Annotated in this window: 35 protein-coding genes (2 of these 35 only partly in view); 25 read left to right on the top strand and 10 right to left on the bottom strand. The window is 64.8% G+C overall.

Features of this window, described 5'->3' with window-relative positions:
• On the top strand, positions 1-408 hold the 3' portion of the coding sequence (locus tag BH95_RS09425) for a MadR family response regulator transcription factor (protein WP_026347503.1). The gene continues 243 nt to the left of window position 1, outside the view; 408 of the gene's 651 nt are visible here — the last part of the coding sequence; its start codon lies off the left edge, out of view; the stop codon is at positions 406-408.
• Here BH95_RS09425 and mftM read toward each other — a convergent pair.
• On the bottom strand, positions 401-1,234 hold the full coding sequence (gene mftM / locus BH95_RS09420) for a mycofactocin oligosaccharide methyltransferase MftM (RefSeq protein WP_020111192.1): 834 nt from the start codon (positions 1,232-1,234) through the stop codon (positions 401-403). The genes BH95_RS09425 and mftM overlap by 8 nt on opposite strands.
• A 12-nt stretch (positions 1,235-1,246) precedes the next feature.
• Positions 1,247-1,876: a mycofactocin system transcriptional regulator gene (mftR, locus tag BH95_RS09415; RefSeq protein WP_019663501.1), complete on the bottom strand. Its 630-nt coding sequence runs from the start codon at positions 1,874-1,876 to the stop codon at positions 1,247-1,249.
• A 115-nt stretch (positions 1,877-1,991) separates the two neighbouring features.
• Here mftR and mftA point away from each other — a divergent pair, with 115 nt between their 5' ends.
• The 5 genes from mftA to mftD (BH95_RS09395) are packed head-to-tail and all read left to right on the top strand — an operon-like array spanning position 1,992 to position 6,042.
• Positions 1,992-2,105, top strand: a complete 114-nt coding sequence (gene mftA, locus BH95_RS28225; RefSeq protein WP_019663502.1) for a mycofactocin precursor MftA — start codon at positions 1,992-1,994, stop codon at positions 2,103-2,105.
• Between the two features lies 1 nt (position 2,106).
• Entirely contained in the window at positions 2,107-2,397 is a 291-nt protein-coding gene (gene mftB, locus BH95_RS09410) for a mycofactocin biosynthesis chaperone MftB (RefSeq protein ID WP_037181672.1), read from the top strand.
• Positions 2,398-2,453: 56 nt separating this feature from the next.
• Positions 2,454-3,686: a mycofactocin radical SAM maturase gene (mftC, locus tag BH95_RS09405; RefSeq protein WP_026347504.1), complete on the top strand. Its 1,233-nt coding sequence runs from the start codon at positions 2,454-2,456 to the stop codon at positions 3,684-3,686.
• 13 nt (positions 3,687-3,699) lie between these two features.
• Positions 3,700-4,878, top strand: a complete 1,179-nt coding sequence (gene mftD, locus BH95_RS09400) for a pre-mycofactocin synthase MftD (RefSeq protein WP_020111190.1) — start codon at positions 3,700-3,702, stop codon at positions 4,876-4,878.
• Positions 4,879-4,884: 6 nt separating this feature from the next.
• Positions 4,885-6,042 carry a pre-mycofactocin synthase MftD gene (mftD, locus tag BH95_RS09395; protein WP_037181670.1) on the top strand — a complete coding sequence of 386 codons (1,158 nt, stop codon included), beginning with the start codon at positions 4,885-4,887 and terminating at the stop codon, positions 6,040-6,042.
• Here the strand turns inward: mftD (BH95_RS09395) and BH95_RS09390 are convergent.
• Complete coding sequence (locus BH95_RS09390) at positions 6,026-6,772, bottom strand: IclR family transcriptional regulator (RefSeq protein WP_019663507.1); 747 nt, start codon at positions 6,770-6,772, stop codon at positions 6,026-6,028. The genes mftD (BH95_RS09395) and BH95_RS09390 overlap by 17 nt on opposite strands.
• Complete coding sequence (locus BH95_RS09385) at positions 6,772-8,295, bottom strand: APC family permease (RefSeq protein ID WP_037181668.1); 1,524 nt, start codon at positions 8,293-8,295, stop codon at positions 6,772-6,774. Before BH95_RS09385 ends, BH95_RS09390 begins: the two co-directional genes overlap by 1 nt.
• 259 nt (positions 8,296-8,554) lie before the next feature.
• Between BH95_RS09385 and BH95_RS09380 the strand changes: the two genes are divergently transcribed.
• Entirely contained in the window at positions 8,555-10,132 is a 1,578-nt protein-coding gene (locus tag BH95_RS09380) for a flavin monoamine oxidase family protein (protein WP_019663509.1), read from the top strand.
• 27 nt (positions 10,133-10,159) lie between these two features.
• Positions 10,160-10,810 carry a Rid family hydrolase gene (locus BH95_RS09375; protein WP_019663510.1) on the top strand — a complete coding sequence of 217 codons (651 nt, stop codon included), beginning with the start codon at positions 10,160-10,162 and terminating at the stop codon, positions 10,808-10,810.
• 3 nt (positions 10,811-10,813) lie between these two features.
• Here the strand turns inward: BH95_RS09375 and BH95_RS09370 are convergent, their stop codons facing one another.
• The 4 genes from BH95_RS09370 to BH95_RS09355 all read right to left on the bottom strand — a co-directional run bounded on the left by BH95_RS09370 (position 10,814) and on the right by BH95_RS09355 (position 14,650).
• Positions 10,814-11,455: a nucleoside/nucleotide kinase family protein gene (locus BH95_RS09370; RefSeq protein WP_254924973.1), complete on the bottom strand. Its 642-nt coding sequence runs from the start codon at positions 11,453-11,455 to the stop codon at positions 10,814-10,816.
• Between the two features lie 39 nt (positions 11,456-11,494).
• Positions 11,495-12,226 (bottom strand): aspartate/glutamate racemase family protein, encoded by a 732-nt coding sequence (locus BH95_RS09365; RefSeq protein ID WP_037181665.1) that lies wholly within the window; start codon positions 12,224-12,226, stop codon positions 11,495-11,497.
• 10 nt (positions 12,227-12,236) lie between these two features.
• Positions 12,237-13,796, bottom strand: a complete 1,560-nt coding sequence (locus BH95_RS09360) for an NCS1 family nucleobase:cation symporter-1 (RefSeq protein WP_170949206.1) — start codon at positions 13,794-13,796, stop codon at positions 12,237-12,239.
• 137 nt (positions 13,797-13,933) lie between these two features.
• Complete coding sequence (locus BH95_RS09355; protein ID WP_019663514.1) at positions 13,934-14,650, bottom strand: GntR family transcriptional regulator; 717 nt, start codon at positions 14,648-14,650, stop codon at positions 13,934-13,936.
• Positions 14,651-14,763: 113 nt separating this feature from the next.
• Here BH95_RS09355 and mftE point away from each other — a divergent pair, with 113 nt between their 5' ends.
• From mftE to BH95_RS09300, 12 genes are all read left to right on the top strand, one after another.
• The gene (gene mftE, locus BH95_RS09350) at positions 14,764-15,474 is read left to right on the top strand and encodes a mycofactocin biosynthesis peptidyl-dipeptidase MftE (protein ID WP_020111186.1); all 711 of its coding nucleotides are present in this window, start codon (positions 14,764-14,766) and stop codon (positions 15,472-15,474) included.
• Positions 15,475-15,577: 103 nt separating this feature from the next.
• Complete coding sequence (mftF, locus tag BH95_RS09345) at positions 15,578-16,975, top strand: mycofactocin biosynthesis glycosyltransferase MftF (RefSeq protein WP_027498702.1); 1,398 nt, start codon at positions 15,578-15,580, stop codon at positions 16,973-16,975.
• Positions 16,972-18,420 (top strand): mycofactocin dehydrogenase MftG, encoded by a 1,449-nt coding sequence (gene mftG, locus BH95_RS09340; protein WP_037181663.1) that lies wholly within the window; start codon positions 16,972-16,974, stop codon positions 18,418-18,420. Before mftF ends, mftG begins: the two co-directional genes overlap by 4 nt.
• Before the next feature lie 52 nt (positions 18,421-18,472).
• Positions 18,473-18,607 carry a hypothetical protein gene (locus tag BH95_RS29775; RefSeq protein ID WP_019663518.1) on the top strand — a complete coding sequence of 45 codons (135 nt, stop codon included), beginning with the start codon at positions 18,473-18,475 and terminating at the stop codon, positions 18,605-18,607.
• 162 nt (positions 18,608-18,769) lie between these two features.
• The gene (locus BH95_RS09335) at positions 18,770-20,062 is read left to right on the top strand and encodes a transcriptional regulator (protein ID WP_026347506.1); all 1,293 of its coding nucleotides are present in this window, start codon (positions 18,770-18,772) and stop codon (positions 20,060-20,062) included.
• A 115-nt stretch (positions 20,063-20,177) separates the two neighbouring features.
• Positions 20,178-21,701 carry an aldehyde dehydrogenase gene (adh, locus tag BH95_RS09330; RefSeq protein WP_019663520.1) on the top strand — a complete coding sequence of 508 codons (1,524 nt, stop codon included), beginning with the start codon at positions 20,178-20,180 and terminating at the stop codon, positions 21,699-21,701.
• Positions 21,702-21,787: 86 nt separating this feature from the next.
• Positions 21,788-22,279 carry a DUF779 domain-containing protein gene (locus BH95_RS09325; protein ID WP_037181661.1) on the top strand — a complete coding sequence of 164 codons (492 nt, stop codon included), beginning with the start codon at positions 21,788-21,790 and terminating at the stop codon, positions 22,277-22,279.
• 37 nt (positions 22,280-22,316) lie between these two features.
• Entirely contained in the window at positions 22,317-23,288 is a 972-nt protein-coding gene (locus BH95_RS09320) for a cation diffusion facilitator family transporter (RefSeq protein WP_037181659.1), read from the top strand.
• Positions 23,289-23,398: 110 nt separating this feature from the next.
• Positions 23,399-24,838 (top strand): ethanolamine permease, encoded by a 1,440-nt coding sequence (gene eat / locus BH95_RS09315; protein WP_019663523.1) that lies wholly within the window; start codon positions 23,399-23,401, stop codon positions 24,836-24,838.
• Positions 24,835-26,247 (top strand): ethanolamine ammonia-lyase subunit EutB, encoded by a 1,413-nt coding sequence (locus BH95_RS09310; protein ID WP_019663524.1) that lies wholly within the window; start codon positions 24,835-24,837, stop codon positions 26,245-26,247. The genes eat and BH95_RS09310 overlap by 4 nt, the downstream gene beginning before the upstream one ends.
• Positions 26,244-27,017: an ethanolamine ammonia-lyase subunit EutC gene (gene eutC, locus BH95_RS09305; protein WP_020111180.1), complete on the top strand. Its 774-nt coding sequence runs from the start codon at positions 26,244-26,246 to the stop codon at positions 27,015-27,017. Before BH95_RS09310 ends, eutC begins: the two co-directional genes overlap by 4 nt.
• Positions 27,018-27,070: 53 nt before the next feature.
• Positions 27,071-28,687: an AMP-binding protein gene (locus tag BH95_RS09300; RefSeq protein WP_037181943.1), complete on the top strand. Its 1,617-nt coding sequence runs from the start codon at positions 27,071-27,073 to the stop codon at positions 28,685-28,687.
• A gap of 57 nt (positions 28,688-28,744) precedes the next feature.
• Here BH95_RS09300 and BH95_RS09295 read toward each other — a convergent pair whose 3' ends face one another.
• Entirely contained in the window at positions 28,745-29,638 is an 894-nt protein-coding gene (locus BH95_RS09295; protein ID WP_037181656.1) for a hypothetical protein, read from the bottom strand.
• Between the two features lie 206 nt (positions 29,639-29,844).
• Here BH95_RS09295 and BH95_RS09290 point away from each other — a divergent pair, with 206 nt between their 5' ends.
• The gene (locus BH95_RS09290) at positions 29,845-31,785 is read left to right on the top strand and encodes an acetoacetate--CoA ligase (RefSeq protein ID WP_037181653.1); all 1,941 of its coding nucleotides are present in this window, start codon (positions 29,845-29,847) and stop codon (positions 31,783-31,785) included.
• Here BH95_RS09290 and BH95_RS09285 read toward each other — a convergent pair.
• Complete coding sequence (locus BH95_RS09285) at positions 31,776-32,243, bottom strand: acyl-CoA thioesterase (RefSeq protein WP_037181649.1); 468 nt, start codon at positions 32,241-32,243, stop codon at positions 31,776-31,778. The genes BH95_RS09290 and BH95_RS09285 overlap by 10 nt on opposite strands.
• Before the next feature lie 42 nt (positions 32,244-32,285).
• Here BH95_RS09285 and BH95_RS09280 point away from each other — a divergent pair, with 42 nt between their 5' ends.
• From BH95_RS09280 to BH95_RS09265, 4 genes are all read left to right on the top strand, one after another.
• Positions 32,286-33,734, top strand: coding sequence for an amidohydrolase (locus BH95_RS09280; protein ID WP_037181646.1), 1,449 nt, complete (start codon positions 32,286-32,288; stop codon positions 33,732-33,734).
• The gene (locus tag BH95_RS09275) at positions 33,731-34,348 is read left to right on the top strand and encodes a TetR/AcrR family transcriptional regulator (protein WP_020111176.1); all 618 of its coding nucleotides are present in this window, start codon (positions 33,731-33,733) and stop codon (positions 34,346-34,348) included. The genes BH95_RS09280 and BH95_RS09275 overlap by 4 nt, the downstream gene beginning before the upstream one ends.
• Positions 34,349-34,478: 130 nt before the next feature.
• Positions 34,479-34,904 carry a PPOX class F420-dependent oxidoreductase gene (locus BH95_RS09270; protein WP_037181643.1) on the top strand — a complete coding sequence of 142 codons (426 nt, stop codon included), beginning with the start codon at positions 34,479-34,481 and terminating at the stop codon, positions 34,902-34,904.
• A 422-nt stretch (positions 34,905-35,326) separates the two neighbouring features.
• On the top strand, positions 35,327-57,671 hold the 5' portion of the coding sequence (locus tag BH95_RS09265; RefSeq protein WP_099052201.1) for a non-ribosomal peptide synthetase. It continues 7,748 nt past the right edge of the window; 22,345 of the gene's 30,093 nt are visible here — the first part of the coding sequence; the start codon lies at positions 35,327-35,329; its stop codon lies beyond the right edge, outside the window.

Genomic DNA, 57,671 nt, shown 5'->3' with positions numbered 1-57,671 from the left:
CACCCGACCATCGGTTTGTTGGTGTTGACGACGTTCCTCGACGACCGACTCGTTGTGGAGGCCGTGCACGCGGGGGCGCGGGGATACGTCGTCAAGGACGTCGACACCACCGAGTTGGTTCGAGCGATTCGGGCCGTGTCTCGTGGTGAGAGTGCTTTCGACTCGCGCAGTGCGTCAGCGGTCATCCGATCGCTCAACGGTCAGGGATCTGCCGTGGAGCGTCTCACCGACCGTGAACTGGAAGTGCTACGCCTACTGGCAACAGGGTTGTCCAACAACAGCATCGGCACCCGTTTGTTCATCTCCGCGACGACGGTCAAGTTCCACGTCAGCAACATCATGCGCAAACTCGGGGTGAGCCGGCGGGCGGAAGCCGTCTATGCGGCAAGCAAGCAAGGTCTCATCTGATCGACACCACCCGTGCATCGGCGGGCGTGGTGTCGAGAACCAGCCAGCCGCCGTGGAATTCGTCCACCTCGTAGGGCAGGGTTGTGCTCAGCCCCAACGCCGTCAGTGCGGCAGCGTCGAACGTCCTGACGTGTCCGTGGCAGGCTGTTGCCTCGGCCTCGAACGGGACCGCGATCACGACGCGTCGGCGGGCGATTCGGATGGCCTCGGCGACGATTCGTCCGCCCAGTTCCTCGTCCACGTGCTCGAGCAGATGAAGCGCAGTGACGGTGTCCGCGCTGTTCGGCGCTACCGGAATCCCCGACGCGTCGCAGGTGAGAACGTCGAGCGTGGCGCCCAGGTGCGGGGCGACGGTGCGCAGCAGAGTCATCGTCCCGGCGGACAGGTCCGTGGCGGTGACGTCGACGCCGTCGAGGGCGAGCCGGAGCGGGAAGAAGCCGAAGCAGGATCCGAGATCCAGAACTGACCCCGTGACAAGGGTCTCGGCACGTGCATGAACAGGCGCGAATTCGGCTGCACCCGAGAGGAGGTCGTCGAGCGAGTTTCGATAGTAGGTCGTCCACGCCTGCAGTGGATCGGCCACCGTGGTCAGTACCAGCCCCACCATGACGAGTTCGAACTCGCGCTGCGACAGAGTCAGATCCGTGATGCGGTGGACCAGACTCTCGCCGATGTGCGTGGACGTCAACGCGTGCTCGACGCGCAGTGGCGCGGAGCACCGCACCTCGACTGCGCCAGGCGGGAGGGACTCGGAGTATTCGACGGTCACGCTGTCGTGAGTCCATCGCCTCTGGTGGGCTGGGGCCAGAGCGTCGAGTTCGGTCATGTCGGATCTTTCCTAGGGGGTGCGCGGGCTCGGTGCGCCGGCATCGGCGTCGAGACCTCCGTACAGGGTGCGAGCGCCATCGGAGAGCAACGAAGCGAGGTCCAACTCGTCGTCCGTCAACCACTGCTCGTACGCCGAGATTGCCACACCGAGGACCATCCAGCCAACGGTTCGCGGAAAATGGTCGGTGGGCTCGGAATCGGTTCGGGCCGCCACGTATTGGGCGATCACCTCACGCCACCCCTCGTACATCAGCATCGAATAGCCCTGCAGTGCTGGATTGCGGAGGATGAGTTCCATTCGCTGGCGATGAACGGGCGTCTCGTCGTCGGGAAAAGTATTGAACTTCAGGAGTGCCGACCGAATGCCGTCGGCGAGCGAAATGTCGTCGGGAAGCGAATCGAGCAGGCTGCGTAACGCCGTCAACTGCTCGTCGAAATCACCCCACGGCACCGCGTTCTTGGATGCGAAATATCGGAAGAACGTACGACGGGCGATCCCCGCGGCGTCGGCGATGTCGTCGACGCTCGTGGTGTCGAAACCGTTCTTGGCGAACAGTTCGATCGCGATATCGCTGATCTGCCCCCGTGTCGTGGACGGGCGACGACCTACCCGGCTGGACGGTTTCTTGCGACTGACCACTTTTTTCTCTCCGATAGGTGTCTTTGTGCACTCGATGCCATTATGGTGGTGAACCAAGTCACTGTCACCGATGACTGTGACCCATCCGATAAGTCTCGCCGATGGAGGTACACCGATGTCTCAGAACCCGAAGACCGATGTGACGAACGCAGCCGTGGTCGAATCCGACCTGATCGAAGAATCGCTGGTGGAAGAAGTGTCCATCGACGGCATGTGCGGCGTCTACTGACATGTCGGCACCCGTGAAGGCACTCCCAGCCGTGGACCTCGACGCTCGGTGGGCTCTTCACCCGCAGGTGGCGCTGCGCCCCGAATCCTTCGGGGCGCTGCTCTACCACTTCGGGACACGGAAGCTCTCCTTTCTGAAGAATCGCACGATCGTAGCGATCATCGAATCGTTCCCGCAGCATCCGGACATGAGGTCCGCGATCTCCGCAGCCGGAATCGACCAGTCGGCCTGCGCGCCGTACGTCAGAGCGCTTGCCACTCTGGCCGATTCGAAGATGATCACCAAGCTCTGACGCCCGAACCAGCCCTTCGGGCGCCGGACACCCCTCAACTCCAAGAGGACAGCGAAATGACCTCCATGCTCGAAAGACCGGCACCACCACCCGCGGTGGGCAAGCTGGTCGACCAATTCGAACTCGGCCTCGACGCGCCGATCTGCCTGACCTGGGAACTGACCTATGCCTGCAACCTCTCCTGCGTGCATTGCCTGTCGTCCTCGGGTCGACGAGATCCCCGTGAACTGAGCACCGAACAGTGCAAATCGATCATCGACGAGCTGCAGAAAATGCAGGTGTTCTACGTCAACATCGGTGGTGGTGAGCCGACGGTTCGATCCGACTTCTGGGAGCTCGTCGACTATGCGACGGCCCATCAGGTCGGTGTGAAGTTCTCGACCAACGGAGTGAAGATAGACAAGGACGTGGCTGCTCGTCTGGCTGCCTCCGACTACGTCGACGTACAGATCTCGATCGACGGTGCCACCGCCGAGGTCAACGATGCGGTACGCGGACCCGGTTCGTTCGACATGGCCTGCCGTGCACTGGAGAACCTGCGTGAAGCCGGGTTCGAGGACGCCAAGATCTCCGTCGTCGTCACTCGCCACAACGTGAGTCAGCTCGACGACTTCAAAGCGCTTGCCGACAAGTACGGTGCGACACTGCGTATCACGCGACTTCGGCCCTCGGGACGCGGAGCTGACGTCTGGGACGATCTGCATCCGACGGCGGGACAGCAGCGCGAGCTGTACAACTGGCTCGTCGCCAACGGCGAAGGTGTGCTCACCGGAGACTCCTTCTTTCACCTGTCCGCGTTCGGTGACGCACTGCCCGGTTTGAATCTGTGCGGCGCCGGCCGTGTCGTCTGCTTGATCGACCCGATCGGAGACGTCTACGCCTGCCCCTTCGCCATCCACGAGCAGTTCCTCGCCGGCAACATCGTCCGTGATGCGAAAGACGGTATGGGCGGGTTCCAATCCGTCTGGCAGACATCGGAGTTGTTCCAGGAACTGCGGTCGCCGCAAACGTCGGGGGCGTGCACCAAGTGCTCGTTCTTCGACTCGTGCCGCGGCGGTTGCATGGCTGCGAAATTCTTCACCGGCCTCCCCATGGACGGTCCGGATCCCGAATGCGTCATCGGTAACGGCGAACTCGCGTTGGCTGCGGCGGGGGAGATCCCCAAGTCCAGCGTCGATCATTCTCGGTCCGGTGAACGTAAGACACCCCGCAAATCGGTTCCGCTCACGTTGATGATGCGGCCCCCGGCAAAGATCTGCGACGAGAATCCCCTCGCAGGAATGGAATAGGAAGAAATCAGTCATGGCCAAGAGTGCGTGGTTCGAAACCGTTGCCGAGGCGCAGCGGCGTGCCAAGAAGCGTCTACCCAAGTCCGTGTACGCCGCCCTGGTGGCGGGCTCGGAACGGGGTATCACCGTCGACGACAACACCGCGGCGTTCGGCGAGCTCGGTTTCGCGCCCCACGTGGCAGGTCTGTCGGACAAGCGTGACCTGGCGACGACAGTCATGGGGCAGCCACTCTCCTTCCCGGTCATGATCTCGCCGACGGGTGTGCAGGCGGTGCACCCCGACGGCGAGGTCGCCGTGGCCAGGGCGGCGGCGGCACGCGGAATTCCGATCGGCCTGTCCTCGTTCGCGAGCAAGTCCGTGGAGGAAGTCACGGCGGCGAACCCGCAGACGTTCTTCCAGATGTACTGGGTCGGTTCGCGAGAAGTGCTGCTGCAGCGCATGGAACGTGCACGTGCAGCGGGCGCGGTGGGTCTGATCATGACGCTCGACTGGTCGTTCTCCAACGGTCGCGACTGGGGTAGCCCGTCGATTCCGGAGAAGATGGATCTGAAGGCGATGTGGCAGTTCGCGCCGGAGGGCATCACCCGCCCGAAGTGGCTGTGGGAGTTCGCGAAGACCGGGAAGATTCCCGATCTGACCACCCCGAATCTCACCCCGCCCGACGGTGGTGCGGCGCCGACGTTCTTCGGTGCCTACGGCGAATGGATGGGTACCCCACTTCCGACGTGGGAGGACGTCGCCTGGCTGCGCGAGCAGTGGGGTGGTCCGTTCATGCTCAAGGGGGTCATGCGCGTCGACGACGCCAAGAAGGCCGTGGACGCGGGGGTCAGCGCGATCTCCGTGTCGAACCACGGCGGAAACAACCTCGATGGAACCCCGGCACCGATCCGAGCGTTGCCCGCAATCGCCGATGCCGTCGGCGACCAGATCGAGATCACCCTCGACGGTGGAATCAGGAGGGGGAGCGACGTCGTCAAGGCCCTCGCCCTCGGCGCCAAGGCCGTGTTGATCGGCCGAGGTTACCTGTGGGGTCTGGCCGCCAACGGTCAGGCCGGTGTGGAGAATGTTCTCGACATCCTGCGCGGTGGTGTCGATTCGGCAGTTCTCGGTCTCGGTCATTCGTCGGTGCACGACCTGTCGCCGTCGGATGTCGTGATGCCGCTCGGATTCGACCGGAAGCTCGGCGTCTGACCGAGAGTGTCCAACGACAAGGAGTGGTTCGAGACTGTCGCGGAGGCACAGCGGCGCGCGAAGAAGCGGCTTCCCCGATCCGTGTATTCGGCGTTGCTGGCCGGTTCCGAAGAGGGCATCACGGTCGCGGACAACACGGCTGCATTCGCCGAATTGGGATTTGCACCCCGAGTCGCGGGATTGTCCGATGCACGCGATCTGTCGACGACGTTGATGGGTCAGCCGATGTCGTTCCCGGTCGTGATCTCGCCGACGGGTGTGCAGGCGGTACATCCGGACGGTGAAATCGCGGTGGCCAGAGCTGCTGCCGCGCAGGGTGTTCCGATGGGGTTGTCGTTGTTCGCGAGCAAGTCCATCGAGGACGTCGTCGCGGCGAACCCGCAGACGTTCTTCCAACTGCACTGGGTGGGGTCGAGGGACTTCCTGTCTCACCTGGTCGAACGAGCGCGTGCAGCGGGCGCGGTCGGGCTGATACTGACGATGGACTGGTCGTTCTCGGAGGGCAGGGACTGGGGGAGCCCGGCCATTCCGGAGCGGGTCGATCTACGCACCATGGCTCGGTTCGCGCCGGAGGCCGTCTTGCATCCTCGGTGGCTGGGACAGTGGGTGCGCTCGGGGGCGATCCCTGATCTGACGGCTCCGAATCTGACCCCTCCCGGCGGCGCTCCACCGACGTTCTTCGGCGCGTACCGCGAGTGGACGAGGACACCGCTCCCGACGTGGGAGGACATTGCGTGGCTGCGTGAGCAGTGGGGTGGACCGTTCATGCTCAAGGGAATCGCACGCGTCGACGACGCGGAGCGAGCCGTCGACATCGGTTGCACGGCGCTGTCGGTGTCCAACCACGGCGGAAACAACCTCGACGGAACACCTGCGTCGATCCGCCTGCTGCCCAGCATCGTCGACGCTGTGGGGGAGCGGGTCGAGATCACCCTCGACGGTGGGGTCCGCCGGGGCAGCGACGTCGCGAAAGCCGTCGCCCTCGGTGCACGCGCGGTGTTGATCGGTCGTGCGTACCTGTGGGGGCTGGCGGCCGCAGGTCAGCCGGGGGTCGAGAACGTTCTCGACATTCTGCGCGGAGGCCTCGACTCCGCGGTCCTCGGCCTCGGGTGTTCCTCGGTGCAGGACCTGTCACCGTCGGACATCGTCACCCGCACAGGGTGATCTGGCTCGCACTGGATCTCAGGAGGTCGAGCAGCTCGGGATCCTCCGGATCGAGCCGTCCGGTGCGGCCGATCACGGCGATGCACCCGGAGACCCCACCCGTGTCGTCGCGGACCGGCACCGCCACGGCGGACCTGCCCATCTTGATCTCGTCGCGTTCCGTGGCGACGTCGGTGGCACGGATTCGACTGAGCTCGATCGCGAGGTCCGCGAGGTCGACGATGGTGTGGGATGTGAACTTACGCAGATCCGCCAACGAGTTTCCGTCGGCCCGATTGGCCAACAACAATTTTCCGATCGCCGACGCGTGCACGTGTGTCGTCAGGGCCGTCTCGCCGGTGAGCTCGTGGTCCGGGTCCCGATCGAGAAGCCGGATGCGGTCGCCGGCGTACGTCGCCAGATAGACCCCGAAGCGGGTCCGACCTCGTACCGTGTCGATCACCTGTGAATAGTCCACCTCCGTCGACGGTGCGGCTCCGGCGAGCTCCCGCGTTCGACGACCCAGAGCGAAGCCCGACAGATCGTCGATCCGTACGAGAAAGCCGTCGGCCACCAGGATGTTGAGCAATCGGTACGCCGTTGCCGGCGGCGTCGACGTCGCGTGGGCGATTTCCTTGGCCGTCGCACCCGAACCGAGACGGGCAACGGCTTCGAGCAGCGCAAGTGCCTTCTGGACTGCGCGGGGTTCGTGTCCTCCGAGCTCGTGGGTTCGTGCGGTGCGAAGAGCCATCAGCGCGATTCGGACGCAGGAGATTTCACCAGGGCAACGGCTCCGCGCGAATTCTCACCGTACGTCACCGCTCCGGGCAGTACGTCGTGACTTTCCGCGCTGTCGAAGACGCCGACGGCGTCGAGCGACCGGGGCCGTCTGTGGTGGAGAACCGCGCGCCACGCCAGTCCGGACGCGCCGAGCAGACCGAGCATGACGAGCAGCGTGATGTTCTGCTGCACACCGACCGTGAACAGAAGATTCGCGAGAATCGCCGTGCCGGAGGCACATGCCAGCACTCCGGCGCACACGACGGGTGTCGTCAGCTCGCCGATGCGTCGCAGGAACGCCACTGCAGCTACGGAGGCGACGGCGTATCCGACGATGACGGCCGCACGGGCGAGCAAGCGAACGTCGTCCAGGAACCGGAAGTTGTCGAAGATCGGGATGCCGGCGGCGATCGCGAGCAGCGAACCGAGCCCGACGACGAGTCCGACGACGATCCAGAGAGCAACGTGCGGGGTTCGGAACACTCGGTGCACGCGGGCGACTCGGCGCGTGACCACGTTCTCGACGCCCATCGTGTACAGCAGGCGCGACGCCGCATTCGACGATGCCATGGCCGAGGCCAACCACGAGAAACTCAGGCCGAGATTCAATGCCACGACGAGCCACGCGTCGATACCCGTCGACGTCCCGTGCTGGTAGGCACCGACAAGCACGCCGCCGCGGCCGGACCAGACAGCCCACGCGGCGAACGTGAACAGCGCACCGCAGATGATCGGGGTGAAAAGGACGGTTCTGGTGACGTTGACGAGAGGCCGCTTCGCCTCCGGGGCGAAGAAGGTGGCGCTCTCGAAACCGGCCAACGAGAACATGGCGCCGAGCGCGACGATCATGAGTCCGTTCGGCGCCCCGGACGGTTCGATCTCGACCGGGCCGCTGCTGGGAAACACGAGAAGGGCGGTGATGAACAGCAGCGAGCAGACTTCCACTACGAGGATGGCCGTCGCGGCGAATCTGACTCCGCGGAGCAGACATCCGAGCATCGCCGCTGCGATCACACCGTGCACCGCGGCGATACCCAGGATTCCGCCGGTGGGCACGCCCAGCTCGTGCAGAACCGTTCGGACGGCCTGTCCTCCGAAGTACAGGGTCATTGCGCCACTCGCGCAGTATTTGCACAGCATCGCTGCGCCCACGGTCAGTGCGCCCCTCGGTCCCGACCCCTTGACCGCGAAGCTGTACAGACCTCCGGACGAGGAGAACCTCCGGGTGAACTGGGAGACACAGAAGGCGATCAACGACACCACGATCGTCGCCGCCAGTATCGTCAGAACACCGGCGAGCATGGTCTCGTGGGTGAGCATCGTGAGCGGCAGAATCACCATCGATGCGGCGGGCGCCGTCGTGGCCACCGACTGCGCGAACATTTCGACTCCCGACAGCTGCCGACGGCCGAGGGCGCGCAACGGTGACAGTGCAGGGCGCTCGGGCTCCCGCGCTGCGAAGGACGCGGTGATGGCGTGTTCCAGTGCAGACATGATGGCCGAAAAATAGCCGTGAATTGTTGCGCCCCGATTTCGTGAATGCTTCACCTGTTCGCACGCGAGTGATAAGCCTCGGCGAATCCGCTACCGCTTCTCACTGCATCTGTCGCAAGACGTTTCCTGCGCTACGCATTCCGGAATTGTGTGCGTTCCACGATTGCCCTGACTCGAAACCAGTGATTTCGACGGCCAGGGCTACCTGGGGTGGGCAGAAGGAGTGGAAGAGCACATGGGAGTTACACGGAGATCGTTCATGCGGGGACTCGGAGTCACCGGCGGTGCGGGTCTCGCTTACGGAGCGATGTCGACGCTGGGGTTGGCGCCCTCGGCGGCAGCAGCCCCCTCACGATTCCAGGCACCGGCGATGGCCGATCTGATCGGGCGAGTCGACGGCAGCCCCACCGTGGTGGTGCTGGGCGGTGGGCCCGCGGGACTGTGCGCCACGTACGAGTTGCAGAAGGCCGGGTACTCCGTGACCGTCCTCGAGGCTCGGCAGCGTCCGGGTGGACGCGTGTGGTCGATCCGAGGCGGAGCGGAGGAAACGGATCTCAACGGAGAAACGCAGAAGTGCACCTTCTCCGAGGGGCACTTCTACAACATCGGAGCAACCCGAATTCCGCAGAGCCACATCACGATGGACTACTGCAGGGAACTCGGCGTCGAACTCCAGACATTCGGAAACCAGAATGCCAACACCGTAGTCAACTACAAGAGCGACACGTCTCTGAATCAGAAGTCCGTGTCCTACCGTGCAGCGAAAGCCGACACCTACGGGTACATGTCGGAGTTGCTGCAGAAGGCCGCGAGCCGCGGTGCCCTCGACGACGTGCTCACCGCGGACGACAAGGACGCCCTGTCGGAGTTTCTCTCCGATTTCGGAGACCTGTCCGACGACGGAAGATACGTAGGCTCGTCGCGGCGCGGGTACTCCTCGGAACCGGGCGCCGGCCTGGACTTCGGTACCGAGACCGAGCCGTTCGGCATGTCGGAAGTCATCCGCAGCGGCATCGGGCGTAACTTCAGTTTCGAGTTCGGGTACGACCAGGCCATGCTGATGTTCACCCCCGTGGGAGGCATGGACCGCATCTACTACGCGTTCGCCGAGTCCATCGGCGAGGACAACATCGTCTACGGCGCCGAAGTCACGTCCATGAAGAACACCTCCGGTGGCGCGACGGTCGAGTACGTGAAGGACGGATCCGCACAGTCGATCTCGGCGGACTACGTGATCTGCACGATTCCCCCGAACCTCATCGGGAGGCTGGACACCAACCTCCCTGCGGACGTACTCGCCGCCAATCTCGCGGCGAAGGCGTCGTCGTCGGGCAAGCTGGGCATCGAGTACTCGCGTCGGTGGTGGGAGACCGACGAGCGGATCTACGGCGGTGCCAGCAACACCGATCTGGACATCTCGCAGATCATGTTCCCCTACGACCACTACAACTCCGATCGCGGCGTGGTCGTCGGCTACTACAACTCCGGCAAACGGCACGTGGCATTCGAATCGCTCACGCACAAACAGCGTCTGGCGAAAGCTCTCGCCGAAGGCTCGCTGCTCCACGGTGAGAAGTACACCAAGGACATCTCCAGTTCGTTCTCGGGAAGTTGGCGCCGAACCAAGTATTCCGAGAGCGCGTGGGCGAACTGGGCAGGGTCGGGCGGATCGCACGGCGGCACGGCCACGGCCGAGTACGAGTTGCTGTTGAAGCCGGTCGATCGCATCTACTTCGCCGGGGACCACCTGTCCAATGCCATCGCGTGGCAGCACGGCGCCTTCACCTCCGCACGCGACGTCGTCACTGCGCTCCACGAGCGCGTCGTCGCGTCCTGACCTCTCACTTCCACGAAAGGAAATCTCTTGTCCAAGGTCACACGTTCCTTCTTCGCCGCGCTCGCTGCCGGTGCCGTCGTGTTCACGGCGGCGTGCTCGTCGGACTCCTCGGCCGCCGACACCTCGACCGACACGGCGCCGGGCGCCAGGTCGGTCCTCGAAGCGGGAGAGTCGAATCCGATGATCGCCCAGGGAGTCGAGATCGCAGGGGATGCAACGGTGTACAAGACGAGCGGTATCGGCCCCACTGCGATGAACGACGCCGCTCCGACCGGCACTCCCGAGTCCTTCGTCGACACCGACGAGTTCTCCGGCGGCACGCTCCCCGACGGCGTCACCGTCACCGAAGCGCAAGGCATCAACGTCCTGAAGAAAATCAGGGACAACCTCGAAGCCGAAGGCTATTCGCTCGAGGACGTGGTGACCATGCGTGTGTTCCTCGACAACGCACCCGGTGCCGCGGTCGCGGACTTCGCCGGCTGGAACCGGGCGTACCGGCAGTTCTTCGCCAACACCAACCTGGACTCGGACGAGACGGAACTGGTACCGATGGGTACCGCGGAGCCTGCGGCACCCATGGAGCGCAACTCGGCACGACCGACCCGCTTCGCCCTCGAAGTCGCCACCCTCCCCGTTCCCGGCTGGCTCGTGGAGGTGGAGGTCGACGCGGTCAAGTAACCCTCACAGACGAACGCGGCGGTCTGCACGAGATGCGGTGGAGGCGACGAGGACAGCGTTGTCCTCGTCGCTTCCAAGCGTCCACGCTCGTGCTTCGAAATCCGTTTTACCGAACATGCTGTGCCGCTCCACGAGTCGGGTGCGACGCAGTTCGTCGTCGATGTCGATGAACCAGACTTCGTCGATCTCGGCACGTGCCAGTGGCCAGTCCCCCTCGTCGAGCAGAAGATAGTTTCCCTCGGTGATCACCAACGGCACGTCCGGGGCGACCGCAATGCTGCCTGCGATGGGCTCTTCGAGGGTTCTGTCGAAGCGCGGCGCGTAGACGATCCCGGCGTCGTACTCGTGTCGGAGGCGACGCAACAGATGCGCGTAACCCGCGGCATCGAACGTGTCGGGCGCGCCCTTCCTGGCCCGACGCCCGAGTGCGTCGAGGGTGGCGTCGGCGAGATGGAACCCGTCCATGGGCACCAATACTGCGCGGTCGGATCCGAGCCCGTCGACCAGGCGTCCACCGAGCGTCGACTTGCCCGCGCCGGGCGCCCCGGCTATCCCGAGAATTCTTCGGCCCGGTCCGGCCGCGAGGTCGTTCGCCCACGCGATCAACTCGTCCATGCTTCGACGATAGGCCGACGGGCGGCACATGTCGTCCACGCCGCAACGGGCACAGTCCTGCGCCGGACGTCACGAACTCCCGAAGCCGGACAGCAAACCCGAGTATGCCTTGGGTGGAGGTGGTGCGAATTCGCTGCGCTTTCCTGTGCGCAGGCCCATGGTGACGAGCGACTGAACGGCGAGTGTTGCCGCGGCGACACCGTCGACGACCGGCACCCCGATCTCCGACGAGATGTGCTCGCACAGGTCGGCCATGCCGGCGCAGCCGAGCACGATGGCGTCGCTTCCGTCGGATTCCAGAGCGTCACGACATGCTTCGGTGACGATCTTGCGGGCGTCGGGGTCGGTCTCGAGGTCGAGGACAGGAATGTCGCATGCGTGGACCGCGAGGCATGACCGGGTGAAACCGTAGTGGTCGGCGAGGTCCTGTGCTCTGCCCGTGGTGCGTTGCAGAGTGGTGACCACCGAGAACCCTCGACCGAGGAAGCTCGCAGCATGCATCGCAGCCTCGGCGATCCCGACGACGGGGCCTGCGGCCGCTTCACGGGCGGCGTCCATGCCCGGATCGCCGAAGCAGGCGATGACGTAACCGTCGGCGCCCTGCTGTTCGCCGATCGCGATCTGTTCGAGAATGCCTGGCACGCTGAGTGCTTCGTCGACGTGCGATTCGATGGAGGCGGGCCCCATCGTCGGATTGACCGCGTCGACGAGCGTGCCCGGACCGGCTACGGCCCGGGCACACCTGCAGATCGTGTCGGTCATCGACGATGTGGTGTTGGGATTGATGACCTTGATGAGCACCTGCAGAATCCTATGCGCTCACGGAATCGTCGAGATGGTTCGTCACGGCGAGCTTGGTCCTGGTGGCGAGAACGTAGTACAGCCCGAACCCGATTCCACATCCGATGAACCAGCTGTACTTGGACGCGGTCGCCATCCCGGCGATCTCCATTCCCTCGATGGCGCCGTTGAACAGCACCGGGAACATGGCGATCAGTGCACCGACTGTCGTGGCGTACACGGCAGCGGGGTTGTAACCCTTGGAGTACCAGTACTTCCCGGCAGGAGACATGGTGAACAATTCGTCGACGACGACCTTCTGCTTGCGCACCAGGTAGTAGTCCGCGATCAGGACGCCGAACAGTGGGCCGATGAATGCGCCGAGCGTCTCGAGCGTGAGGTGGATGACCTCGGGGTTGTTGTAGAGGTTCCACGGGGTGATCAGGACCGAGCCGACGGCGGCGATCATGCCGCCTGCCCGCCAACTGATCTTCTGCGGGCTGACGTTGGAGAAGTCGAAGGCGGGGGAGATGAAGTTCGCGACGATGTTGATGCCGATCGTCGCGATGGTGAACGTCAACGCACCGAGAACGATGGCGAAGGTGCTGTCGATCCGGGCGACCGTCTCCACCGGGTCGGTGATGAGTTCACCGAACACGGGCAGCGTCAGGGACGCGGTGACGACGACCAGGATGGAGAAGACCAGGAAGTTGACCGGCAGACCGAGAAAGTTCCCTTTCTTCACTGCGGCGTAGGACTTTCCGTAACGGGAGAAGTCGCCGAAGTTGAGCATGGGGCCGGAGAAGTACGAGACGACGAGAGCGATGGCGCCGAGCATGACCGGAACGGAACTGAATCCCGTGTACTCGACTTCGCCCAGGTTCAGATCGATTGCACCCCAACCGGCCTTCCAGATGAGGTAGCCGCACAGCGCGAACATGACCACGTAGACGGCAGGCCCGCAGAAGTCGATGAACTTACGAATCGACTCCATGCCGCGCCAGAAGACAGCCGCCTGCAGTACCCACAGGAACAGGAAGCTCGCCCATCCGAGAGCGGAGAGGCCTGCGAAGCCGTAATCGGCGGTGACGGCGTACGGAGCAAGCGACGGGAACAGTTTGATCAGGACGATGTCGAGCGCTGCCGACGCCAGAAATGTCTGAATTCCGTACCAGGCCACCGCGATCAGACCGCGGATGATCGCCGGGATGTTGGCGCCCAGGACACCGAACGACGCCCGGCACATCACCGGGTAGGGAACGCCCGCCACCTGGCTGGGCTTGGCGACGAGATTGCAGAAGAAGTAGACGATGGTGATGCCGACGAGCAGGGACACCAGGACCTGCCAACTGGCCAGCCCGAGCGCGAAAAGGCTACCTGCGGTGACGTATCCGCCGACGGAGTGCACGTCGGACATCCAGAACGCGAACAGGTTGTACGACGTCCACGACTGCTTCTTCAGCGGCGCCAGGTCTTCGTTGGTCAGTCTCGGGTCGTAACTGTCCTTGATCAGTCCACCGCCGACGGGATGGCCTGCTGCCTCGATCATGTCGCCGACAGGCGATATCGAGCTGTTCGCTGTGTCTGTCATCGATGCTCCTGGTACGTCGTGCGAAAGAGCGCTTCGGGTGTGATCGGCCTCTGCCTTCGGTGGCCCGAGTCCGGTGAAGAAAAAGTAGCGACGAAGTGTTGCCCCTGCGTGACGGCAGGAATATATCTTTCGAGACGTCAGTCTCCGGGCGAATCGGCCAGCAACCCGGTATCGCTCGTGATGGACGAGATGACGGTGTTGAGGCGGGCGGAGTGCGACTGCGAAATGGCCAGCAGGGTTGCCGCGTCGCGGTCGAGGAACGCGTCGAGCATCGACCGGTGATCCGCATGCAGGGACGCGCGGTCCGACCCCGCGACCTGCACCATCGGCTGTATCGGCTCGGTGATGTTCCATGCGGACTCGAGCATGTGCAGTAATCGTTTCATTCGAGACGGCCTGGTCAGTGCCATGTGGAACTCGCGACTGCGGCGGTGGTATTCGCGGGGATCATCGGCGGAAATGGATTCCTCGAGAAGTCGATCGGCCTCGATAGCTCGCTCCCGATCCTGCTCGTCGGCCAGTGCGACTGCGGTGGCGAGCGCCGCCGACTCCAGTACCTCACGAACGATGTACATCTCGCGGAGCTCGGCCGAGGTCAACTGTGCGACGGTGTATCCGAGGTTGGGGCGGTGGTCCACCAGACCTTCGCCGATCAGTGTTTTCAGCGATTCACGCACGGGGATTCGGCTCACGCCGAACAGTTCGGCCACATCGCCGAGAGGGATGGGAGTGTTGGGCGGCGCGTCCCCGGACAGGATCACTCGTCGGAGCTCGTCGAGAATGGCGGGTTGTGCACCGCCCGGTTCGGCAATGCTCAACTGCGCCAGCAGTACCGATCGCCGACGTGGGGGCATGGTGCTCCTTTCGTGCCTCTGGTGCGCACGCTAATGGCGGATTGTTTCCTGTGTGTGACGTGCGGAGTGGAAACGAATCGAGGCAGATCGGCGCAAGCGGATACCATTCGACAGTGGCCGAGACCGAGCAACCGTCCTCCTCGTATCGACGCTTGGCCGACGATCGATGGCCGGCGGTCGACGGTCGACGCACTGTGGCGGTGCCGGTCGGTGCAGTCGAGCAGCACGGGCCTCATCTACCTCTCGACACCGATACTCGGGTCGCCCAGGCCGTGGCGGAGCGATTGCCCGGCGTGGTCGTCGCGCCGTCGATCGCGTACGGGGCGAGCGGAGAGCACGAGGGCTTCCCCGGCACCATCTCTATCGGTGCGGACGCGCTGGAGGCGATCCTCGTCGAGTACGGCAGGTCGGCGTGCCGGTGGGCGGACCGTCTGGTGTTCGTCAACGGGCACGGCGGCAACGTCGGTGCGCTGGCCGCGGCGGTTCGGCTGCTGCGGTACGAGGGGCGCGACGTGGCGTGGTTGCCCTGTGTCGTTCCGGGTGCCGACGCACACGCCGGCCGTACCGAAACTTCACTGCTGCTGCATCTTTGCCCGGAGGTGGTGGACAAGTCGCGTATCGAGGTCGGGAACACGGACTCGCTCGCGGACCTTCTGCCTCTGCTGCGTTCCGGTGGTGTCCGAGCGGTTACCCCGAACGGAGTGCTGGGTGACCCCCGTGGGTCATCGGCGGCCGAAGGCGAGACCGTCCTGGGGCAGATGTGCGCCCTCGCGGCGGATGCGTTGCAGCGATGGGGACCGTCGGAGCGGGGCATGTTGACGTGAACCCGCGGTCCGAAAAACCGCGTTCGAACAGGCCGTGGGTATGTTTCCGAATTTCTGCGTCCACGGATACCACTTCGCGGCAATGTCCGCTTACGATCACCTGATGGGTCAAGGACGATTGCCTGATGGATTCGGGGTGCGCGTCGATCCTCGTGTACGCACATACTCGGAGGGGCGCGTTCTGATCGGGGGTTCCCCGACTCGGATGCTGAAACTGGCACCCACCGCTGCGGCGATGATCGGCGACGGATTCCTCGAGGTGACCGATTCGCAGTCCGCGCTCGTGGCGCGGAAACTGCTGGACTCCGGTGTCGCGAATCCGCGACCGATGTCCATTCCGTCTCCGCAGGACGTCACCGTGGTGATCCCGTTGAAGAACAACGCGGCAGGGCTGTCCCGCCTCCTTCCTGCGTTGCACGGACTGAAGGTCATCGTCGTCGACGACGGATCCGACGAGCCGGTCACGGTGCCGCCGGTTGCGTGGAGCATCGGCGGGGTGACGACGCTGCGGCACGAGAGTTCTCGGGGGCCCGCTGCAGCGCGCAATACCGGGCTTCGGTCCGCAACAACTGATTTCGTGGCATTCCTGGATTCGGATGTGGTGCCGCGCAAGGGCTGGCTCGAGGTCATGCTCGGGCATTTCTCCGACCCTGCGGTCGCACTGGTCGCGCCGAGGATCGTGGCTCTCGAACCCGAAGGCAACGCTCTGGCCCGGTACGAGCACGCCCGGTCGTCGCTGGACCTGGGTCGCAAGGAAGCCGCGGTTCGAGCGGGCAGCTCTGTCTCCTACGTCCCGAGCGCCGCAATGCTCATCCGTCGCCACGTCGCCGAGGAGTGCAACGGATTCGACGAATCCATGCACGTCGCCGAGGACGTCGATCTCTGCTGGCGGTTGCAGGAGGCGGGGTGGCGGCTGCGCTACGAGCCCGTTGCCAACGTCGCGCACGATCATCGCGTCACGTTCGGTCGGTGGTTCGGCCGCAAGCTGTTCTACGGCACCGGAGCAAGTCCACTCGCGGACCGGCATCCGGGCATGGTGCCCCCGCTCTCGATGTCACCGTGGACTCTGATCTCCTGCCTGTTCGCGATCAGTTTCACCAAGTTCGGCCTACTGGGCGCGTTGCTGACGCTCGGGGCGACGACAGGCAGGCTCCGCAGGATGTTCCTCGGGCTCGACCAACCGACCCGCATCGCGGCGATCCTGGCAACGGAAGGGTTCATCGGCGGGCTCTGGCAACTCGCGTCGGCGATGTGTCGACATTATTGGCCCATCACACTTCTGGCGGTCGTGCTGTCGAGTCGAATTCGCAGGATTGCGCTGGGAATCGCTGTCGCAGATGCGATGACGGACTGGTACAAGCATCGCGAGCTCGGTGGGCTCGACCCCATTCGATACGCGTTCTTCAAGCGCGTCGACGATGTCGCGTACGGAGCCGGACTGTGGACCGGGGCGGCACGGTCTCGCAGCCTGAAAGCCTTGACACCCCGAATGGACACATGAGCCCCAGCCGCACGGTCGACGTGATCGTCGTCGGCGGCGGATCGTGCGGCGCCGTCGTCGCGTCGAGGCTCAGCGAGGATCCTTCGTGCTCGGTCCGGCTCCTCGAAGCAGGGCCCGGATTCCGGACCGTCGACGAGGTTCCGCCGGATGTGCTCGACGCACGTGTACTTCCCCTGGGGGAGGACAGTCCGTGGCTCGACACGTACTCCGCCGATCTGGCGGACGGTATCGCCGCTCGGGTCTCGCGGGGGCGAGTGCTCGGTGGGTCGGGCGCGGTCAACGGTGGATACTTCGTGCGCGCCCGGCCGGACGACTTCGATGCGTGGCCTGCATCGTGGTCTTTCGCGGATGTACTGCCGTACTTCTCGGCGCTGGAACGGGACCTCGACTTCACCGGGCCCTATCACGGCAGCGAGGGACCGATGCCCGTGTCGCGGGTGCTGCCCGGAGCGGGAAGCGCCATGACAGAGGCCTTCGTTGCTGCGGCCGAACGCGCCGGGTTCGCGTTCGACGAGGACAAGAACTCGCCGTACTCGGCGGACGGCGTAGGCCCGGTGCCGCGCAACATCTCCGGAGGGGTGCGAACGAATGCCGCTCTGGCGTACCTTCTTCCGGCGTCGGATCGTCCCAACCTTCAGGTCCGCAGCGACGCAACTGTTCTCGGCATCGTCGTCGATCGGATGCGCGCGGTCGGGGTCGCCGTCGACCACGGCGGTACGAGGGAGATGCTACGGGCGGAGCGAATCATATTGTGTGCGGGAGCAGTTCGGACCCCGCAGCTGCTGATGCTCTCCGGTATCGGGCCTGCGGGCCGGCTGGGCGCGCTCGACATCCGAACCGTCGTGGATCAACCGAACGTGGGACGTGGTTTCAGTGATCATCCGGAAGTAACTCTGCTGTACAGTGTTTCGTCGACCGGTCCCGCATCGTCGCCCATGGAGGCGGTGCTGCACGTCGGAGACCTCGAGATCCGCCCCTACTCGGCTCCGTTCGACCGCATGATCGCAGGCCTCCCGGCCGGGGATCCGCTGATCGGAGTCGGCCTGATGCGACCCGAGTCGAGAGGGGACATCGAGCTGGTGTCGTCGGACCCGGCGATCGCGCCCCGGGTTCGGTACCGATACCTGGAATCCGTCGCCGACCGGCGGGCGTTGGCGTCCGGACTGGAACTCGTCGCCGAGCTCATCGAGAACACCGAATCCGTCGAGGGCGACCTCGACGGGTTCGTGCGCGCCAGGCTGGGGACATCGCTTCACCTCTCGGGAAGCTGCGCGATGGGCGGGGAGGACGCCGTCCTGGACGACACGTGCGCGGTGCGCGGCGTCGACGGGTTGTACGTGGTCGACACGTCTGCCTTCCCCGTCGTTCCTTCGCGAGGGCCCCACGCGACGGCGATCATGCTCGCCGAACGCGCCTGCCGCCTCATTCGTGGCTCGGTGGCGTAAGTTCGTGGTCTGTGGACCATTCTCGGTTCCGCAGAGAATGGGGCACCCCGCCATGTCTGACAAATCTCCTCGCAGTTCGATGTCCAAGAAACAAGGAAAGTCGTTGAAGGAGAAGCGCGCGGACAAGAAAATGAAGGCCTCGGGCGACACCGGCATCGACATCTCGGCGACCGTCAAAAAGCGCTGACCGCGCCGGGCACCCAGCTCGGTCCGGTAACCCCCGCGACGCAGGTCGAGAATGCACGGGCCCTCCGGCCTCGGCGATCCCCGCCGGGCTCGGTGGGCCTGTATTCTGCGTGTGTGAGCTGCGTTACAGTAGTGTGACCGCGCCAGAAGAGGTACTTGTGTGATGACTGGAAGAACGCCAGGACAGGGGAACCCCTGGGTGGCCCTTCGCCCTGGTGAGGACATCGACGTGCTCGCACGTCGGGTGACCACAGCGCACCGCTCTTTCGTGGAGGACTCCTCGTCCACCGCCAGTGTTCGTTCCGTGGTCCTCGATTCCTGGATGCGCAGCCGCACCAAAGGTGTCGACCCCGACGGTGGAAACGACTCGATCGTGTTGTCCGGTGCGGAACTGGAGCGCTATCGCTCCGAGCACCCCATGTCCATCATCAGGCCGGTCATCCGCAAGCTGCTGGTCGAGGATGCCGCGGACACCGGCTTGCTCGTCGCGATCTCCGACGCCGAGGGCCGGCTGCTGTGGGTCGAGGGAGATTCGGCTGCGAAGGATCGCGCGATGTCGATGAACTTCGCCGAAGGCGTCGACTGGAGCGAAGAAAGCAAAGGGACCAACGCTCCCGGCACGGCGCTCGCGGTCGACCACTGCGTCCAGATCTTCGCCGCCGAGCACTTCAGCAGGACCGTGCACGAGTGGAGTTGTTCCGCGGCGCCCGTCCATCACCCGACGAGCGGACAGATCCTCGGCGCGATCGATATCACCGGCGGTCCTCGCGTTGCGGTTCCCGAGGTGTTGTCTCTGATTCGCGCCACTGTCGCCGCCGCCGAGTCGGAATTGCGTGTGCATCTGATGAATTCGCCGAAGTCGTTGGGTGACAGTGCTCCTCGGTTGGAGGTGCTCGGTTCGGGCCGGCCCGGGTTGACGAAAGGAAGCGGTCGCAGCGCGCTGTCGCAGCGGCATGCGGAGATCCTGTTGCTCCTGGCCGATCACCCGGAGGGTCTCAGTTCCGATCATCTCGCCGTACTGCTCGACGAGCAGGAATTGGACTCGGTGACCATCCGCGCCGAGATGTCGCGACTACGCAAAGCATTCGGAAGTGCAGGTCTGGCGTCGAGGCCGTATCGGCTCGTAGGCGAACTGACCACCGATGTCTCCGACATCCGGCGCGCCCTCGACCGCGGCGACATCGAGGGGGCGTTGCGCATCTACACCGGTCCCGTTCTTCCCGGGTCCACGGCACCCGGCATCGAGGACATCAGAGAAGAACTTCGCTCCCGGGTCCAAGCCGCGCTGCTGCGGGCAGGGGATCCGGTGTTGCTGGCCCAGTGGACGTCGTCGATCCACGGGCGCACCGATGTGTACGCGTGGGAAGCGTACCGGGCCACGCTCAGTCAGGACTCCGCACTGTACGGGCAGGTCAGCGCCAGAATCGAGCATCTCGACCGCCAGCTCGGCGTCTGATCCGTCGGGCCGGGCGCCCAGCAGAAATTGCACGCAGTGCAGCAACGTAGTTGCAACGTTGCGCACTCTAGTGTCTTGAATCACATCAGTTGATGAACGACGAAGGAGTCACTAGATGTCCGTCTATGCCCGTCCAGGTACCGCCGATGCAAAGATGTCGTTCCAGCCGCGCTACGACAACTGGATCGGTGGCGAGTGGGTACCACCAGTCAAGGGCCAGTACTTCGAGAACCCGACTCCCGTCACCGGTGAGAACTTCTGCGAGGTCGCCCGCTCCACGTCCGAGGACATCGAACTCGCCCTCGATGCTGCACACGCCGCCGCACCCGCCTGGGGCAAGACCTCCGCAGCCGAGCGCGCCGTGGTCCTCAACAAGATCGCCGACCGCATCGCGGAGAACCTCGAGTCCATTGCGCTCGCCGAGTCCTGGGACAACGGCAAGCCGATCCGTGAGACCCTCAACGCCGACATTCCGCTCGCCGTCGACCACTTCCGTTACTTCGCCGGATGCATTCGGGCACAGGAAGGTTCGTTGTCGGAGATCGACGACGACACGGTGGCCTACCACTTCCACGAGCCGCTCGGTGTCGTCGGGCAGATCATTCCCTGGAACTTCCCGATCCTCATGGCCGTGTGGAAACTCGCGCCGGCACTTGCCGCAGGCAACGCCGTCGTGCTCAAGCCGGCCGAGCAGACGCCCGCGTCCATCCTGCACCTGATCTCCATCATCGGTGACCTGTTGCCTCCGGGCGTCGTCAACATCGTCAACGGCTTCGGCACCGAGGCGGGCAAGCCTCTCGCGTCGAGCCCGCGTATCGCGAAGATCGCGTTCACCGGCGAGACCACCACCGGCCGCCTGATCATGCAGTACGCCTCGCAGAACCTGATCCCCGTCACCCTCGAACTGGGCGGCAAGAGCCCCAACGTGTTCTTCTCCGACGTCCTGTCCTCCAACGACGACTACCAGGACAAGGCGCTCGAGGGCTTCACGATGTTCGCCCTCAACCAGGGCGAGGTCTGCACCTGCCCGTCCCGCTCGCTCATCCAGGCGGACATCTACGACGAGTTCCTGGCGCTCGCCGCGATTCGTACCAAGGCAGTGCGCCAAGGTGATCCGCTGGACACCGAGACGATGATCGGTGCGCAGGCATCCAACGATCAGCTCGAGAAGATCCTCTCCTACATCGAGATCGGCAAGGGCGAAGGCGCTCAGGTCGTCACCGGCGGAGAGCGCGCACAGCTCGGCGGAGATCTCAACGGCGGCTACTACGTCCAGCCGACCATCTTCACCGGCAAGAACAACATGCGTATCTTCCAGGAGGAGATCTTCGGACCGGTCGTCTCGGTCACGTCCTTCAAGGACTACGACGAAGCGATCTCCATCGCCAACGACACCCTCTACGGCCTCGGCGCCGGCGTGTGGTCTCGTGACGGTGGCGTCGCCTACCGCGCCGGCCGCGACATCAAGGCCGGGCGAGTGTGGACCAACACCTACCACCAGTACCCGGCGCACGCTGCCTTCGGCGGGTACAAGCAGTCCGGCATCGGTCGTGAAAACCACAAGATGATGCTCGACCACTACCAGCAGACGAAGAACCTCCTGGTCAGCTACGCCCAGAAGGCTCAGGGCTTCTTCTGATGTCCGACGCGCGACCTCCAGCGCGTCTCAGCGCATCGGGTCCGGCTCCGGCTCCGCCTGCGCGTCTCAGAGCCACCGCCGGGGCGATGGAGCTTCTCCGTCGCCTCGGCGGGATCCACGGCGCGTTGATGATGCATCAGTCCGGAGGGTGCTGCGACGGCTCGTCGCCGATGTGTTATCCAGCAGGGGAATTCATCGTCGGCGATCGGGATGTGCTGCTCGGTCTGTTGGATCTGCGGCTCGGCGTCGGCGACATCCCGGAGGATCTCCCCGAGGGCGACGACGCAGTGCCCGTGTGGATTTCAGGTTCACAGTTCGAGGCGTGGAAGCACACCCAGATGGTGCTCGACGTGGTGCCCGGGCGTGGTTCCGGGTTCTCGTTGGAAACCCCTGAGGGGCTTCGATTTCTCAGCCGCGGACGGGCGTTCACTCAGGAGGAGTTCGACGTACTGAAGGAGCTGACACCGTTCGTCGGAGTCGACTGGGAAGAGGGGCGCAGGCCTCCCGTTCCCGACGACGTCATCGTCGTCGCCGAAGCGGTCGACGCCTGCCCGGTCCCGGGCATGCTGCAGGGCTGACCACTCACAAGGGAGGTGGGCGCCTACAGTCGAACGCGTGAAATCTTCCAGTACGACGCCTGCCGGTGCGGAGACCGAGAGCCTCCGCACCGTCGTCATCGCCTTCGGCGCCAATCTGGGTGTCGCGATTGCCAAGACAGTCGCTGCGGTGATCACGGGTTCGGCGTCGATGGTCGCCGAGGCGTCGCATTCGTGGGCGGACACCGGCAACGAGATATTCCTGCTCGTCGCCAACAAACGAGGCTCCCGCGGCCCCGACGACCGGAGACCGCTGGGATACGGCAGGGAAGCGTATTTCTGGTCGACACTCGCCGCGGTCGGTTTGTTCGTCGCGGGCGCCGCGGTGTCGATCTGGCACGGCATCACCTCGCTCCTCGCGGGCGAATCCAGCAGCGAGAACTACACCGTCGCGTACGTCGTGCTCGCGCTGGCGTTCGTGCTGGAGGGAATCTCGTTCCTTCAATCGGTTCGGCAGATCCGCGGTGAAGCAGCCGAGTACGAGAAGGACTTCTTCGACTACGCACTCGAGACGTCCGATCCGACACTGCGTGCCGTGTTCGCCGAGGACAGCGCGGCCCTCATCGGCATCGTCATTGCCGCTGCAGGCATCGGACTGCATCAGCTCACCGGGTCCAGTGCCTACGACGCCGTCGGTTCGATTCTCGTCGGTGTTCTGCTCGCCGTCGTCGCCTTCGTGCTCATCGACCGAAATCGACGTTTTCTCACCGGCGAACCGGGTTCGCGAGCATTATGGAACGCAGTGGTGGAGCGAATCGAACAGCTTCCGGAGGTGGCGTCCGTTCGGTTCGTTCGCATCGAATTCGTCGGTCCGAAGCAGATCCTTCTGGTCGCGAGCGTCGACCTCGTCGGCGACTCGGTCGAATCCTCGATCGCGCACACACTCCGGCGGCTGGAGCGTGAGCTCGAGACCAACAAGGCTGTGGTGGACGCAGTACTGACAGTCGCAGAACCCGACGAGGGAGACGTCGGTCCGACACCGAACCACTGACGTAATTCGCTCGTCATATTGCGATGACTCGGTGCTTACACCGCGGGCATATCTTGATTCGGATTCGCTCACCCGCGAAAGAAGTCGCATCGCTTCGAGAGAGGCCGGCCATGTCCGTCACAGAACCAACACCCACCCATCACGACGGGACCGAGTCGCACGTAGAGGGCAGCGACTATCTGGCCAAACGCCAGCTGAAGAAGGGCACGGCGGGATGGGTCCTCCTCGCTGGACTCGGCGTCAGCTACGTCATCTCCGGTGACTACTCGGGCTGGAACTTCGGTCTCGAACAGGGTGGCTTCGGTGGCTTGCTCATCGCAGGCATCCTCATCGCAGGCATGTACCTGGCCATGGTCCTCGGCATGGCCGAGATGTCGTCGGCGTTACCGGCGGCGGGCGGTGGGTACACGTTCGCTCGTCGCGCACTCGGACCGTGGGGTGGATTCGCAACCGGCACCGCCATTCTCATCGAATACGCCATCGCTCCGGCAGCCATCGCCACCTTCATCGGTGCGTACGTCGAGTCTCTCGGATTGTTCGGCATCACCGACGGTTGGTGGGTGTATCTCGCGGTGTATGCCATCTTCATCGGCATCCACCTCGCAGGTGCCGGTGAGGCACTCAAGATCATGTTCGTCATCACCGCCATCGCCCTCGTCGGTCTGGTGATCTTCGCGGTATCGGCACTGGGACAATTCGACTCGGCCAACCTCACCGACATCGCGCCGACGGACGCCGCGGGCGCGTCGAGCTTCCTTCCGTTCGGCTATCTCGGAATCTGGGCGGCGGTTCCGTTCGCGATCTGGTTCTTCCTCGCCATCGAAGGGGTTCCGCTCGCCGCAGAAGAAGCGAAGGATCCCACCAAGAACGTGCCGCGCGGCATCATCGCGGCCATGGGCGTCCTGCTGCTGACCGGCGCCGGGGTTCTGCTCCTGGTGACCGGTGCGGGCGGCGCCGACGCCATGCAGGCGTCGGGCAACCCGCTTGTCGAAGCCCTCGGCGACGGCACGGCCGCCAAGGTGGTCAACTACATCGGGCTCGCCGGCCTCGTCGCCAGCTTCTTCTCCATCATGTACGCCTACTCGCGTCAGCTCTTCGCGCTGTCGCGGGCCGGGTACCTGCCGAAGACCCTGTCGGTGACCAACTCTCGCAAAGCGCCGACGCTCGCGCTGATCGTCCCCGGCATCATCGGTTTCCTCCTCTCGCTCACGGGTCAGGGAGCGATGTTGCTCAACATGGCCGTGTTCGGTGCCGCGCTCAGTTACGTTCTGATGATGGTCAGTCACATCGTTCTGCGACGTAAAGAACCGACCATGCCGCGGCCGTACCGGACCCCGGGCGGCATCGTCACCACGGGCTTCGCACTCGTCGTCGCAGCGCTGGCTGTGGTCGCCACGTTCCTCGTCGACAGCACGGCAGCGCTGTGGTGCCTCGGGGTCTTCGCTGCGTTCATGCTGTACTTCGGGCTCTACAGCCGTCATCATCTCGTGGCGAACTCGCCGGACGAAGAATTCGCAGCCCTCGCGAAAGCAGAAGCCGAACTCGAATGAGCACGTACTCACACCAGGTATCCGGTGCCAACTTCTCGTTCGACGGCCTCGTCGAGCTGATGGCGAAGGCAACACCGTTGCGGTCGGGCGACGAATTGGCCGGGTGCGCGGCACAGTCCGACGCCGAACGAGCTGCCGCGCAATGGGCACTGTCCGACGTCTCGCTCGACGTGTTCCTCGAAGATCTTCTGGTTCCGTACGAGAGCGACGAAGTCACCCGGCTCATCATCGACTCGCACGACCGCACCGCCTTCGGTGCGATCTCGCATCTGACGGTCGGTGGGCTCCGGGACTGGCTGCTCGACGCCGCCGCCTCGAAGGATTCGGCGTCGACTCTGCGATCCGTCGCACCGGGGTTGACTCCGGAAATGGTTGCGGCCGTCAGCAAGATCATGCGCAATCAGGATCTGATCTCGGTGGCGCGGGCTGCCGAGGTGACATCGGCGTTCAGGACAACCGTCGGACTCCCTGGGACGTTGAGCACGCGATTGCAGCCCAATCACCCGACCGACGATCCACGCGGAATCGCCGCCGCGACTCTCGACGGTCTGCTGCTCGGATCGGGTGACGCAGTGATCGGCATCAACCCGGCGACGGACTCGCCGCACGCGACGTCCGATCTGCTCTTTCTGCTGGACGAGATCCGGCAACGGTTCGAGATCCCCACACAGTCGTGTGTGCTCTCGCACGTCACGACGACGATGGAACTCATCTCCAAGGGCGTTCCGGTGGATCTGGTGTTCCAGTCCGTGGCAGGGACCGAAGGGGCCAATTCAGGCTTCGGTGTCAACGTCTCATTGCTGCGAGAGGCCAACGAGGCAGGCCGGTCGCTGCACCGGGGAACCGTCGGGAACAACGTCATGTATCTGGAGACGGGGCAGGGTTCGGCGCTCAGTGCAGGCGCCCACCTCGGCGCCGGGGGACGCCCGGTCGACCAGCAGACCCTGGAGGCACGCGCATACGCCGTGTGCCGTGATCTCGAACCGTTACTGGTCAACACCGTCGTCGGATTCATCGGACCGGAGTACCTGTACGACGGCAAGCAGATCGTCCGTGCCGGGCTGGAGGATCACTTCTGCGGCAAGCTCCTGGGCCTGCCGATGGGCGTCGACGTCTGCTACACCAACCACGCCGAAGCGGACCAGGACGACATGGACACCCTTCTCACGCTGCTCGGTGCAGCCGGAGTCGCGTTCGTGATCGCAGTCCCCGGAGCCGACGACGTGATGCTCGGTTACCAGAGTCTGAGCTTCCACGACGTTCTGTACGTGCGGCAGGTGCTCGGGCTGAAGCCCGCACCGGAATTCGCAGCATGGCTGGACCGGCTCGGCATGGTCGACGGCAGCGGTCGAATCCTCGACGTCGACGCACTGAGGTCGCCGTTGCGTTCGCTGACGAGTGCACGATGAGCGCCGTAGAACGCGCCGACGACGGATTCTGGCAGGAGCTGCGTCTGAGCACGCAGGCGCGAATCGGACTGGGGCGTACCGGAGACTCGCTGCCCACCCGCCGAGTGCTCGAGTTCCGATCGGCACACGCGGCTGCGCGGGATGCCGTGCACATGCCACTGGACGTCGACGACACAGCGGCGGCCGTGGAGAAGATCGGCATCGGGGTACCGGCGGTCGTGACGTCCAAGGCAACCTCTCGCGCGGAGTATCTGCGACGGCCCGATCTCGGACGGACCCCCGACGACCTGTCCTCCATCACCCCAGGTGACTTCGACCTCGGATTCGTCCTCGGTGACGGGCTGTCACCCCGGGCCCTGATGGATCACGGACCGTCGATGCTCGCGGCGCTGGTCGAAGAACTGTCCGATGTGTACAGCCTTGCCCCGCCCGTCATTGCCACCGAGGCCCGCGTCGCGTTGGGTGACCACATCGCGGAGGCAATGGGTGTTCGCACCGTCGTCGTACTCATCGGTGAGCGGCCAGGGCTGTCGGTAGCGGACAGCTTGGGGATCTACCTGACGCATCTGCCTGCACCCGGAAAGTCCGACGCCGACCGCAACTGCATCTCCAACATTCATCCGCCGGAAGGGTTGGGGTACGAGCAGTCCGCCAGGATCGTTGCCAGTCTCGTCGCCGGCGCTCGCAGGCTCGGCAGGTCCGGTGTTGCGTTGAAGGACACCTCGCGCGCGGACGCACTCGAGAACTCCGAAGTGCTGACCATCGAGTAGTACACACTTTCGGGGGTAGGCGACTTGTGACGGCAATCACTACTGTGGTCGACATGGAAAGTCGTAGTTATTCGTCCGGGCCGTCGTCGACAGCGTTGCTCGAGGAGACCATCGGTCAGAACCTCGACCGAACCGTAGCCGAGTACGCCGGTCACGATGCACTGGTCGACGTCCCCTCCGGCAGACGGTGGACGTACTCCGAGTTCCTCGCCGACGTCGAACTGCTCGCCGCGGGCCTGCTGGTCAAAGGCGTGACGACAGGTGATCGAGTGGGAATCTGGGCGCCCAACTGTCCCGAATGGGTGCTCGCGCAATACGCGACCGCCAAGATCGGCGCAATTCTGGTCAACATCAATCCCGCGTATCGCACGCACGAGTTGAAATTCGTCCTGAATCAGGCCGGAGTCTCGGTTCTGTTGTCCGCGCAGGAATTCAAGGGCTCGGACTACGGCGCGATGATCGAGGACGCACGCGAGGAGACCGTGCGGGAGGTCGTTTTCATCGGGAGCTTCGGCTGGGAACTGATGACCGACCGCGGACACCGGGCACTCGCCGAAAACCCTTCCCTGGTCGCGGACGTGCAGAGCTCGTTGGCGCCGAAGGATCCGATCAACATTCAATACACCTCGGGCACAACAGGGTTTCCTAAGGGCGCGACCCTGAGTCACCGAAACATCTTGAACAACGGGTACTTCGTCGGTGAGTTGTGCCATTACACCGAACACGATCGCGTGTGCATTCCGGTGCCGTTCTATCACTGCTTCGGGATGGTGATGGGAAACCTGGCCTGTACGTCACACGGTGCGGCGATGGTCGTTCCCGGACTCTCGTTCGATCCGGCGTCCACGTTGGCCGCCGTGGAGCAGGAGAAGTGCACGTCCCTGTACGGGGTACCCACCATGTTCATCGCCGAACTCGCTCTACCGGAATTCGATTCGTACGACCTGTCCTCGCTCCGCACCGGCATCATGGCCGGCTCGCCGTGCCCCACCGAGGTGATGAAGCAGGTGATCGAAAGGATGGGCATGGCCGAAGTGTCCATCTGCTACGGCATGACCGAGACTTCCCCCGTGTCGCTGCAGACACGCAGCGACGACACCATCGAACAACGCGTCTCCACCGTCGGCGCCGTCGGGCCGCACCTCGAGGTGCAGATCGTCGACCCCGTCGACGGATCGACCGTCGCCCAGGGGGAGTCCGGTGAACTGTGCACCCGCGGATACTCGGTGATGCTGGGCTACTGGAACCAGCCGGAGAAAACAGCCGAGGCCATCGACGCCGACGGATGGATGCACACCGGCGACATCGGTGTCATGGACTCCGACGGCTACGTTTCCATCACCGGCCGCATCAAGGACATGGTCATCCGCGGTGGCGAGAACGTCTACCCCCGAGAGATCGAGGAATTTCTGTACACCCACCCCGACATCCTCGACGCCCAGGTCATCGGAGTTCCCGACGCCAAATACGGTGAGGAACTGATGGTCTGGATACGGATGCAGGACGGAGCAACCCCGCTGGACGCGGATTCGATCCACGCCTTCTGTGCGGGCAAACTGGCGCACTACAAAATTCCGCGCTACGTGCACATCGTCGACGAGTTTCCCATGACCGTCACAGGCAAGGTCCGCAAAGTCGAAATGCGCGAGCGATCGCTGGATCTGATCTAGTTCTCGAAGACAGGTGTCCGTGCTCCGAGGACAGTCAGCGCGGTTGTGAACGCACATTCAGCTCATGAGTGCACGGGCCCTGGCTCGTTCGAATCGCATGAACACCTCCGCGAAATTCCACAGGTCCCTCCAGGCCCAGCGGATGACCTGGTAGCCCTCGTCACGCAGGGCGTCCTCCCTGGCCTTCTCGCGAGCTAGGTTCCGGGAGTCGCCGCCGTACTTGCCCAGCCCGTCGAACTCGCCGATGATTCGTAACTTCGGCCAGAAGAAGTCCACCCGGAAATCGAGCAAGGGGACTCTGTACTGCAAAGTGGGAGTAGGTATTCCGTGCTCCTCCATCCGCAGTCGACTGAGGGATTCGCCTGCGCTTTCGCTGAGTCCGTTCATCCGGTGAACCGCCCGCCGCGCTGCGGCTATGTTGTGCAGCCTCGAACTCCGCTCGAGGGCGTCGGTGAGCGCGTCCGGCGTGATCGCGAACTTGCGCAGTGCCGAGTCGCCGATCACCACTGCATGATCCAGGTCGAGCACGCGCGCGGTGTCGACGATCGTGCGCGCCGGGGAGGTAACCGGTACCGACCCGAGTTCGACAGTGGTGGACGGCGTCAGACGGCCCGTATGCACGTGAAGGGTCGAGGTCCTCCTGGCCCCTGTCGCACGATCGGCCGTGAGGTGCACGCGCCCGAGGTCGGTGTTCCACATCGTCAAGCCGTGCAGCACCGCAGCGGAGACGTGGCTCAGCGCATGTCCCCGCTTTCCTCGAACTGCGGCGACGGCTCTGAGTCGATGAACGCCCGTCGGTGTCAGAGAATCGAATCGATCTGCTGGACAGTAGATCCCGGTGGCGACCTTTCTGATCTCACCGGAGGTGATCATTCGACGGAACTCGTCGTCGCTGTATCCGGCGGCGGATGCTGCTGCACGGGTGAGGAAGCCATCGGCGTCGGGATGCATGCGGTGATCGTGCAGTTGATGAGGCGTCGAAACCACCCCCTCGCGTCCGATTGTGGACGAACGAGGGGGTTGTGGATGAATTCTGGTTCGCTCGTACCATTCCGTCCGGTGTCCTCACAACGTCGATGGTGTTTTCACAACACGCATCAGCGTTGTGAACGCACATCCTCGTTGTGTGAAGCGACGCTCAGGGGATACTGGAACGCATGACCGAACCGCAGTGGACACCGTCGACGGAGGACGTCGAGAGCGCTCGCATCACCGACTTCACGCGGGAGGTGGAGCGCAGGCACGGCGTCTCGCTGCCGGATTACACGGCGCTGTGGCGATGGTCGACGCAGAATCTGGATGAGTTCTGGCGTCAGGTCTGGGATTACTTCGACGTCGTTGCCTCCCAGCCCGCGACCTCGGTGCTCGGCTCGTCCGATATGCCGATGGCGCAGTGGTTTCCAGGAGCCGAGCTCAACTACGTCGACCAGGTGAGACGCCACGTGCGAGGCGATCGTCCGGCCATCGTCCACGTCGGTGAGGACGGTGCCCGATCCGAGCTTTCCTGGGCCGAACTCGCGCGTCAGTGTGCTGCGTTGGCGGACGCTCTGCGCCGCGAGGGCGTCGTGCCAGGGGACCGTGTCGTCGGATACCTACCGAACATCCCGGAGGCGGTGGTCGCATTCCTCGCAGCGGCCGGCATCGGGGCGGTGTGGTCGGCCTGTGGACAGGACTACTCACCGTCGGCGGCGATCGATCGTCTCGGGCAGTTGGACCCGAAGGTCCTCGTCGTCGCCGACGGGTATTCCTACGGCGGCAAGTTTCACGACAAGAGTGCCGACGCGGCAGAACTACGCGACGGCCTCCCGACGGTTCGGACGGTCGTCCAGGTCGGAAGCAATGTCGCCGAAGGAGCGATGTCGTGGGAGGAGTGCACGGCAGGCGAGCACGAGTGGGTCACGACGCCCGTTCCGTTCGACCACCCGCTGTGGGTGGTGTTCTCGTCCGGCACGACAGGTCTGCCGAAGGGGATCGTCCACGGGCACGGGGGAGTCCTGCTCGAGCATCTGAAGGCCGTTGCGCTGCAATCGGATATCGGTGCCGACGACGTCTTCTTCTGGTACACGAGCCCGAGTTGGATGATGTGGAACTTCCAGGTCGCCGGCTTGCTCGTCGGAGCGACCATCGTGTGCAGCGACGGGAGCCCGTCCTATCCCGCCCCCGACGGGTTGTGGTCGATCGCGGCGGCGGAGTCGGTGACGTTCCTCGGCACCAGCCCTGGTTACGTTCTGTCCTGCATCAAAGCGGACTCCGTTCCGTCTCGTGATCACGATCTGAGTGCGCTTCGCGCGATCGGAATCACCGGGTCCAGCATGCCTGCGTCGTCGTCGGAGTGGTTGGCGCGGAGCGTCGGTGAGCGGGTTCCGGTGTTCTCCATCTCGGGTGGAACCGATGTCGTGTCCGCATTTGCCGGCGGTGTTCGCACTGTTCCGGTGTGGCCGGGGGAGTTGTCGGCGCCGTTCCTCGGAGTTGCGCTCGACGCGTTCGACGAGGACGGACACTCCGTGACCGGGGAGGTCGGGGAACTGGTGGTCACGAAGCCGATGCCGTCGATGCCGGTGCGGTTCTGGAACGACATCGACGGAGAGCGATATCGAGACGCGTACTTCGACACCTATCCCGGCGTGTGGAGGCACGGGGACTGGATCACGCGCACCGACCACGGGAGCGTCGTCGTGCACGGCCGGTCCGACTCGACGTTGAACCGCAATGGAATTCGTATGGGCAGCGCCGACATCTACCAGGCCGTGGAATCCCTGCCGGAAATCGTCGAAGCTCTGGTCCTGGGAGTCGAATCCGAGGACGGTGGTTACTGGATGCCGCTGTTCGTCGTGCTGGCGGACGGCGAGGAGCTGAGCGACGTGTTGCAGGACAAGATCAAGGACTCGATTCGTCGACACGCATCGCCTCGGCACGTACCGGACGTGATCATCGCTGCGCCCGGTATTCCGCACACCCGGACCGGCAAGAAGCTCGAAGTGCCGCTGAAGAAGATCTTTCAGGGGCGAGACGCCGCGCGTTCCCTCGACCGATCGGCCGTCGACGCCCCGGACCTCATCGACTGGTACACGGATGTCGGTCGGAATCGTCAGGGCTGACGAGTCCACTTCGCCAGGTACTCCTTCTCCGCTGGACTGATCCGCCGCAGGCGCTCCGATCCGACGTCGACCATCGCCATTCGTGTCGTGGCCAGCACGGCCGGAGCGGAGTCCGCCGCAGCGCCCGCTGCGCGCACCTCGTAACCGATCGTGAAATCGACCGAACGCACCTGCTCGAACCAGAGCGTGACATCGAGCGGACTGTCCGAGTGGCGCAGGGGCTTCTTGTACGCGATGTTCACGTTCGCGATCAACGCGCTCTTGATCAAGGACTCGTTCGCCTGTGCGGCCCGATCTTCCGGACGTTCCCCTGTCGCGTCGCCCGTGCTGAGCAGCCACTCGATTCTGGCTTCCTCCAGCAAGGTGACCATCCGCGCATGATTGATGTGCGCGAAAGCGTCCATGTCCGACCAGCGGACGGTGATCGTGGCGTGGTAGCCGGGCTTCGAGTTCGTCACCGCATCACGGTCTCACGTCCCTCGGTGTTCTAGAGTCCGGGTGTGTTGATCAAGAACGTGGTCCTGACTCCAGGCGGCGGCGCGGTGGACGTACAGACGGTCGACGGCCGGATCGCCGACATCAGCGCAACCACGGCGTCGGGCAGCGCGATCGAGGGCGACACTCTCGACGGGCGCGGCGCGGCTCTGCTTCCGTCCTTCGTCGACAACCACGTTCATCTGACGCAGTGGGCGACGTCGCTGACGCGCATCGACGTCTCCGGTGCCGATTCCGCTGCGGATCTCGCGGACATCCTGGCCCGCTCGAACGAGCGGCACGGTTCGGGGATTCTCCGAGCGCAGGGATTCCGCGACGCCCTGTGGCCGGACGTCCCGCACAAGGACATCCTGCAGAACGCGTTGCCCGGCCGTCGAGCGGCTATCACGAGCATGGATCTGCACACTCTGTGGCTCAGCCCTGCGCTTCTGGACGACCTCGGGATCGATCATCCGACGGGTGTGCTTCGAGATCACGACTGCATGGAGGGCCTCGGCGCTCTCGATCGGCTGGCCGACCCCGTGGACAGTGATCGCGGTGCCCTCGCCGCGACACGAGAACTCGCACGACGAGGTATCACCGCCGTCACCGACTTCGAGTACGCGGACAATCGAGCTGTGTGGACCCGACGGTCGGCGCTGGGGCGCGCCGATGTCCGCGTCGACTTCACGGTCTGGCCCGAGTGGCTCGAAGACGAACTGGAACGCGGCGCAGCCACCGGCGACATCGTCGCCGACGGTGTCGCGCTCGGACCTCTGAAGGTCATGTTCGACGGTTCGCTCAACACGAGGACGGCCTGCTGCCACGACCCGTATCCCGGCGGCACGTCGAGCGGGGTGCTGCTCGAGACGCCCGAGGACCTCGTGGCCGTCATGAGGCGCGCCAGGGCGGGCGGCATCACTCCGGCGATCCACGCCATCGGGGACCGCGCCAACTCGCTCGCACTGGACGCATTCGAGACTGTCGGCGGGGGAGGCCGCGTCGAGCACGCTCAGCAGATCCGCCCCGGGGACATCCCGCGATTCGCCGCCACAGGCGTCGCAGCGTCGATTCAGCCCCAACATGCGATGAGCGATCGGGATGTGGCCGACGAGCTGTGGGCGGGACGGAGCTCGATCGCGTACCCCTACCTGTCCCTGCACCGGGCGGGAGCGCGGCTGCTGTTCGGGTCCGACGCCCCCGTCAGTCCTCCCAGCCCGCTCGACGCGGTCGCCGACGCCGTCTGGCGCACCGACGACGAGCGACCACCGTGGCAGCCGTCGGAAGCACTGCCGCTGGGCGTCGCCCTCGCCGCGGCGTCCGGTGGGCGACACTCCGTCGAACTCGGGTCGAAGGCGGACCTGGTGCTGCTCGCCGAGCATCCTGCACGGCTCGGCAACCGCGATCTCCGTGCCGTCCCCATTCTCGCCACCGTGCTCGGCGGCAGGCTGACGTTCGACAGTGCCTTCGCATGAACGACACCGGTTCCTGGCGCCGATACGAGGCGTCGACGCTACCCGCGCCGTTGGCCGCAGCTCTGTCGGCTTTCGTCGACCAGGGATATCACGGCACCTCCGTACGAGAAATCGCCGGACGAGCAGGGTTGTCCGTCCCTGGCCTGTACCACCACTACCCGTCCAAGCAGGCCCTGCTCGTCGGACTGATGACAGCAGCGATGGACGAGCTGCTGGAGAGATCGAGATCAGCAGAGACCGAGGCCGGGCCGTCGCCACGAAAACGATTCGACGCCGTGGTCGAGTCGTTGCTGCTGTTCCACATGCACCGGCGTGAGCAGGCATTCCTCGGGTCGACGGAGATCCGAAGCCTCGACGAGGTGAACCGCATCGACTACGTCGGTAGGCGCGACGAGCAGCAGCGCATGGTCGACGCCATCGTCGCCGACGGGATCGCATCCGGAGACTTCGGCCTCGATCACGCCGAGGACGCCTCGCGAGCAGTCACGACGATGTGCATCGGAGTCGCCGGCTGGTACCGGCCGGACGGGCCCCTGGCGCCGTCGGAACTGGTCGAGACCTACCTCGCCATCGCGCGGCGAATCGTGGGGGCGCGAGTGGAGCCTGCGGAATGAGCCGGGAGGCGCGAGTGGAGCCTGCGGAATGAGCCGGGAGGCGCGAGTGGAGCCTGCGGAATGAGCCAACAGAGCGCGAATGGAGCCTGCGGAATGAGGCGTGTCGGAGTGCGGCGGTAGCGTTGCGAGCATGGCATGTCTTGCGGATCTCGAGGTCAGGAATTTTCTGCTGACGGGGACACGAACCGGAAAGCTCGGCTTCGTGGCGTCGGACGGTCGGCCGTTGGTGGCGCCGGTGTGGTTCGTGCTCGAGGACGACGCCGTCGTGTTCAACACGGGCGCGGACACGGCGAAGGGTAAGGCGATCGCCAGGGATCCGCGGCTGGTGTTGTCGGTCGACCTGGAGGAGCCGCCGTACGGGTTCGTACAGGTCCAGGGTGTGGCGGAGACATCGGAGGATCCCGACGACCTGCTCAGGACAGCCACGGCCATCGGTGGTCGGTACATGGGCTCGGACCGTGCCGAGGAATTCGGTCGACGCAACGGCGTGCCCGGAGAGCTGGTCGTGAGGATCAAGCCGACGAAAGTGATCGCGTCCATGAACGCGACTGCGTGAGTGGACCGCGAGTGGAGGGGATTCGTTGGTGTGCCGGGCTCGGTCCGCTCTCCGCGATGCCCTGTAGATTGGACAAGTGATGTGCACAGGCGCAAACGTCGCCGGCAGACGTAGATCCGGTCCTCGTCGTTTCGGGTCCCACGGAGCGCTGTCCGAATCGATATCCCACGTGATGGGACCGAGGCAGATGGCCGTGTAACGGCTGATCCCATGTGCGCAGATGTACCCATGAGTAACATCGGCGACTGTTGGGGCGTCGATTAGTTCTCGTTGCAGATACCAATTAGATTTGTGAGTTCGGTGTTCGGAAGTGTCGGAGCTGTCGACGCGGACCGAAGGCGTGTGATTGTGGGAAAGAGAGGATTCGATTGGACCCGCTAGGTTGGGACGAATCAGTCGGAGGAGCACAGGCGCATCAGGAAGTGCCGGACTCGTCTTTCCCGCTTTCTCCCGCACAGCTGGGCATGTGGTTCGCCCAGCACGTGGATCCGTCGGTGCCCGCCAACATCGCTCAGTACGTCGAGCTGCGCGGGGATCTCGATCTGGATGCACTGCGCACAGCGCAGTCTCGCGCGGCGTTGGAGCTACAGTCCGGTTTCGTCCGCATCGTGGAGGTCGATTCCGAGCCACGCCAGTTCGTCGACGCCACTCTCGAGGATCCACTCGGCTACATCGATCTGCGGGGTGAACCGGACCCGGTCAGTGCAGCTCAGGACTGGATGCGCGCAGATTACAGCGCGCCCATCGACATTCTCCGGGATCGACTGATCGCGGCAACCGTTCTGCACCTCGAGGACGACAGGTACTTCTGGTTCAACCGAGTCCACCACGTCGTGCTCGACGGCTTCGGCGCGGTCACGTTCATGAATCGTGCTGCCGAGCTGTACACGGCATCCGTGGAGGGGCACGAGCCACCGCCGAGCAAGGCCTCCGATCTCAGCAAGGTGTACGAGGCCGAGGTTGCGTACCGTGAGTCGAGCCGGTTCGAGAACGACAAGGCGTACTGGGCCGATCGGGTCGCGGGTATCGAGGCCCCCACGAGCCTCGGTGGCCGTACTGCCGCCCCCGCACCTGTCAGTCAGATCGACAGTCGATCGTTGTCCGCGGGGACGACCGCGGACCTCGCTGCACTGGTCGAGTCTGCCGACACCACGACTGCGACGGTGGTCATCGCTGCGTTCGCGAGCTACCTGGCTCAGATGACCGGCACGCAGGATGTCGTCCTCAGTTTGCCGGTGACCGCTCGCACGACGGCAGTCCTGCGTAGGTCCGGTGGCATGGTGTCCAACGTGGTGCCGTTGCGTCTGACGGTGACGACGGACATGTCCATCGAGGAGCTGCTGTCCAAGGTCACCACCGAGGTGTCCGGTGCGCTCAGGCATCAGCGTTACCGCCACGAGGACATCCGACGCGATGCGGGCAGCACCACCGGGCAGGCGTCCTTTTTCGGCCCTTGGGTCAACATCATGCTGTTCTTCAGCGAGGTACGTCTCGGGTCCATGGTCGGGACACTGAACGTTCTGTCGACGGGTCTCATCGAGGATTTCGGTCTGAACCTGTATCAGAGCGTGGGTGGAAAGCAGACCCACATCGACTTCGAGTCGAACCCCAACGTGTACTCGGCAACGGAATCCGAACGTAACCACGCTCGTTTCGTGGAATTCCTCGATCGATTCGTCGCCGCGGCACCCACCGACCGTGTGTGGGATCTGGAGTTGCTCACCACGACCGAGCAGGAGCTTGTCGTCGGTGGTTTCAACGAGACCGACCACGAGGTTTCCCAGCGGACGTTGCTGTCGGATTTCCACGCACGCGTGGACCTCGATCCTTCCGCAACGGCCTTGGTCTACGAGGGAACAACGCTCAGCTACGGTGAACTGGCCTCCCGCGTCAGCGGTCTCGCGCGACTTCTCGTGAGCAAGGGGGTCGGGCCGGAAGCGCTGGTGGGTCTGTCGATCAGGCGGTCACTCGATCTGATCGTCGGGATGTACGCCATCGTCGAGGCCGGCGGCGGATGGGTTCCCATCGATCCCGACCATCCCGCCGAGCGCACCAGGTACATCCTGGAGTCCGCCGATCCGCTGTGCGTCCTCACCGTGGCCCGCGACGAGGTCGACCTGCCCGACGGTGTCGAGGCGGTGGAGATCGACCTCCTCGATGTCGACTCGATGGACTGCACGCGCGTCGAGGACCGAGATCGCGTCGCTCCGTTGCGCCTGGACAACACGGCCTACGTCATCTACACGTCCGGTTCGACGGGGCGCCCCAAGGGTGTTGCCGTGTCGCACGCGGCAATCGACAACCAGTTGCAGTGGATGCGCGCGGAATACGGCCTCGACGCCTCCGATGTCTACCTGCAGAAAACGGCGACGACGTTCGACGTGTCCTTGTGGGGCTTCTTCCTGCCGCTGCAGGTGGGTGCAACGATGGTGCTGGCGACCCCTGACGGGCATCGAGACTCGATCTACGTCGCGGACAGGATTGCCGAACACGGCGTGACGGTCACGGACTTCGTGCCGTCGATGCTGACAGTGTTCGTCGCCAATGCCCCTGTCGGAACCTGTGATTCGCTCCGCCACGTCTTCGTCATCGGCGAAGCGCTCCCTGCCGAGACCGCGGCAGCATTCCGCGAACTGTGCGGGGCGGGTCTGCACAATCTGTACGGCCCGACCGAGGCCGCGGTGTCGGTTACCTACTACGAGAGCGGGATTCAGGACGTCAGAACCGTCCCGATCGGTGTCCCGGAATGGAACACCCGTGCGTTCGTGCTCGACGGCAGGCTCAGGCCGTCGCCGATCGGAGAAGCCGGCGAGCTCTACCTCGCGGGCGTCCAACTCGCACGTGGTTACGTCGGTCGCCCCGACCTGAGTTCGGATCGCTTCGTCGCGAGCCCCTTCGGTGCGGGCGGGGACCGCATGTATCGCACGGGCGACCTCGTGAAGTGGCGCGCCGACGGCAATCTGGACTACATCGGACGAACCGATTTCCAGGTCAAGTTCCGCGGCCAGAGAATCGAACTCGGTGAGATCGAGACGGTGCTACTGGCCGACGAGACGATCTCGCAGACCGTGGTTCTCGTGGTGGAGACGGCTACTGGTGAACAGATCGTCGCGTACGTCGTTCCATCATCCCGCGAGTCGATCGACGTCGCGGCCGTGGTGGAGCGAGCGGGCCGGTCGCTACCGTCGTACATGGTGCCTGCATCCGTCATGGTGTTGGATGCGTTCCCGCTGAACACGAGCGGCAAGCTCGACCGAAAGGCATTGCCGGAGCCCGTCTTCAGCAGTGCGCGTGAATACCGCGCACCCCAGACTCACGCGGAGCAGGTCGTCGCGAGTGTGTTCGAGGACGTACTCGGCGCGACCCGTGTCGGACTCGACGAAGACTTCTTCGAGCTCGGCGGAAACTCTTTGGTTGCAACGCAACTCGTGACCCGCGTCGGGGCTGCACTCGGTGTGCGCCTGGGCGTACGTGAACTGTTCGAGGCGCCCTCGGTCGGTGCTCTGGCAGCGCGTGCGACGAGCGCTCTCGCGCAGGGCTCGGTGGGGCCCGAGCTCGTGGCAGGGCCCAGGCCGGATGTGGTGCCGCTGTCATTGGCTCAGCAGCGCATGTGGTTCCTGAACAGGTTCGATCCGGATACCGCTGCGTACAACCTTCCGTTCATGGTGCGACTTCGCGGCGACGTCGACAGATCGGCCGTGGAGCGCGCATTCGCAGACGTCGTCGAGCGCCACGAGACGTTGCGTACGGTCTACCCTCAGATCGACGACGCTCCACAACAGGTCGTTCTGCGGGCACAGGACGTGTTCGACGGATTGAACGTGACGGACGTCGACGAGGCCCAGCTCGTGGACAGTCTGATCGATCTCGCGCGGGGTGGATTCGACGTCTCCGTGCAGGCTCCGTTCCGAATCGAGCTGTTCAAGCTGTCCGACACCGACTACGTGTTGGCGATGGTGCTGCACCACATCGCGGCTGATGGTTCGTCGTTCGGGCCCCTCGCGCGTGACATCATGGTCGCCTACGAAGCGCGTACCGACGGGCGGTCGCCGAGCTGGACGCCGCTTCAAGTCCAGTACGCCGACTATGCACTCTGGCAGCGCCGGGTCCTGGGCGCCGAATCCGACGAGAACTCGCTGTCGGCACGGCAGATCGCGTTCTGGTTGCGCACACTCGACGAACTCCCCGATCAGCTCGACCTCCCTTCGGACCGACCTCGCCCGGCCGTTGCGACCAACGGGGGCGCCAAGAGCCGCTTCGTGATCGAACCGGATGTGCATCGTGGTTTGAGCTCCGTGGCTCGCTCGCATCAGGCGTCGCTGTTCATGGTGGTTCAGGCTGCGTACGCAGTTCTGCTGTCGCGCTTGAGCGGAACGACGGACATCTCCATCGGCGCGCCGATTGCCGGTCGAGCAGACCAGAAGCTCGACGACATCATCGGCATGTTCGTCAACACCCTCGTGCTCCGCGCGCGGGTCGACCCGCACTCGTCGTTCGACGTCCTGCTGGATCAGGTCAGGAACACCAACTTGTCGGCGTTCGCGCACGCCGACATCCCGTTCGAACGGCTCGTCGAAGTACTCAATCCGGCGCGTTCGACCGCACGACACCCGCTGTTCCAGGTCGCTCTGTCACTCGAGTCCGCCCGCCAGCGTGAGCTCAGCTTCGCGGGCCTCGAGGTGGCCGCGGAGGAACTCGACGTTCCCATTGCGAAGTTCGACCTGCAGTTGTGGTTGACCGAGCATCAGGACGAGAACGGACGCCCTGGCCGGATCGAAGCAGTCTTCGAGTACGCCACAGATCTGTTCGACGAGGCCACGATCGAGAGTTTCTCGAAACGGTTCGTGCGGATCCTGGACGCCATCGTGGCCGATCCGTCGATTCCGGTGGGTGCGATCGACATTCTCGCGGCCGACGAAGCCTCGACGCTGACGTCGGTGCACGGTGGCACCGTCGACTCGCAGCGACTGTTGCACGAGTTCCTCGACGCCGGTGTTGCGGCCAACCCCGACGGCGCGGCTGTACGTGCATCCGGAGCGGAACTGACCTACTGCGAGCTCGACGTACTCACCAACCGCTACGCGCGGTACTTGATCGAGCGTGGAATCGGCCCGGAAACCGTGGTCGCTCTTGCGTTTCCTCGATCGCTCGAGATGGTTCTGTCCATCTGGGCAGTCGCGAAAACCGGCGCAGCATGGGTGCCGGTGGACCCCGAGTACCCCGTGGATCGGGTGCGCCACATGTTGTCGGACTCGGGTGCGGTTGTCGGCATCACCACCTCGGCGCGAGTCGACGCCCTGCCCGCTACGTGCGAATGGTGGCCGATCGACGCGCAGGAGTTCGAGTCGTCCGTCGAAGGCCGTTCGGGCGCAGCGCTTTCCGACGCGGACCGCCTGTCCTCGGTGACTCTCGACTCCGTCGCCTACGTCATCTACACCTCCGGTTCGACAGGCCTGCCCAAGGGTGTGAGTGTCACTCATCGTGGCCTGTCCGGACTGATCGATTCCTCGCGTGAGCTGTACCGTGTCACGCCTGAATCGCGCTTCCTGCACGTGATCTCACCGTCTTTCGACCCGTCTGTCCTGGAATGGGCACTTGCTGCTTCCGCCGGTGCGACACTGGTCGTGGTGCCGCCGACGATCATCGGCGGCCCCGAGCTCCATACGCTCTTCGCCCACGAGTCCGTCACGCACGCCGTCATCACACCTGCCGTACTCGGCTCGATGGATTCCGCCGGCCTCGACGATCTCGAACTGCTGTCCGTCGGCGGCGAGGCGTCGGCTGCAGATCTGGTCGGCCGCTGGGCCAGGGGACGCCGGTACTTCAATGCCTATGGTCCTACCGAGACGACCATCGTCTCGACGCGCGGTGAGCTCTTCGTCGGTGAGCGAATCACCGTCGGTGGCCCCGTACCCGGAGTCGGGGCACTGATCCTCGACACCCGGTTGAACCCCGTCCCCGTGGGTGTCGCAGGTGAGCTCTATCTATCGGGCGAAGCCGTGGCGCGTGGGTACTACCGTCGTCCGGGACTGTCCTCGGAACGATTCGTCGCCGATCCCTTCGGTGGGTCGGGTACGCGTATGTACCGGACGGGCGACGTCGTGCGGTGGACCAACGACTTCGACATCGAGTACGTCGGACGATCCGATTTCCAGGTCAAGGTCCGAGGTTTCCGCATCGAACTGGGCGAGATCGACGCGGCGCTCGAGAGTTTCCCCGCGGTGACGTTCGCTGCCACCCTGGGCCGGGAAACCGCGTCGGGGCAGACGGCACTTGTGTCCTACGTGCACGGTTCGTCCGGCATCGACAGTGACGAGTTGGCGAGATACGTGTCGCGGCTGCTGCCGAACTACATGGTGCCGTCGGCGATCGTCGTGCTCGACGAGGTCCCGTTGACACCGATCGGAAAGCTCGACCGCCGGGCACTCCCCGAGCCGGAGTTGGGAATCAGTTTTCGAAAGTTCCGCGCCCCCACGACACCGATCGAAGAGACCGTGGCAACGGTGTTCAGCGACGTCCTCGGGGCACCCGTCGTCGGCCTGGACGACGACTTCTTCGAACTCGGTGGAAACTCGCTGGTCGCGACTCAGGTCGTCGCCAGGCTGGGTGCTGCGCTCGACGCGCAGGTGCCGGTCAGGGCGATCTTCGAGTCACCGACGGTAGCCCAGCTGGCGATCAGGGTCGAGCAGGAAGCTGGACGAGGCGCTCGCATCGAGCTCTCCAGAGGTGTTCGGCCGGAACGTATTCCGCTGTCGCTGGCGCAGCAGCGTATGTGGTTCCTCAACCGTTTCGACACCGAGTCGGCCACCTACAACCTGCCCATCGCGCTCCGTCTGTCCGGAGCTCTCGACGTGCCGGCGTTGCAGGTCGCGATCATGGACGTGATCGACCGCCACGAATCGCTGCGGACGGTGTTCCCCAACTCGGCGGACGGTCCGCATCAGGTTGTTCAGGACGCGGCACAGATCGTTCCCAACCTGATGCCGGTATCGACCACTGCGACTGATCTACAACGATCCATCGCGCACCTGGCCGCCACGGGTTTCGACGTCACCGCGGACGTTCCGGTGCGCGCGCAGCTGTTCGAGATCACCCCGACCGAGCACGTTCTGACGATCGTCGTCCACCACATCTCGGCCGACGGTTGGTCGCTCGGTCCGCTCGCGCGCGACGTGATGATCGCGTACGCCGCACGGACGGAATGGGAGTCGCCGGCATGGGTTCCGCTTCCGGTCCAGTATGCCGATTACACCCTGTGGCAGCGCGCGGTCCTCGGATCGGAGGACGACGCGTCCTCGCTGATCTCTCAGCAGGTCGCGTATTGGAAGTCGACGCTCGACGGGCTCCCTGATCAACTGGACCTCCCGACGGATCGTCCGCGTCCCGCGCGTCAGTCGTTCGGCGGTGGGACGGTGGAATTCGAGATCGAGCCGCGAATCCATGCGGGGCTTCTCGATCTCGGTAGAGAGCGCAATGCGTCGCTGTTCATGGTGGTCCACGCCTCGCTGGCGGTGCTCCTGGCACGCCTGTCGGGAACCGAGGACATCGTCGTCGGAACTCCGGTGGCGGGGCGCGGCGAGCAGGCTCTCGACGACGTCGTGGGCATGTTCGTCAACACCCTCGTGTTGCGGACCGACGTCGACGGCCACGAGAGCTTCAACGACCTGCTGGCTCACGCACGCGAAGCTGCGCTCGGGGCATTCGCGCACTCGGACATTCCGTTCGAGCGCCTCGTCGAGGTGTTGAACCCGTCGAGGTCGACGGCACGGCACCCTCTGTTCCAGGTGATGCTGTCGTTCGAGAACCTCGGGCCGACTCATCTCGACCTCCCCGCTCTGAGCATCGACAGCCTCGATCTGGATGTCGCCGTCGCGAAGTTCGATCTGCAGCTGACCCTCACCGAGCGACTGACATCGGATGGCGACGCGGACGGTCTCGCGGCCGAATTCACCTACGCGACAGATCTGTTCGACGAATCGACGATTCAGGCGTTCGCAGACCGCTTCCTGCACGTGCTCGGCGCCGTCATCTCAGACAGTTCCGTTCCCGTTGGTGACATAGAGTTGTACGACGCCGTCGAGCGTGGGTTGATTCTGAAATCCTGGAACAACACCGAGCACGAACTCGGCGTCGACGCAACACTTCTCGATGCCTTCGACGCGCAGGTGGCCGCACGCCCCGATTCGGTTGCCGTCGTGTTCGACGGGCAGGGCGTCACCTACGCAGACCTCGACGCACGTGTCAATCGCCTCGCACGCGAACTCGTCGCCCGTGGCGCGCGACCGGACGAGACGGTCGCCGTTGCGATGCGTCGATCGTTGTCGATGATCGTCGCTCTCTATGCAGTACTGCGATCGGGAGCGGGCTACGTCCCGGTCGACCCGGACCAGCCGGCCGAGCGCAACGGGTACATTCTCGAGGTCGCATCGCCGATCGCCGTGTTGACGACCTCACACGACGACCTGGACATCCGAGTCGACGTACCGATCGTCGTGGTCGACTCGCTCGACACGAGCACTCACTCGGCGGCGACGATCACCGATGCGGATCGCCTCGCGCCGCTCCGCGCGGACAACGTCGCCTACGTGATCTTCACGTCCGGATCCACGGGTAAGCCCAAGGGCGTCGCCGTCTCGCACTCCGCCGTGGTGAACCAGATCTTGTGGCTGGTCGCCGAGTACGGTCTGAGCACCGAAGACGTTGTTCTGCAGAAAACTCCGTTCACGTTCGACGTGTCGGTGTGGGAACTGTTCGGATCGCTCGCTGCCGGTGGCCGTCTGATCGTCGCCGAGCCGGACGGTCATCGCGACCCGGCGTATCTGGTGTCCGTCATCGAGTCGGAGGGCGTCACCGCGACGTCGTTCGTGCCGTCCGTCCTGTCCGCATTCGTCTCGGCCGTCGGTCCCGCCGGATGTCCTTCACTGCGGACGGTTCTGGTTGCAGGTGAGGCTCTTCCGACATCGGTGGTCCGATCCGCTGCGTCGGCGCTTCCTTCCGCACGGATCCACAATCTGTACGGTCCGACCGAGTTCGCGGTTCACGCGACCGCGCGTGCCGTGGCAGGGACTCCGGGCGTGTCCGTCCCCGGCGCCTCGGCGCCCATGGGGTCGCCGGTCTGGAACGCACGGGTGCTCGTGCTCGATTCTCGGTTGCGTCCGGTTCCGATCGGCGTCGCGGGAGAGCTCTATCTGACGGGCGCACAGGTTGCACGCGGTTACTTCGGTCGTCCCGACCTGTCGGCAGATCGCTTCGTTGCCTCGACTTTCGGCGACGGCACTCGGATGTACCGCACCGGCGACCTCGTTCGATGGTCTGCTGCCGGGGAACTCGACTACCTCGGACGCACGGACTTCCAGGTCAAGCTGCGCGGTCTTCGCATCGAGCTCGGCGAGATCGAATCCGCGTTGCTCGGACACGAGTTGGTGGCTCAGACAGTCGTTCTGGTTCGTTCCGATCAGCTCGTCGCTTACGTCGTTCCCGTCCCGGGTGCAACGGTGGACACCGGGGCATTGCAATCCGCCGTCTCCACGGTGCTGCCGACCTACATGGTGCCGTCCACCTTCGTCGTGCTCGATGCTCTCCCGTTGAACGCGTCCGGCAAGCTCGATCGCCGGGCTCTGCCCGATCCGGTGTTCGAAGCGCGAGTGTTCCGTGCGCCCCGCACACCGGTCGAGGAAATCGTGGCCGGTGTGTTCGCCGAGGTCCTCGGTGTGCCGCGCGTGGGTCTCGACGACGACTTCTTCGAGTTGGGCGGAAACTCGCTCGTCGCGACGCAGGTCGTGTCGAGAGTCGGTGCTGCTCTCGGAGCCCGCGTGCCCGTACGGACGCTGTTCGAGGCCTCGACCGTCGAAAGTCTCGCTGCCCGTGCGGAATCGCACGTCGGTGGTGGTCGCGTCGCACTCGTCGCAGGCCCACGTCCGGATCACATTCCGCTGTCGCTCGCGCAGCAGCGAATGTGGTTCCTCAACCGCTTCGACACCGAGTCCGCTGTGAACAACCTCCCGGTGGCAATCCGGCTCTCGGGAAGCCTCGACGTGTCGGCGCTGCAGGCCGCCATCGCCGACGTGCTCGAGCGTCACGAAGCGCTGCGCACGGTCTATCCGGAGACCGACGGAGTCGCCTCACAGGTCATTCTGCCGACGTCGTCGGCTGTTCCCGTGTTGGTGCCGGTCACCGTTGCCGAGGACGACCTTCCGGGACGAATCGCGTCGGTGGTCTCGACAGGGTTCGACGTGACGCGGGAAGTACCGCTCCACGCCGAGCTGTTCGCCGTGACCGACACCGAGCACGTGCTCGTGTTCGTCGCGCACCACATCAGCGCCGACGGTTGGTCGATGGGCCCGTTGACGCGCGACGTGATGATCGCCTACGCCGCCAGAACGGTCGGCGAGGAGCCTGGGTGGGCTCCGCTCGCGGTCCAGTACGCGGACTTCACTCTGTGGCAGCGTGAAGCACTCGGAGACGAATCCGACCCTCGGTCGTTGATCTCGACGCAGGCGGATTTCTGGAAGTCGACGCTCGCGGGTCTGCCCGAGGAACTCGTTCTGCCGTTCGATCGTCCGCGTCCCGGCGTACAGTCCTTCGTCGGTGGCACCAGCAGTTTCCGTATCGAACCGGAATTGCACCGAGACCTCGTCGAACTGGCTCGCCGTACCGGCACGACACTGTTCATGGTCGTTCACTCGGCGCTTGCAGTTCTGTTGGCCCGCTTGTCCGGAACGTCGGACATCGCAATCGGCACGCCGATCGCCGGGCGTGGTGAAGCGGAACTCGACGACGTGATCGGCATGTTCGTCAACACGCTCGTTCTGCGCTCCGACGTGGAACCGAGTCGTTCGTTCGAGAACCTCCTCGAGGCGACTCGCGAGGGCGACCTCAAGGCATTCGGAAATGCCGACGTGCCGTTCGAGCGACTCGTGGAGATCCTGAACCCGGAACGCTCCACAGCACGCCACCCGCTGTTCCAGGTCGCGTTGTCGTTCCAGAATCTGCCGCAGACCAGCTTCGAACTGCCGGGGCTCAAGGTCAGCGCGGTCGATTTCGACATCGACGTCGCCAAGTTCGATCTGTCGTTGTTGTTGTCCGAGCACACCGATCAATCGGGTGCGCAGACCGGTATCTCCGCCGAATTCACCTATGCGACAGCTCTGTTCGACCGCTCGACGGTCGAGGTGTTCGCTCGCCGGTTCGTTCGAATTCTCGAAGGTGTCGTCGCGCGACCCGATCGTCCGGTCGGTGACCTCACCATTCTCGAGAACGACGAGTACCAGTGGCTGACTCACGTCCACGGCGACGAGGTGACGCACGGCGGTACTCTGCCGGAGATCTTCCAGCGCGGTGTCGACATCGATCCCGACGGTGTGGCAGTGCGCGCGGACGGCCGCTCCATCACCTATCGAGAACTCGACGAGACGTCCACGCGTGTCGCGCGCGCGTTGATCGAACGTGGCGCCGGCCCGGATCGCATCGTCGCACTCGCCTTCCCGCGCTCGTACGACATGGTCGCCGCGGTCTGGGCGGTGGCCAAGTCAGGCGCTGCACACCTTCCGGTCGATCCCAACTACCCGTCCGGACGCATCGAGCACATGGTCGGCGACTCGGGCGCACTGTTCGGCCTGACGTCGAGCGACCACGTCGAGGAACTGCCTTCGGCGATCGAGTGGCTCGTGACCGACGGCGCCGATTTCGCAGCGGCGGTCTCTCGGCAGTCCGACACTCCGATCACCGACGCGGATCGCACGTCGCCGCTGTCCATCGATCACGCCGCGTACGTGATCTACACCTCCGGCTCGACGGGACTCCCCAAGGGCGTCGTCGTCACGCACAGTGGTCTGGGCGGCGTGCTCGACGCGGCGACCGACCTGTATCACCTGGACCGAACATCCAAGTTCCTGCACATCTGTTCGCCGAGCTTCGACCCGTCGGTTCTCGAATGGATGGCCGCGTTCTCCGAAGGCGCGACCCTCGTCGTCGTGCCGTCGACCATCATCGGCGGCGAGGACCTCGCCGAGTTGCTCGTGACCGAGCAGGTGACCCACACGATCATCACCCCCGCCGTGCTCGGAACAGTGGACGCGGCGGGGATCGACAGTCTCCGGGTCGTCTCCGTCGGCGGCGACGTCACCACCCCCGATCTCCTCGCTCGGTGGGCGCCGGGCCGTACGTACTTCAACGGGTACGGTCCGACCGAGACAACGATCATCTCCACGTTCGCCGAGCTTCGGCCGGGCATGCCCATCACCGTGGGCCGACCGATCCACGGAATGTCGGCGCTCGTTCTCGACGCGCGTCTGCACCCGGTTCCCGTCGGTGCCGCAGGTGAGCTCTATCTCGCGGGCGGCGCTCTCGCCCGGGGCTATCACGAGCGCGAGGATCTGACGTCGTCGCGTTTCGTCGCCAATCCGTACGGTGCTCCCGGTGCGCGCATGTACCGCACCGGCGACGTCGTCCGTTGGACCTTCGGATCGGACGCCGTGATCGCCGACCCGAACGCCGTGACCATCGAGTTCGTCGGGCGATCGGACTTCCAGATCAAGGTCCGCGGATTCCGTGTCGAACTCGGCGAGGTCGACGCAGTACTGACCGAACACGACAGCGTGTCCTTCGCGGCCACGCTCGGACGTGAACTTCCCAGCGGCGCAACCGGTCTGGTTGCCTATGTGCTCCCGGCGCGTGGGGCGACAGTGGACGTCGAGGGTCTCACCGAGTTCGTGGCGAAAACTCTTCCTGCGCACATGGTCCCGGCGTCGATCATCGTCCTCGACAGTGTTCCGTTGACCCCGGTGGGCAAGCTGGACCGTGCGGCGCTACCGGAACCGGTGTTCGCCGAACAGGAATTCCGCGGTGCGACCGGAGAAATAGAGACGATCATCGCCGAAGTCTTCGCCGATGTTCTGAACATGGAGCGTGTGAGCGTCGACGAGTCGTTCTTCGCTCTCGGCGGCGACAGCATCGTGTCGATTCAACTGGTCTCGCGGGCGCGCGCACGGGGTATCTCGTTCACCCCTCGGGACGTGTTCGAGCGCAAGTCCGTTGCCGCGCTTGCCGAGGTCGCCACCGTGATGAGCGAGACCACGGACGTCCCGGTGGTGGAAGAGCTGCCCGGCGGCGGACTGGGTCCGCTGGCACTGACGCCGATCATGAAATCCATCCTCGAAGGTCCGGGTGGATTCGCGAGGTTCGCGCAGTCGGTGGCGGTCACGCTGCCCACCGGCATCGACCACGGGCTGCTGAGCAGGACCATCGGCGCGGTCGTCGATCACCACGACGTGCTTCGGTCCGTCGTCGAGCGTGCCGAAGGCGGCGAGTGGACGTTCTACGTCCGGGATCACGGCACCGTCGACGTCGAGGATCTGCTGGTTCGCGTCGAGCTCGACTCCGGGCTCGACGACGCAGAGGTTCGCGCGCGTGCCGAGTCCGCACTCGACGAGGCAAAGGACCGCCTCGATCCCGAGCGTGGTCGGATGTTGGAAGTCGTCTGGTTCGACTTCGTCGGTGACGGGCCTGCGCGGGCAGGCATCCTCCTCCTGGTTGCACACCACTTCGTGGTCGACGGCGTGTCGTGGCGAATCCTGCTGCCCGACCTCGCCGTGGCATGGGGGCAGGGAGCGGCCGAGCAGCCGATCACACTTCCTGCCGTCGGTACGTCGATGCGTCGGTGGGCCCACGGTTTGGTCGACGCCGCTCACGACAGCGAGCGTGAAGCTGAAATCGGTTGGTGGACAGACGTTCTGGCAGGTACCGATCCGCGAATCGGTTCTCGCGCGTTCGACGCGCGAGTCGACACGCTGTCGTCGACCGACCGCGTCGACATCGAACTGTCCGCGGCGGTCACCGACGCCGTGCTCACCCGAGTACCGAGCGCGTTCAACGGTGGTGTCAACGACGGACTTCTGGCCACCCTGGCGTTGGCTCTCGGCGAATGGCGTTCCCGAACCGGCGCTGTGACCTCCGAGAGCCTGGTCAAGCTCGAGGGCCACGGTCGCGAGGAAGACATCGTGCCGGGTGCGGACCTCTCCCGCACCGTCGGATGGTTCACCAGTGCGTTCCCGGTCCGGCTCGATTTGAACGGGATCGACGTCGACGACGCTCTGGCCGGTGGCACAGCGGTCGGCGACGCGGTCAAGGCCGTGAAGGAACAGCTCCTCGCTGTGCCGGACAAGGGAATGGGCTACGGTCTGCTCCGCTACTTGAACGGTGAGACGGCCAAGGTTCTGCAGTCCAGCGCGAGCACTCCGCAGGTCAGCTTCAACTACCTGGGACGCGTGTCCACCGAGGGCATCTCGGCGGAACTGACCGGCGGCGCCTGGCTCCCGTCCGCGGTGTTGGCGGACGTCGGTGCACCGGGTGATCCGGACATGCCGGCCAATGCCGCGGTGGACATCAACTCTGCCGTTGTCGACACTGTCGACGGACCCCGTCTGACCGCAAGTTTCACGTTCGCGACAGGGATGCTCACCCGCACCCAGGTGTCCGAACTGGTCGAGCTGTGGGATCGTGCGCTGACCGCGCTGACCGAACACGTGGCAAGAGACAACGCAGGGGGACTGACTCCGTCGGACGTTCCGCTCGTGTCCGTGTCGCAGGCCGACATCGATCGATGGGAGGCGACGTACCCTGCGGCGGCGGACATCTGGTCGCTCGCCCCGTTGCAGTCGGGCTTGCTGTTCCATGCGTTGATCGCCCAGTCGACCGACACACGGGCTGGGTCGGTCGACGTCTACACGATGCGGGTCGTGCTGCGGCTGAGCGGAAACGTCGAGCGTGAGCGTCTTCACGGTGCTGCTCAGGCGCTGCTCGACCGGTACGAGAACCTACGGACGGCATTCGTACAGAATGTGGACGGTACGTCGGTTCAGTTGGTGCTGGATCGAGTCGACGTGCCGTGGAGGGACGTCGACCTGACGTCGCTGCCGGAATCGGAGCGCGAGGCGGCCTTCGACGAGCTCCGTGCGGCCGACAAGATCGAGCCGTTCGATCTGACGTCGGCTCCGCTGATGCGGTTCACGTTCGTGACCGTGTCGGCCACCGACGTACGGTTCCTCGTGTCGAGTCACCACCTTCTTCTCGACGGATGGTCGACGCCGCTGTTGATGCGAGATCTCCTGGCTCTGTACGCGCTTGCAGGTGACGTGTCGTTGCTGCCTCGCGTGCGCTCCTACCGGTCGTTCCTCGGCTGGGTCGCGGAGCAGGACGCACGCGTCTCGGTCGACAAGTGGATCGAGGCCTTGGCAGGTGTCGAGCAACCGACGATGCTCACGTCGGCCGAGCGTGCCGGAGAGGCGTCCACCGATATCGGTGAGGTGATTCTGGATCTGAGCCCGGCGTTGTCGTCGGCGCTTCACTCGGTCGGAGCGCAACTCGGTGTCACGCTGAACACGATGGTTCAGGCAGCGTGGGGTCTGCTCCTCGGTCGGTCCGTAGGAAGCAACGACGTGTTGTTCGGCGCCACGGTGTCCGGACGCCCGGCGGGTCTGGCAGGCGTCGAATCCATGGTGGGTCTGTTCATCAACACCCTCCCTGTCCGTGTCCGGTTCGACGGCCACGAATCGGTCGAGTCCGTACTGGTGCGGCTGCAGGGTGAACAAGCCGATCTGCTCGATCATCATTACCTGGGGCTCAACGAGATTCAGCGATCTGCGAATCTGGGAGCGTTGTTCGACACCCTGACGGTGTTCGAGTCGTATCCAGTCGACGAGGCCGGTCTCGCCGAACAGGCGAAGAACATCGACGGCATGTCGGTGTCCGGGGTCGAGCTGGAGGACGCGACCCATTACCCGCTCACGCTGCTCATCGCGGTGGATTCACAGGTGCATCTGAAGCTGAAGTACCTGACCGATGTTCTGGACGGCGCTGCCGTGGCCACCATGATGGGCCGGCTGGAACGCATTTTCGAGGCTTTCGCCGCGGATCGAACGGTCGCTATCGGCGACGTCGACCTGTCCGACCCGAGCGAACGCGCACTGATCGCTGCCGCGAACGACACCGCTCACGATGTCGACGAGTCGGCAACGCTCGTCTCGATGTTCGACGCCCAGGTGGCGAGGACGCCCGACGCGGTGGCGCTGACGTTCGATGGCGAATCACTGACGTACGCCGAGTTCCATCGCCGGGTCAATCGACTCGCCCGTGCCCTCGTCGAGCGCGGTGTCGGCGCGGAATCGCTTGTCGCGGTTGCCTTCAAGCGCTCGCTCGATCTGATGGTCGGCGTGTACGCCGTGCTGGAAACCGGTGCAGGCTACGTGCCGATCGATCCGGATCAGCCTGCCGATCGCGTCGAGTACATCCTGAACACCTCCGCGGCGGCGACGGTTCTGACCACGTCGCGAGAACGGTTCCGCGCGGACGACGCGGTGGTGCTCGAGATCGACCGTCTGGGGCTCGACGAGTACTCGGATGCGCCGCTCGTCGACGCGGACCGCCTCGGTGTTCTGCGTCCGTCGAATGCGGCATACGTGCTGTTCACCTCGGGCTCGACAGGTCGGCCGAAGGGCGTGACGATCACTCACGCCGCCATCGTGAACCGCCTTGTCTGGATGCAGGACCAGTACGGTCTACGGGCCGATGACGTGGTGGTGCAGAAAACACCGGTGACGTTCGACGTGTCGGTGTGGGAACTCTTCTGGCCGCTGCAGATCGGCGCCCGTTTGGTGATCGCGAGGCCGGACGGACACCGCGACCCGGTCTATCTGGCGGAGTTGATGCGCGGCGAGCGGGTTTCGGTCGCGCACTTCGTGCCGTCGATGCTTGCCGTGTTCGCCGCGGAGCCCACAGCGAACGGTGCCGACGCGCTTCGATGGATCTTCGCGTCCGGTGAGGCGTTGCCGCCGGCCACCGCGCGGATGATCGGGTCGGTTCTGCCGGCCGCTCGGTTGGTCAACCTGTACGGCCCCACCGAAGCGGCCGTCGACGTGACCTACCACGACGTCGTCGACGCGGACGTCGCGTCGGTGCCGATCGGGCGTCCGGTGTACAACACCCGAGTTCACGTGCTGGACGATCGACTTCGCTCGGTGCCGGTCGGGATGGTGGGGGAGCTCTATCTCGCCGGTGTGCAGCTCGCTCGCGGTTACCATTCGCGTCCCGATCTGACGGCCGACAGGTTCGTCGCCGATCCGGCGGACAGGCACGGTGGCCGCCTCTACCGCACCGGCGACCTGGTTCGCTGGACGTCGAACGGCGAGCTCGAGTACATCGGTCGCTCGGACTTCCAGGTCAAGCTTCGTGGTCTGCGAATCGAGCTGGGAGAAATCGAGTCCGCTCTTCTGCGTGCCGATTCGGTGGCTCAGGCCGTCGTACTGGTCGTACGCGATCAGCTGGTCGCCTACGTCGTGCCCACTGCAGGCGCGTCGGTGGACGTCGATGCTGTAGTCGCGTCGGCGGCGACCACGCTTCCGGAGTACATGGTTCCGGTGTCGGTTCTCGTTCTCGACGAACTTCCGGTGGGACCGTCGGGCAAGCTCGACCGTAGAGCGCTGCCGGAGCACACGTTCGAGAGCTCGGCCGAGTTCCGCGGTGCCGAAACCGATGTCGAGCGAGTACTCAGCGAGGTCTTCGCGGACGTCCTCGGTCTCGACGCGGTCGGCATCGACGACTCGTTCTTCGCGCTCGGCGGCGACAGTATCGTGTCGATCCAGCTCGTTGCACGCTCTCGGGCGAGAGGTGTCGTGATCACCCCACGCGACGTCTTCGAGCAGAAGACCGTCGCGGGTCTCGCTTCGGTGGCCGCCGCTGCCGAGAACCTCGTCGACGAGGTCGTTCTCGGTGAGCTCGACGGTGGCGGAATCGGTTGGGCACCACTGCTTCCGTTCGCTCGGTCGATGACCGATCGGGGTGGGTCGTTCGATCGCTTCGTGCAGTCGGTGACCCTCGAGTTGCCCGTCGGTATCGACCGTCAGGGAATCGTGTCGACCATCCTCGCCGTGGTGGACCGCCACGACGGACTCCGGGCGCGCCTGGTGAACGAGTCCCAGGGGTGGGGTCTCGAGACTTCCGCACCCGGTTCGGTGTCGATCGATCGTCTCGTCGACCGCATCGAAGTGGGCGCAGAGCTCGACCTCGACGAGGTTCTGGCTCGTACCGCAGCGGCCGTCGACGATTCGATGTCGCATCTCGACCCGTTCGCAGGCGACATGCTCCGCTTCGTCTGGGTCGATTTCGGTTCGTCGAGGAGCGGCCGTCTCGTCGTCGTGGCACACCACCTCGTCGTCGACGGCGTGTCCTGGCGAATCCTTGTTCCGGACTTCGTCTCCGCCTGGGCGCAGACGGCGGCGGGTGCAGTCCCCGCTCTGCCCGAGGTCGGCACGTCGGAGCGTCGCTGGGCGCACGCCCTCGCGGACGAAGCGCGTTCGCCTCGTCGTCTCTCGGAGATGGATCTGTGGCGCAGCGTCGCGGGAACTCCGGACCCGGTCCTCGGTACGCGCCCGTTCGACCCCGCCCGTGACGTCACGTCGACGGTGGAACGTTGTGCGATCGAGTTGTCGCCGAGCGTGACTCGCGCCCTGCTGACCGCAGTGCCCGATGCCTTCCACGGTGGAGTGTCGGACGGGCTGTTGGCCGGTCTTGCCCTTGCCGTACGAGAGTTCCGTGCGCGTCGCGGAGTGGATGCGCCTGCGACATTGGTTCAACTCGAAGGGCACGGCCGCGAAGAAGAACTGATTCCAGGTGCGGATCTCTCGCGCACCGTCGGATGGTTCACCAGCATGTACCCGGTCCGTCTCGACCTCACCGGAGTCGACCTCGCCGACGCACTCGACGGTGGCCCCTCCATCGGTGCCGCGGTCAAGCTGGTCAAGGAACAATTGCTCGGCATTCCGGACAAGGGCATGGGATACGGGCTGTTGCGGTACCTCAACGAGGACACCGCGAACGAGCTCGGCTCGCTGTCGACCGGTCAGATCAGTTTCAACTACCTCGGTCGTGGTAGCACCGGTGAGGTTCCGGAAGGAATCGAAGGGTGGCTGCCCGCAACCGATTTCGACGATCTGACCATCAGCGGTGACGCCGACATGGCGGCGAACAAGACCGTCGACATCAATGCGATCGTCCGCGGAGCCGGGGACGATTCGGCGCTCGCTGCGACGTTCGCATTCCCCGTCGGTGCCATCGATGCAGACGACGTTCGGGAACTGGCCGACCTCTGGGTGGGCGCGCTGACCGCTCTGGCCGCTCACGTCGCGGACGGTACCGCAGGCGGTCTGACACCGTCGGACGTCCCGCTGGTCCGTATCGGTCAGCGCGAGATCGACGTCGTCGAACAGCGCTACCCGTCGACGCGTGACATCTGGTCGCTCGCGCCGCTGCAATCGGGCTTGTTGTTCCACGCACTGCTCGCGGAGTCGTCCGTCGACGTGTACACGATGCAGATGGTTCTGCGCTTGACCGGCGACGTCGATGCCGGTCGTCTTCGTACCGCTGCGGCGTCGCTCGTCGACCGGTACGACAACCTGCGGACCGCGTTCGTGACGGTCGCCGACGGCTCCACCGTTCAGGTGGTCCAGGACGACGTCGAACTCCCGTGGGCCGAGCACGACTTGTCCGGATTCCCGTCGGGAGATCGTGAGCGTGCGTACGAGGAGCTGCGTGCGGGGGAGCAGGAAGCTCGATTCGACACCGCCACGGCACCTCTCGTGCGTTTCACCCTGGTGAAGATCACCGAGGACGACAGTCGGCTGCTGTTCGCGAACCACCACGTCCTGCTCGACGGATGGTCCATGCCGTTGCTGATGCGGGACCTGTTGGTTCTGTACGCCGCACACGGCGACGCGTCCGGTCTGCCGCGTGTGTCGTCCTACCGAACGTTCCTGTCCTGGATCGCACGTCAGGATCGAGCACGGTCCGAAGGCGTGTGGGCCCGAGCGTTCGAGGACGCTCCGGAGCCGACGATTCTCGCTCCCGGTGCCGCGGGACGTGAGATCACGTCACGGTCGGGTGCCGTGGAGACAGTCCTGTCGGCAGAGCTGTCCTCGTCGCTGACGCACTTGGGCGCCCGCCTCGGAGTCACCGTGAACACGCTGGTTCAGGCCGCGTGGGGAATCCTGCTGTCGGCATCGACCGGACGGGACGACGTCGTCTTCGGCGCGACGGTATCCGGCAGGCCTGCAGGACTTCCCGGCGTCGAGTCGATGGTCGGCCTGTTCATCAACACACTCCCGATCCGTGTTCGCCTGAACGCAGCCGAGTCCGTCGAGTCGGCGCTCACGAGGCTCCAGGCCGAGCAAGCCGATCTGCTCGATCACCACTACCTCGGGCTCACCGACATCCAGCGCGCAGCCGGTGTCGGTGCCCTCTTCGACACACTGACCGTGTTCGAGTCCTACCCCGTCGACGAAGAAGGGCTCGCGGCCCAGGCGTCGAACATCGACGGCATGGCCGTGTCCGGTGTGGAGTCGAACGACAGCACGCACTACCCGCTGACGTTGCTCATCGTCGCGAACGACCGAATTCGGTTGACACTGAAGTACTTCGAGGACCTGTTCGACGAAGATCACGTGGCAGCACTGATCGGCCGGATGGAGCGCATTCTCACCGCCGTGGCCGTCGATCCGAGCGTCAGGGTCGGCGACCTCGACCTTCTCGGCGACGACGAACGTCATGCCCTGGTCGTCGATCGCAACCAGACCGATCATGCCGTCGACGAGGCGTTGATCCTGGACGCCTTCTTCTCCCGCGCAGAATCGACTCCCGACGCACCTGCCTTGACGTTCGAAGGCGACACGATCAGCTACCGCGAGTTCGCCGACCGCGTCCATCGGCTGGCGCGCTACCTGGCCGGCCACGGTGTCGGGCCGGAGATCGCGGTGGCAGTCGGCATGCGCCGGTCGATCGATCTGATGGTCGGCATCTACGCCGTCGTGGAGGCAGGCGGAGCGTACGTTCCTCTCGATCCGGAACAGCCTGTCGATCGTCTCGAGTACATCGTGGACGTGGCGAACGCGGTGCTCGTGCTCTCGACCGAGCGCGACGCGGTGGAGCTGGGTGCAGGTTCACCCCCGGTGATGCACATCGACACGCTGTCGCTGTCGGAGTATCCGGCGGTTGCGCTCGGTCCGTCGGACCGGACCGTCGGGCCGGACAACAGTGCATACGTGCTGTTCACCTCGGGTTCGACGGGTCGGCCCAAGGGTGTCACGATCACTCATCGCGCCATCGTCAACCGCCTCGAGTGGATGCAGGCCGAGTACGGACTGCACGACGCCGACACCGTCGTACAGAAGACACCGGTGACGTTCGACGTGTCGGTGTGGGAACTGTTCTGGCCCATGCGTGTCGGCGCGAGAACCGTCGTTGCGCGGCCGGACGGTCACCGCGATCCCGCATATCTCGCACAGCTGTTCGCGCGGGAGTCGGTCTCGGTGGCGCACTTCGTGCCGTCGATGCTCGGTGTGTTCTCGGCAGAACCAGGTGCAGCCGATGCTCGCGACCTTCGGTGGGTGTTCGCGTCCGGTGAGGCATTGCCGGAATCGACTGCGGCAAAGATCGTGTCGCTGCTTCCGTCGGCGCGGCTGGTCAACCTCTACGGGCCGACCGAAGCCGCAGTCGACGTGACGTATCACGAGTTCGTCGCCGCGGACACCCGCGGTGTCCCGATCGGTCGACCGGTCTGGAACACGCAGGTGTACGTGCTCGACAACGCTCTTCGGCCCGCTCCCGACGGCTCCGAGGGAGAGCTGTATCTCGGTGGCGTTCAATTGGCACGCGGCTACAGCTCACGACCTGATCTGACCGCGGACCGATTCGTCGCGAACCCCTTCGGACTCGGGCGGCTGTACCGCACGGGTGATGTCGTGCGGTGGAACACAGCCGGCGAACTCGAGTACGTCGGCCGCTCCGATTTCCAGGTCAAGCTGCGCGGACAACGAATCGAGCTCGGTGAGATCGAGGCCGCCCTCGTCGCCGACCCTGCGGTCGCACAGGCTGTGGTGGCCGTACGCGACGATCGTCTGGTGGCATGGGTCGTTCCGTGGACGGCACGCACGACAGTCGCGGACATCTCGTCGGAAGCCGAGACTCGACTGCCTGCGTTCATGGTTCCGTCGGCTGTCGTGCTGCTGGACGGTCTTCCGCTGACGAGCTCGGGCAAGCTGGATCGCAGGGCACTTCCCGATCCGGAGGTCTCGGCCGCGGAATTCCGTGCGCCCTCGACTCCGATCGAACAGGCCGTTGCGACGGTGTTCTCCGACGTGCTCGGCGTGGAGTCCGTCGGCCTGGACGACGACTTCTTCTCCCTGGGCGGCAACTCACTGGTGGCGACGCAGGTCGTCGCCAGGCTCGGCGCTGCCCTGGACACGACGGTCCCGATCCGGGTTCTCTTCGACGCCACCACGGTCGGCGGTCTCGCACGTGCAGTGGAAGCACACGTGGGGGCCGAAGGAACGGGCTCGCAGGGCCGTGTCGCACTGGCCGCTGAGGACCGCCCGGAACGGATTCCGCTGTCGCTCGCTCAGCAGCGGATGTGGTTCCTCAACCGTTTCGACTCTGCCTCCGCGGTCAACAACATCCCCGTCGCGATACGACTGACGGGCGAGTTGAACACCGAGGCGCTGCGCGACGCGGTGACCGACGTCCTCACCCGCCACGAGACGATGCGGACGGTCTACCCCGAGGTCGACGGTGTCGGGCATCAGGTGATCCTCGAGCCGTCCCAGGTCTCCATCGATCTGGCGCCGCACGCTGTGTCCGAATCGGACGTGGTGAACGAGGTCGTGTCGATCGTCTCGATCGGGTTCGACGTCACTCGAGACGTCCCCGTGCGCATTCGGTTGCTGG

The organism is Rhodococcoides fascians A44A (genome assembly GCF_000760735.1).
In the GTDB taxonomy this organism is placed as follows: Bacteria; Actinomycetota; Actinomycetes; order Mycobacteriales; family Mycobacteriaceae; genus Rhodococcoides; species Rhodococcoides fascians_E.
This window is presented reverse-complemented; position numbering and strand designations above follow the sequence as displayed.

What these genes read in the sequence shown, in the direction of transcription:
- eat (WP_019663523.1), top strand. Translation starts at nt 23,399, where the DNA reads ATGTCCGTCACAGAACCAACACCCACCCATCACGACGGGACCGAGTCG.
- BH95_RS29775 (WP_019663518.1), top strand. Translation starts at nt 18,473, where the DNA reads ATGTCTGACAAATCTCCTCGCAGTTCGATGTCCAAGAAACAAGGAAAG.
- BH95_RS09355 (WP_019663514.1), bottom strand. Translation starts at nt 14,650, where the DNA reads ATGCCCCCACGTCGGCGATCGGTACTGCTGGCGCAGTTGAGCATTGCC.
- BH95_RS09310 (WP_019663524.1), top strand. Translation starts at nt 24,835, where the DNA reads ATGAGCACGTACTCACACCAGGTATCCGGTGCCAACTTCTCGTTCGAC.
- mftF (WP_027498702.1), top strand. Translation starts at nt 15,578, where the DNA reads ATGGGTCAAGGACGATTGCCTGATGGATTCGGGGTGCGCGTCGATCCT.
- mftC (WP_026347504.1), top strand. Translation starts at nt 2,454, where the DNA reads ATGACCTCCATGCTCGAAAGACCGGCACCACCACCCGCGGTGGGCAAG.
- mftG (WP_037181663.1), top strand. Translation starts at nt 16,972, where the DNA reads ATGAGCCCCAGCCGCACGGTCGACGTGATCGTCGTCGGCGGCGGATCG.
- BH95_RS09290 (WP_037181653.1), top strand. Translation starts at nt 29,845, where the DNA reads ATGACCGAACCGCAGTGGACACCGTCGACGGAGGACGTCGAGAGCGCT.
- BH95_RS09295 (WP_037181656.1), bottom strand. Translation starts at nt 29,638, where the DNA reads ATGCATCCCGACGCCGATGGCTTCCTCACCCGTGCAGCAGCATCCGCC.
- BH95_RS09325 (WP_037181661.1), top strand. Translation starts at nt 21,788, where the DNA reads ATGGAGCTTCTCCGTCGCCTCGGCGGGATCCACGGCGCGTTGATGATG.
- mftB (WP_037181672.1), top strand. Translation starts at nt 2,107, where the DNA reads ATGTCGGCACCCGTGAAGGCACTCCCAGCCGTGGACCTCGACGCTCGG.
- BH95_RS09270 (WP_037181643.1), top strand. Translation starts at nt 34,479, where the DNA reads ATGGCATGTCTTGCGGATCTCGAGGTCAGGAATTTTCTGCTGACGGGG.
- BH95_RS09390 (WP_019663507.1), bottom strand. Translation starts at nt 6,772, where the DNA reads ATGGCTCTTCGCACCGCACGAACCCACGAGCTCGGAGGACACGAACCC.
- eutC (WP_020111180.1), top strand. Translation starts at nt 26,244, where the DNA reads ATGAGCGCCGTAGAACGCGCCGACGACGGATTCTGGCAGGAGCTGCGT.
- BH95_RS09370 (WP_254924973.1), bottom strand. Translation starts at nt 11,455, where the DNA reads ATGTGCCGCCCGTCGGCCTATCGTCGAAGCATGGACGAGTTGATCGCG.
- BH95_RS09380 (WP_019663509.1), top strand. Translation starts at nt 8,555, where the DNA reads ATGCGGGGACTCGGAGTCACCGGCGGTGCGGGTCTCGCTTACGGAGCG.
- mftA (WP_019663502.1), top strand. Translation starts at nt 1,992, where the DNA reads ATGTCTCAGAACCCGAAGACCGATGTGACGAACGCAGCCGTGGTCGAA.
- adh (WP_019663520.1), top strand. Translation starts at nt 20,178, where the DNA reads ATGTCCGTCTATGCCCGTCCAGGTACCGCCGATGCAAAGATGTCGTTC.
- mftM (WP_020111192.1), bottom strand. Translation starts at nt 1,234, where the DNA reads ATGACCGAACTCGACGCTCTGGCCCCAGCCCACCAGAGGCGATGGACT.
- BH95_RS09275 (WP_020111176.1), top strand. Translation starts at nt 33,731, where the DNA reads ATGAACGACACCGGTTCCTGGCGCCGATACGAGGCGTCGACGCTACCC.
- BH95_RS09360 (WP_170949206.1), bottom strand. Translation starts at nt 13,796, where the DNA reads ATGACAGACACAGCGAACAGCTCGATATCGCCTGTCGGCGACATGATC.
- mftD (WP_020111190.1), top strand. Translation starts at nt 3,700, where the DNA reads ATGGCCAAGAGTGCGTGGTTCGAAACCGTTGCCGAGGCGCAGCGGCGT.
- BH95_RS09335 (WP_026347506.1), top strand. Translation starts at nt 18,770, where the DNA reads ATGACTGGAAGAACGCCAGGACAGGGGAACCCCTGGGTGGCCCTTCGC.
- BH95_RS09385 (WP_037181668.1), bottom strand. Translation starts at nt 8,295, where the DNA reads ATGTCTGCACTGGAACACGCCATCACCGCGTCCTTCGCAGCGCGGGAG.
- BH95_RS09300 (WP_037181943.1), top strand. Translation starts at nt 27,071, where the DNA reads ATGGAAAGTCGTAGTTATTCGTCCGGGCCGTCGTCGACAGCGTTGCTC.